The following is a 57,671-nucleotide window of genomic DNA, read 5'->3' as shown; positions in this document are numbered from 1 at the left end:
ATCACGTATACCTGTTTTCAGCGCCGCTTGCTGAATCTTATCCCTTAACAAAAGTAACTCGGCACAAGGGCTCAGCTCCAGAGCCAGTATTCCGGATTTCGCGTCAGGGAATGTGCTGATGTGCTTGGTGTGTAAATCGAACGACGGCTGTTGAGCGAGCGTCAGGGATAATCGTGATGCCAGCGCGTCAAGCACTACAGGCGATTGATTCCCCAAAAACAACAACGTGATATGGAAGTTATCGCCTGCCACCCAGCGCACTGAAGACGGTACGCGGGATTTCATGGATGCCGCCAGCGTTTCGCATAGTTGCCGGTCGGATTCAGTCAATGGGATGCCGATGAAACTGCGGATTGTCGCAGCGGTACTTAACTCTAATCCCATAGCCTATTCTATCCGTTGAAAAACCGTTACGATGTGGACTTTCTCATCACAGGCAATTAAAGGTAACGCTCTATGACCATTCAACCCACTCACCGGCTAGCCTGGTTAGCACTGTTGTTCACATCCACTCTCGCGCAGACCGGATGCGGATCCCAACCGGTAGCCGGGGGCATCGAGAATAATAAGTTATCGGCCTGTGGTGACAAACCCAACTGCATCAGCTCTACCAACACCGATGAAGATCACCTCTATCCGGTATTGAAATACACCGGCACCGCAGAAGCGGCCAAGAATAAATTGGTGCAGACGATCAATAATTACCCCCGAACCCGCATTGTCAGCCAGGATGACCAATATATTCATGTGGAGTTTACAACAAAACTCATGCGCTTTGTGGATGACGGAGAGTTTCTGGTAGGCGAGGATAACGTACAAGTCCGCTCGGCATCGCGGGTGGGCTACAGTGATATGGGGAAAAACCGCTCGCGAATGGATGAAATAAAAGCGGCTTTCGAACCCTGCTGCGATCAATAAGGTGCTGTGTACCTAGCTTATAGAATACAGATCACAGTATTCCCGTACCCGTTGCTGGGCTGCCATGGCTAATTTGTCCGGCTCGAACTTGGACAGGAAATCATTGCAGCCTACTTTTTCGACCATGGCTTTGTTAAAGCTTCCGCTCAGCGAAGTATGCAAAATCACATAAAGGTCCTTTAAACGGGGATCACTTCGTATTTCCCGTGTCAGGCGATAGCCATCCATCTCCGGCATTTCCGCATCCGTGATCACCATCGTTAATTTACGGTGCACATCAATCCCTTCATCGGCCCACTGTTTCAACATGCGTAGTGCCATCGCACCGTCACTGGCCGAAATCAGGGTGAGACCCAGTTGTTTAATGGTTTCCCGGACCTGTGCCAGACCTACGCTGGAATCATCTACGGCCAACACTTCAAGCCCCGTCGAACGCGAGATCACTCCCGAATCCAGAATTTCCGGGTTAACCTGGGTATTGAACGGCGACACTTCCTGCAGCACTTTCTCAACATCGATGATCTCCACCAGTTGATCATCGTATTTGGTGATTGCCGTAAGATAATGGGCACGTCCCGCCCCTTTCGGCGGAGGCATGATTTCTTCCCAATTCATATTCACGATGCGATCCACCGACTTCACCAGAAACGCCTGCACAGACCGATTGTATTCCGTAATAATAATGTTGCAGTTTTCCCGCTCTGTGAGCTGGCCCATCCCAATAGCCGCACTCAGATCAATCACCGGTATCGTCCGGTCTCTGGCATAAGTAACCCCGACAATATGGGGATGGCTCTGGGGTAAGTTGGTTAACTTTGGCAGGGTTTGTACTTCCTGAATTTTGAACACATTCAGCGCAAATAAACTGCCCCGTTGCAGTCGAAACATCAGCAGCTCCAGGCGGTTTTCCCCTACTAATTGCGTACGTTGGTCTACTGAGTCAAGAATACTGGGCATGGAATACTTCACTTTGAGTGATTAACAGGAAAATACGGTATACGTTATTCAAAGTGTAGACCAAAGCCGCAACGGCCAACGGACAGCACTTAAATAACCTCAGGTAAAGCGGGCAACCCCTTAAAATAACAGGTAAAATTCTCGCTCTGAACGACAACATGCGCCCCATTAATCTAACACTCAGGAGTTTTCATGATCTCGCCATTAACCGATATCGGCGTCAACCTTACCGACAAGTCCTTTGCCGAGGATCTGGAGCAGGTTATCGAATCGGCCGTGGCTAGTGGCGTAACGACCCTGCTGATTACCGGCACTAATCTGCTGGAATCGCAGCAGGCAGTGCAGCTCTGCCGCCGCTTTCCGGACGTCACCTTCAGCACCGCCGGAGTACACCCTCATCACGCAAAGGAATGGACACCGCAGCACGCAGCGCAGCTAACAAGTCTGGCCGCGGATTGCAAAGTGGTGGCCATCGGTGAAACAGGACTGGATTACAACCGCAATTTTTCCGCTCCGGAACAGCAGCGCAAGGCCTTTGAGAGCCAGCTGGAATTAGCAGCGGAATTGAAAATGCCACTGTTCTTACACGAGCGAGACGCTCACGATGATCAACTCAGCATGCTAAAAAACGTTATGTCGCAACTGGCAGGTGGCGTGATTCATTGTTTCACCGGAACGCAGGCGGAACTGGAACACTACTTGGATCTGGGCTTATACATTGGCATAACCGGGTGGATTTGCGACGAGCGACGTGGAATGCATTTGCGGGAGCTGGTTAAAATGATTCCCGCCGATCGACTTCTGTTGGAAACAGATTGCCCTTATCTACTGCCCCGAACGCTTAAACCGAAACCGAAATCCCGCCGCAACGAACCAAAATACCTACCCCACATCACCGGGTTTATTGCCGGACTCCTATCCACCGACAGCGAAGCATTAGCCCGGCAAACCACCCTGAATGCTCGACGACTGTTTAATTTCGAGCATCGGTAATAGCTTAATCTGATAAAAACTGCATCAATGAATCCGGGTCGAATGGCCACTCAATTTCCTGATGATTCAGTGGGTTTTTAAGCACCGGAATCCGAGTACCATAACGTTCGATCAACGTATCCTGTTCCGCGATTTCCACTTCCTGCACATGAAAATAGTCGGGATTTAGTGTCGACTGATACACCTCCCGCGCCTGGTCACATAAATGGCACCCCAACGTGGTATAAAAAATCAATTCCTCTTTCATTGTTCTGCCAGCCCTTGTTCCGGAGGCGGATTTTGATCAGCAGAATGCCAATATCCGTCATGTACAAACGCCGCCCACCCCCATTTTAACCATCGTAACAAATACACCACCAACCATAATGACCACAACAACATGAGTCCACGATACACCCAAAGAGGCAAGCTGATTATCCAGGCCGTTTCCAGAGCGCCCTGCCCCCGATCCACAAACCAATTCAGAAAATACTGACTGGACCCGTTTCCGACCACGCCCATATCCGGGCTGCCAACCAGCCCGTTAGGAATCGCAGCAATCAATAGCATGAAAGTGAAAAAACTAAAGATGGCCAGCACCACCTGCATAAAATTAAACTGCACGCGATTAAGACGCGCATACCAATCTGATTGCCGCATATGCATCATCCAGAACCACATAACCACGGGTACGATGGCCTCTATCCAACCGGCGCATAAACCCAAAATTAACAACAACCACTGCCAGGTTTTCACCGGCAACTGACGAAACCGACCCAACACCAGCGCAATGATGACGGAAACGATTAAAATACCCCAGAACAAGACCGCCGGGCCCATCGCAGGGCCACCCACAAATAACACCCAGCGATCGCGCGGAACGCTGACACCGATACTGTGGTTAACATAAGCACCCTCCATAGCCACCAACGGTGTGCTGGCTTTCCAATCCAATGTACGCGGTTCGCTCCACTCCACTTCGAGCCAATGTTCACCCGGGTTGAGTGGCACAATCAGGTTAACGTTGGATTCCGCCACTGAGCGCAACTCATCACCCAATTTTAATTGCTTGATTCTGGCTTGCTCCGGCAACTGTATTCGTTGCTCCGTGCCTTTACTGGTGATCACGTGCATCCGCAGTTTGCCCAGTGATTCGCGCTGACCCGGTTCCCAGGTCTGCCGGATCCAATCAATGGTCTGGGTGGCCCCTTGCACTGCTTCAGGCCGGGTTATAGTCAGGTTAAGCTGCTCACCGGGATAGGGACGCCAACGAGGACGCCATTGTGTAACTGCTCCGCTTTCCTTAACCATCGGTAAACCTTCAAACTGCAGATGCCACAATGCAGAAGGATTCACAATCCAATGTTCCGACCACAACGCGGTATCGGGTGCCTCCAGCTTGATCAGTGAGGATTTATCCAGAGCAGAATACCAAGTCTGGGTATCTTCACCCGGTTGCAGGGCAACAATCGCTTTGCCTGCTTCCACCTGCATTTCACGCGTCGTAACGGATTCCCCTTCCAGTAACGGAATTTCCAGACTGATCCCGCCCTCGGCTGGTGCGACACGCCGTACACGGGTTTCCAGATACCAGTTCAAACCCAGCCGTAACTCTCTTTCGACCCGGACGAAAGGGGCAATGGCTTGCGTTTTGAAGGCTTGTTTTTCCGCTTGCTGTTGTGTGCTGGAAATCGGATAGAAATACAAAACATGACTACGCAAGCGCCCATTATCCAACCCTTTCGAAGTGAACCCGGACAAGTTCAGCTCCACGTTGTGAGGCATAACAGGGAAACTGAGCTGAAAGTCCTGTTGCGATGACACCAGCCCGGTTATGACGATTTCGTGCTCGCCTTGCGGAATAAACGTTCGCAAAGGAGAATTGGCGTCAGGCGAGTCCAACGGGTGATCCTGATCGTCCAATAGAAGCCCGTCTACCTGCCATTGCTGTCCACTTTGCGGCAAAGCCCAGATCACATTACGGACCGCATGTACTTGCATTCTGACTGTCAGCCGGCTTTTTAAAAGGTCAATGCGGGTGCGCATCACGGACAAACAGGCGGGAGTGCAGTCCTCTTCAGTCAATAATCGCTGTTTCAGGCTATTGAGCAATTCGGGATCGGGGATATCCGCTTTGGCCTCTTGCGCAAAAGGCAAAATAGATACCAATACACACACCATAATGGCCGTACTTGCCTTGCCTTTCCATGAAGCAAATTGCCATTGGCCGCGCTGACGCTTAAATCCCAGAATGGCCATCAGCAAAAGTAATCCGGATACCACTCTTAAGCCATTTAAAAACCGGCTTTCCAGCGGCGACATCAACCATACGGTTAATGGTTCCTGCTGCGTCACCGGCCCGCTCCACTGCAGGTAAATTGGCTGCCAATCCCAAGATGGTATACCCGGCCCGGTCTGCGCCGACAGGCCCGGATCAACTTGATCCATGTACTGCTGCGCAACAGCTGCCTCTTTTTTTCCGGCCTGCAGCTTGGGTGAATAACGATTCGCGGACACCGCTTCCATCATCGCCGAAGACATCGCCGGTTCCGCAATCCCGTCGGCAGCTATCCTGCTTTCTACGCTGTCAGTTTGCGCACCCGGCATTGCGGCTCCCGAGGGTCCGTCCTGGCCCATAGTCACCCAGCTTTTCTGCAACTGGGGATACATCCCGAATCGGGCCTGCTCCACCATAAAGCCCAACATCCAAAGCACCAGCACGATCATCGCTCCGCTCGCATACCAACGCAGAAACCGGAATAGACGGCCCTCCGGTAACAACGAAAGCATCGCCATCACCGCTATCAAATTTAACAATAGATACAAAAACCCGGCCTCTTCCGGATAAATCAGCAACAGGGACAGGCCACCGATCACTCCCGTCCAAATACCCCGTAATTTAATAATGGCAGCCACTGCAATGAGGACGATAAACACATCCCATACGCTCCAACTGCTGATCCAGGTATTACTGACCGTATCCACGCCTGACACCATCATCGCCCGCCACCCCGGGGGCAGATGCAGTACCCCGCTTAACTGATCAAAATCAAGCTGCCAGCCGGAAGCCGGAAAACGCTGCTTATGGGTGCCCTCTTTAAGCTGAAACCGGCTCAAGGCTTCGGCGTTTAACCTACCCTGGCGCACCTCAACACCAACCTCATTACCGACCTCGGTAATGACCTGAGGTCTATCGTCCAGAGTCAAGCGCCCCAGGGCCATGCCTTGCCCCACGTTCAGCCGCCAATCCCTAGTCATCGTGCCTTGCAGGCGATCCCGTACGGTCATACCGGCACCGTCGAAATCCAGCCATAAGTCCCGTTGATTTTGCAATCGGTTGGGTGCGGGCTGCGGATCACCGCGCCGCAACACCGAAAGTTTCATCGCTTGTCCGCTGCTTAGCCGAAAAGCCGGCCAGCGTTTCCACGCCTCCGGAAGCGAGGTTTGGTTAGGATCAATACCGTCAACCCCTTCCACCTGCACCTGGCGCAGCTCCGGTTTGCCTTGAAATACCCAGACCTCCTCCTCCGGCCAAAACCCGTGTTCGCTGTTTTCCAGAAAAACCTGATCAACCGGTTTCTGATTATGCGCAATCAAATCCAGGGTCCATTGGCCCGGGCGCAACTGCACCCGCAACCGCCCATCGTTTTCGATGCGCGCAGGCAGAGGGCTGTCAAAACGGCGTATCTGAAAACCATCAAACAACACTTTTCCCAGCACCATTTCCCGGGCTTTACCCGAGACTTCCAGTTCTAAATGGGTTTCTATGCGGAACGGAATATCATCCACCAGTTGGCGATACACCCGCAGACTGAGCTTGTCCTCTGTCTCTGTGTTGTCAGCGCCTGCCTCTGCCTGCCGTTGCACCAGCCACAAACGGCCGTTGTCATCGCGCTTGGGATGCTCCACCGGAATTTGATTCACCATTAACGAAACAATACCGGTGTTTTGCGGAATGGGTATCGTGTCCGGTATGCGCTGCCAGGGAATGGTGCCTTGTACTGCGTAATTGCCGGGCGGCAGTTCGATGGAGGCTTGCCCTTTGAAATCCACCACCAAGTGCTTTTCCTGATTAACCAGGACGCTTTGTGGCCAGTAACCGTCTGAACCGGGCAAAAAAACCCGCTGCGTCGAAAACAACGTCCACTGCTGCGAGAAATCCAAGCCCAATGCTGTAGCGGATAATTCCAGCTTGCCCGGCCAGGCACATTGGCGGCGCTCAAAAGCGGTCATCTGAAATGGACAGGTTCGTTCAGGCGCTTCTTGCAACACCCAATCGATCCAGGGCTGCAAGGCATCCGGTACTGCAGTGCTTTGAGAAAAGCCAACTGGTGCAAACAGCAACAACAGCACCAAACCTAAAGCCCGCCAACCCATTCGCTATCTCCTTTGTGTTTTTATCCTTGGATGAATTTGAAATAAATCAATTGCCAGATTGAACTATAGTCATATATTCAAAGAGTTAGAAGATGGATCAGCACGCCCCCGAACGCGCTCCCTGGCCCTGGCTACAGTGACAATGCAAACAATTTGCGATAAACACAACCGCACCCCAGCTCAAACCGTCGTTTTTTTGAGCGACTTCAACCGTTTAATAACGGGCAATTCTAAATTTTTGAACCATACTGGAAATAATATGGCTGGTATTATTGCGGAAACAAATACTCGACATGTCCACTGAATTATTAGTCACACTCCAGGTTATATTAGTGCTGGTCATAGCAGTTGTCATACTGCTATTAATGCTTCGCCGTCAGAAAAAAACAATCGCCTACCTTACCTCCATTCTAACCACCGTTAAAGAGGATATCAGCGGCGACAGCCTGGATCATCACCTGCAGCTGGAATTAGACGACACCACCGCCCACTGCAGTACAGAAACCATCGCGTTCCAGGCTGATTACAAGCCTGAAGATATGGCCATATCAATTCGCTACGCCGCGCTACAGGGTGAGTTATCGCTTTTGCAGGAATATGCAGCCAGTACAAACCCTCCGTGGCGGGAAAAAATCAAAAGCTACAACACGTTCGCCATTCAATTAAGTGAAGGTATTGAAGCCCGCCTGGACGCAGCCCGCACACTTCTCAGTGAAGTTCATGCCGAAGAAATCAACACCAAAAACGCTATTATCGAAACCTTATCAAAACAAAAACACGCGCTGGACGAGCAACTGGCCAGTCTAAAACCGTTGTCAGAAATGATCGGGGAAATAACGGACGAAAGTGACTCCCGTCATGATCTCGAACTTAAGCTCTATAAAGCATTACTGGCGCTATGCGAAAACGTGGAACACAGTGAAAAATTACGCGAAGTTGTGTTTTTACTACATGAATCTTTTCATACTAGCCAGCTGCAAAACGAAGCCTCCGAAACGACCACTACAGAGTCGCAAAACAACACCGAGATGCTGAACAACATAATTGACAAACAAAACGAATCGATCAGTGAACTACGCGCGCAAATAAAGTCTCTGCAAAGTAAAATCCCCGGCGACGAATTAACGCAACTGGTCGAAGATTCGCAAAACAGCGACCTCGAAACCGACCAGGATACGAAAGATTAAGCTGCAGCCGGTATCTGATGAGATTCGATTTACTTATAGATACGGTGACTCACATTCGGCTCTCCCGCTTTATGCCGAAACTCCCAACAGAAGTGAACCGGTTTACCACGGGAAAAATCGGGTGGCAGGCTAGCTTTGGTCCTATCTTTCACGTCATAGCGCTGCTCCAGTTCCGGCTCCAGCTTAAACTTGTTAAAGTTGTTCGAGAATATCACTACGCCGCCGGGCTCAAGTCGTTTCATCACCAGATCCAGTAATTCAACCTGGGATTTCTGCACATCAAAATGACCGTCCATACGCTTTGAATTAGAAAAGGTAGGCGGGTCCAGAAAAATGACATCAAACTGATCATTAGTGGTTTTCAACCACTTTAGACAATCCGTCTGGATCAACTCATGAACCGATTCTGAGCATCCGTTAATATACAAATTATTACGCGCCCAGTTCAGATAAGTAGCCGACATGTCCACCGATACCGTTTTCTTCGCTCCGCCCAGCGCCGCATGAACGGTGCCGGCTCCGGTATAGCAAAATAAATTCAGAAAACGTTTACCTTTAGCCAGCTTTTGGATGTCAATACGGGTCGGACGGTGATCCAGAAACACCCCCGTATCCAGGTAATCGTCCAGATTCACCAGCAGTAGCGCCCGCTCCTCTTCAATCAGAAAGGTTCGCTTCTTATCGCTGAGCTTCTGATACTGCTGCCGCCCTTTCTGCTGCTGCCGGCTTTTGACATGGATGTGCGAAAAGGAAATATCAAATAACAGTCGCAGGCCATCGATAGCATCTTGTAAACGTCGAGCTGCTTTATCAGGATCGACGGTTTTCGGCGGCGCATACTCCTGCACCTGCAGGTGCCCGTTATACCAATCGATGGCCAGATTGTATTCGGGGATATCGGCGTTATAGATTCGGTACGCTGCGATTTGCTCGCGTTCAACCCATTTTGAAATGGTTTTTACGTTTTTCCTGATCCGGTTCAACATATCAACCGCAGGGACGACTTCCGCATTTATCTGACGCATTGGTAACGGCAATCGTTGATATTGTGTCGGGCGCTCTACCACTTTTCCGGAACGAATGACACAACGGATCGGACCGTTATAGACTCTGAAAGTCGCTGGATCTTCAAGTTGCAATGCATCGACAAACTCCACCTGATTACTGATCAGACCAACTGACCAGTGCATACAGTTCTTCTGCAGCAAACGAGCCATTGCCCGATAAAGAAAAATCAATTGGGTGTCTTTATCAAGACGTTCACCATAAGGTGGATTGATTACCACTACACCGCCCTGCGCAGCCACCTTTTCGTTCACCGAAAAGTTGATTAATTCCCGGCGCTCAACGTGAATGCAACCATCTAGCCCCGCTGCACGAATATTATTTAAGGACGACTGTATCGAATTCTGATCTGCATCGTACCCTTTGATGGAAAATTCAATTTTTTCTGACAAATCACGCCCGGCTGCTTCGCTTATGACTTGTTGCCACAGTGTTTCATCATGATAACGCCAACGCTCAAAGCCAAACCCTTTTCGTATTAATCCAGGCGCAATATCGGCCTTCATCATAGCGGCTTCGATCAGCAAGGTACCGGAGCCACACATGGGATCAATTAGATTATCAGCAAACTTTGGCCAACCGGCACTCATTAACAACGCAGCAGCCAGTGTTTCTTTGATCGGCGCTTCGTTTTGCGCCACACGGTAACCGCGCCGGTGCAGTGGCTCACCGGACAATTCCAGCGACACCTGCACGCTACTTTTTCCAAAGTGAACATGAATGCGCAGATCGGGGGCGCGAGTATCTATATTGGGGCGATCACCGACGCAATCACGAAAATGGTCGACAATTGCATCCTTGGTTTTGTACATAATATATTGCGTATTCAGGTTAACCGAAGCATCTTTAGACACCGAAATGGAAAGGCTGTCTTTCACATCCATATGCATCTGCCAGTGCACCTGACGCAAGCTTTCGTAATATTCCTGCTCGTTTTTATATTCAAACTCCGCAATAGGCAGCAAAATTCGCGAGGCGATACGGGACCAAAGACAAAACTGATAGAGATTTTTCAGCCCTGCAGGGCCTTCCACCGCACTCCCCACTAATTGGTAGTCATCACCGCCAATGCCTTGAATTTCTTCCAATAAAAAACGTTCCAGTCCACCAGCACAGGTGATTACCAAGCGCGATGTATTCCAATCCATCTCATTCATTATGAATTAACACCTTTAATTAACTCTCTGAATTATAAAGCAACCCGAGTTGATCAGGGTTTTATCTATTACTTAAATCAATACAAGCGTGTCATTTATATGACAAATTTTATGTCGACATTCACGTCTAACTTCGGTACTAATATAAGTCCGGCCTTTGAAAAAAGGACGCCGGAACTTTTCCCCGCAATCATCCTCCAAGGAGACATGCAAGCACAAACTTCACGCTTCAATTTTCACAAAAACCTATAACTAGGAAAACGAGGTCGATAGTTTATGAAGAGACAAAAACGCGATAAATCCAGCAGAGCCTATACTCGTGGCTATCAAGCAGGTGTGAGCGGTCGCTCAAAAGACTCCTGCCCTTTCACTGAAACCATTGCACGACAAGTTTGGCTCGGCGGTTGGCGCGAAGGACGTACCGATCAATGGGAAGGGTATACTGGCGTTTCCGGTATTCATAAAATAGCGAACCTTTAAGCCTTCTGATTAACTTGCTCGAATTGGTAGGCCAATACATCTCATTTCGGGGATATCAACGTTCAGACCGAATTGAAGCAACGAAGCGAGCACGCAAAACCTTTAAATAGTAGAGTGCCTCCCGCACTCTGGCAGCTAGATAAGGCTGCCCACCTACAGGGCTCCCGCCAGGGGGCCCTGCTCAATTAAAGACTATCAAAAAACTGTTCGATTGCATCAACGCAATCCGCAATCAATTTCGGCCCATTATAAATAAAACCGCTATAAACCTGCACCAAGCCAGCACCTGCCTTGATTTTCTGGACCGCATCGTCACCATTCAAAATGCCACCCACCCCGATCACAGGTATGGAGGGAGACAAGGTATTACACAACGCTTGCAGCGTTTCCGTCGAACGGTCAAACACAGGACCACCACTCAACCCACCTTGCTCGTTGGCGTAACGCAAGCCTGCGACGCCCTGCCGCGACAAGGTGGTGTTGGTAGCGATAACGCCCTCCACCTTGTGCTTATTGAACTGTGCCGCAATGGTATCTATTTCTTCCGGTTCCAGATCCGGTGCAATTTTAACGAGTATCGGCACCGATTTACGATGCGCCTGTTTTAACTCTTGCTGCGCATTTTTCATCCCCGATAACAGCTCGTCCAGGCTATCACCGTATTGGAGAGAGCGTAGTCCTTGAGTATTCGGCGAGGAAATATTAATAACCACGTAATCAGCAACACGATACACTTTTCGCAAACATATCAGGTAATCGTCCAGTGCGCGTTCGACCGGGGTGTCAAAATTTTTGCCTATATTAATGCCGAGCACACCCTGGAATTTGGATTTTTCTACCTGACTAACAAGATGGTCAACCCCTTTATTATTGAAACCCATACGGTTGATAATCGCCTGCTTTTGCGGCAAACGAAATAATCGCGGTGTCGGGTTTCCCGGTTGTGGACGCGGGGTAACCGTGCCTATTTCGATAAATCCAAAACCCAGCGCTCCCAGAGCGTCTATATAATCGCCGTTTTTATCCAAACCAGCAGCCAAACCCACTGGATTTTTAAAACTGAGCCCGAACAGTTCGGTTTCCAGGTCCGGCTTGGTAACAAAACAGGGAAGCACGCCCAGCTTATGGGCGGTCGCGATCCCCTGCAGGGCCAGGTGGTGTGAGGTTTCTTCAGATAAGGCAAAAAGGGCGCGCTTTGCCAAGGCATACAACATGGGACGTTACCTAGTAAAATTTGGCGGGATTATACCAGTACACCGGCCAAATTACCCGCTGGCGTCCCGACTATCCTGCCCCCGCGAGCTTTTCTACCCTGACCAGTTTGTGATTCTCATCAAAATAAATCGCAAAAGTCCCCTCCACGCCGTTATGGGAAACGTAGGGCTGCAAAGCCTGCGCCGGGAACCGTACACTACGGCCGTCTCTGGAGCGGGCATGAATCACCTGAGCTGCCCCCCGGTACCAGAGCAAATAGTCATCCCGGCTTATTCTTATATCCACGATCAGATGCACAGATTCGTTACACCTTGTTCACACTTTGCCAAACGCCTGGGTTTCAGACAGCAGGCTTATCGGCCTCACGATGCAGGGTCGATTGCGCCAGGTCCATCAGCTCCCGCAGGGCAACCCCATACATAGAAAACTCTTTTGTTTCCATTGAATGGAACTCCCCGATCAGCGACTTCCAGCGACCTATCATCGTTTGATGATGATCGGCCCAGATTTGAACCTTTTGGTCTGCCGAAGTCGCATCGCACTCCGTTTGTAACACACCGACGGTTAATGTGCGCTGCTGCCAATCGAGATCGTCCCGATACGCCTCACGGGCCAATGCCTGCCAATGATTATCAATGGAGAGTGCGTTGATCTCTTCGCTAAACCAATACAGATCCAGGTGGGAACCCAAGGCGAAATACACTTCCGCCACATCCTGAATTGGTTTACCGGTCATTTCTGCCGCCTGAATAATCCCGAGCACCGGCAACATACTGTCGGCACCGGCTATAAACGTTGCCAGCGTCGAAGGCACACCTTTTTCGACGTAGCCGTTATGTCTGCGCTCCCATACCTCACGGCGCGGGCCACTAAGCACGGTAGGCAAGCCGCTGGCGACAGCGGTAACACCATCTCGGAATCGTTCGATAGCCTGATTTACATTCACACCACTGCGATTATTCCGTAAAAACCAGCGCGTCGCTCTGCGCATCAGACGAATCAACATCAACATCATTTTCAGTTGCTCATCGGCGTCAATTTTGTAATCCAGTTGCTCAATCTGCTGCCACCAGGATTCCAGATTAAACACATCCCGTGAGGCTATAAAAGCCCGCGCTATATCCTCTACACTGGAGCCAGCCGCATCCTTCATCCGATAGACAAAGGTAATCCCCATAAAATCCACCATACTGCTGGCCACCTTGGTGGCCACAATTTCCCGGCGCAATTTATGTTGATAAAGGGATTTGCTGAAGCGTTCTACCAGTACCTGCGGGAATGCCTTTTCCATTTCGTGGCAAATATATTCGTCATCAGGCAGCCCTGAATGGGTAAGCTCATCCTTCAGGATGGCTTTGGTATACGACAGTAAAGTCGACAGCTCTGCCCGGACCAATCCCTTGCCGTTAATGATGCGATCATGTAGCTCTTCATCACCAGGAATACATTCCAACTCACGATCCAGCTTACCTTCCGACACCAAGGAATGAATATAACGCTTATATTCTGCCATTCGGTATTGGGTTTCACTGCGGGCAATGCTCAACGCCTGGGTCTGTCGATAATTATTATCCAGCACCAACTGAGCGACTTCGTCCGTCATTTCCACCAATAACTGGTTACGTTGTTTCATGGTCATATCGCCATTGGCAACCACATCGTTGAGCAGGATCTTAATATTCACTTCATGGTCTGAACAATTGACACCCCCGGCATTGTCAATAAAATCCGTATTCGATAAGCCCCCGTTAAGGCCGTATTCGATTCGTCCTAATTGGGTAATGCCCAGATTTCCACCCTCTCCGATCACTTTGGCTTTTACGTCACAACCATTAACACGAAGCGCATCATTGGCTTTGTCACCGACATCGGAATGCTGTTCCTTTGATGACTTAATATAGGTTCCGATCCCACCATTCCAGATCAGATCTACCGGAGATTTCAGCAGCATCGAAATTAATTCATTGGGTGTCAGTGCGTCTGCTTCAATCAGAAAACGGTCTTTCATTTGTTGCGAAATTCGGATCGACTTAGCCGACCGGGGAAAAATGCCGCCGCCGGCTGAAATCAGTTCACTGTTATAATCCGCCCAACTGGAACGGGGAAGATTGAACAGCCGCTCACGTTCGGCATAGCTGGTTTCCGGATCGGGATTAGGATCGATGAAAATATGCAAATGATTAAAACCCGCTACCATCTGTAAACAGCGCGACTGCAACAACCCGTTTCCGAATACATCACCGGACATATCGCCGATGCCGATCAGAGTAACCGGCGAACTCTGTACATCAATGCCCAGTTCGCGGAAATGCCGTTGCACCGACACCCATGCCCCCCGTGCAGTGATACCCATTTTTTTATGGTCATAGCCCACCGAGCCACCGGACGCGAAAGCATCGCCTAACCAAAAACCGTATTGTTCCGAAAGACTATTGGCAATATCAGAAAAAGTTGCGGTCCCCTTATCTGCCGCCACCACCAGATACGGGTCATCTTCATCCTTACGCACTACGTTCGGCGGCGGCACGACCTTGTCGTTGACCAAATTGTCGGTAATATCCAGCAAACCCTGGATAAAGGTTTTGTAGCAGGCAATACCCTCGGCCAACATGTCATCCCGATTAGCGGTCTTGGATAATTTTTTCGGGAAAAAGCCCCCTTTCGCTCCCACCGGAACAATCACCGCGTTTTTCACCTGTTGGGCTTTCACCAGACCCAGCACTTCTGTGCGAAAGTCTTCACGCCGGTCAGACCAGCGCAGACCGCCGCGGGCAACTTTCCCTCCGCGCAAGTGCACACCCTCCACACGCGGTGAATAAACAAATATTTCGTACATGGGCAGCGGCTTGGGTAAATCCGGAATAGTGCGGGGAGAAAATTTCAGTGAGATATAAGGTTTGGCGGCGCCGGACTCATCCTGTTGATAAAAATTGGTGCGTACTGTACCGGACATCATATCCAGATATCGCCGCAGAATTCGGTCTTCATCCAGACTTTGCACCTGATCCAACTGCTCCAAAAGACGGGCTTTCAGTTGCGCCTCATCAGCCTCATCCGACCCTGAATGCAGTGAAAAACGCACTTCGAAAAGGTCTACCAGCAAGCGGGTCACCCCTGGATGGTTGATTAGCGCATCCTTAATGTAAGCCTGACTAAACGCGAATCCGGTTTGCTTAAAGTATTTTGCATAGGCCCGCAACATCGCCACTTCCCGCCAATTCAAGCCCACTGCCAACACCAAACGATTGAAGCTATCGTTCTCTGCAAAGCCTTTCCATGCGTTAAGAAAAGCCTCCTGAAATTTCAGCTTTACTTTGTCCATTTCAACAATTTTGTCGCCGGAATAGCGTACAGCAAAATCGTACACCCAAATCGTGTTTTCAGAACGGGTAACAACCCGGAACGGTCGCCCGCCCAATACCCGCAACCCCAAATGCTCCAGCATCGGTAACACATCGGATAACGGAATGTTCTTATCCAGCCTATAAAGCTTGAATCGCAATGCTTTCGGATCGTCTTCAAGTGAATGAAAAAAAGAAACACTGAGCGGATTGGCTTCAGATAAAGACTCAAAGTGTTCGATATCGGTTACTGCCGTGCGGGTGCCGAATTCCTCTCGATAGCTTAGAGAGAACGCATCGGAATACGCACTGTGTAAGGAACCGGCACGATCTTCGCCAAAACTTTCTATCAGCGTTTCATAAAGCCGGTCACTCCAGCTACGGGCGAGTTCTACCAGGCGATCCTCCACTTCATTGACATCAAAATCGGCGCTGGAGCCTCTTTTTACTTTCAACACAATGTAGAGCCGCGCCAGGGTGGACTCGGTGAAATAGGTATTGAACTCCATGTCTTCAACATCGACATATTCATACAATATTTTCTGAAATGATTTACGCAATGCAGTGGAATAGCTGTCTCGGGGAGTGTAAATCAAACACGATAAAAAGCGTCCGAACTCCCCTTTCCGCACAAACAAACGCAGGCGGCGTCGTTCCTGGATATGCAACACACCGACGGCTGTTTTCAACAAATCCTGGGTTGGCGTCTGGAACAGCTCTTCCCTGGGAAAGGTTTCCAGTATTTGCATCAGCCGTTTGCCATCATGGCCATTTTGTTCCAATCCAGAGCCCTGAATAACTTGCCCCAATTTCTGACCAATAATCGGAAATTCCCTGGGTGAATTGTTAAACACCCGCGAGGTATACAGTCCCAGCCAGCGGTATTCACCGATAATCCGGCCTTGGGCGTCGCATTTACGGATTCCGATGAAATCCATATACACGGGACGGTGCCAGCGGGCACGGGTGCCGGACTTCCCGAACACGATCAGTTTCTCCGGATCGATCAGCTCGCCACCATCCCGCTCCATCAAATCCAGGCTATCGCAAACCCGGCACACGCCCAACGCTCTATCGGCAACTTCTTCAAATGCGGACCCCCCCTGGCGCTCTACCAGGGTGTACTCCTTCATGCCAAGCAGGGTGACATGGTTATTCACCAGCCAGCCAAGAAACTTCTGAACCTCCTGTAATGAGGTACCCGTCTGATTATCTGCCAGCTCGTTTAATTCGTGACTGATTTCGATCGAGCGTTGCTGCATCTCGCTAAAATCATCGACCGCTGCGTTCAATTCCCGCAAGGTCTCGCGCAGGGAATCCGGGGTGACTCCCACCAGGTCTTCATCCGGCTGGCGGCCTATCTCCAGATGGATCAGCGCCTCTTTGTTACCGGCAGCTTCATCCTGCATGTCGAAGCTCAAATCAATCAGTTCACCCCGGTCATTACGTTTAACCCGAAACACGCTGTTGATCACCGTATGAATCGCGATACCGCGGCGCACCACTTCCATCATCACGGTATCCACCAGGAAAGCGCAGTCCGGTGCCAGCACCTCTACTACCGTATGGGTGCTTTGCCAGCCGTGATCTTCATGACGCGGATTAAAAACCCGGATGCGGGGTTGATTATCCGGCAGCGAGCGCAGAAAGTTCCACAGCCCGGCCGTCATCCCATAGAGGTCTTCGACCCGCTTGCGTTGAAGTTCTTGCACCGGGGCAGCAGAATAAAAATGCCGGGCAAATTCCGATACCATCTCTGTATGCGGAGAATGGCTACTATCGAACCGTTCCCTCACCATTTCAGACAAACGCTCTACTAAAGACGCGTACCCTTCGCCCAATGACAGGTTGACCATTACATTCCCCTACTTAATTTCCGTTTAATATCAGTAATCTTAGTCTATTAAGCCAAACAAGTTAGTTTGCACATTATGCGAATTACCGGCACTCTTCTGTGCACACTCGCATGGCAGCAACTGCAGGTTGAATCCATAGTATGGCAACGGCAGGTTACGAATCGGCATCAGCGCCGCTAATTCGCCCCTGACGGGAACTTTTCCGGTTGAGACCAATCCCATAGAGTTCTTGACAACGTGTAGCATAACTGTCTGAAAGTAGGCATAATTCGTGACAAAAGAAGTCATATTTTCTGTTAAAAACAATAAAATAGCGGGAGTTAGCAGGGCCGCCTTAGCCCCCAAGCAAGCTCACCTGGAGTACCCATAATCATGTCCAATCGGGAAGCCATCCTGGCACTGAAAGAATCCTTGTGCGAAATTATCATTGGCCAGGCACACCTGGTTGACCGGCTATTGATCGCTGTCCTGGCGGACGGGCACTTGCTGGTTGAAGGGGCGCCGGGGCTGGCAAAAACCAAAGCCATCAAATGCCTCGCCCAGGGGGTTGAAGGCGACTTTCACCGTATCCAGTTCACCCCTGACCTTCTTCCCGCTGATGTGACCGGTACTGAAATCTACCGCCCCCAGGACAGCAGCTTCGAATTTCAGCCTGGCCCCATCTTCCACAACCTGGTGTTGGCTGATGAAATCAACCGGGCACCGGCAAAGGTGCAATCCGCCTTACTGGAAGCCATGGGCGAGCGTCAAATTAGCGTGGGCAAATACACACATAAATTACCACCCCTGTTTCTGGTAATGGCGACTCAAAACCCGATCGAACAGGAAGGCACCTATCCGCTCCCGGAAGCCCAATTAGACCGCTTCCTGATGCACGTCACCATCGGCTATCCGGATGCGGCCTCTGAACAGAAGATCCTGCAGTTAGCCCGCACCGAAGCGAGCAAGCAACAAAGCGAAGCCGCGCCTGCCGATATTATCCATGTTACGCAACAACACATTTTTGCTGCTCGTAAAGAGATTCTGGAACTGCATATGATTCCGGACATTGAGCAATATATAGTTCAATTAACCATGGCGAGCCGGAATCCACTGGCCTATGGTGATGACCTGTCCGCTTGGATTGAATACGGAATCAGCCCTCGAGGCACAATAGCAATGGATGCCTGTGCCCGTGCCCATGCCTGGTTACACAATCGCGACTTCGTGACACCGGAAGATGTGCAGGCGGTCGCCCATGACTGTCTGCGTCACCGCATTGGTCTGACTTTCGAAGCAGAAGCCAAAGGCGTGACCGCAGATCACATAATTGATGTGTTGATTGATCGCGTGTCGGCGCCGTAAAGGAATATCATGGCGACTTCCAATAAGGTGATACGGGAACGCGACAATATCGAACAATACCGGGGCGTCTATGTTTCTATGGACGAACTGGTGGCCTTGCGCTCGACCAACCTGGAACTGGATTTGCGCGGACGCAAGAAAGCCCTGGCTGCCATGGCTGGCACCCATCGCTCTTCCTTCCGCGGACGTGGCATTGATTTTGATGAAGTCCGTATTTATCAACCCGGAGATGACGTGCGCAATATTGATTGGCGCGTTACTGCCCGAACCGGCCGCACCCATACCAAGCTGTTTCGCGAAGAACGGGAACGTCCCGTTTATCTGATGGTTGACCAGCGACAATCCTTGTTTTTCGGTAGCCAAAACGCCTTTAAATCCGTGGTTGCCGCCCGCGTTGCCGCCAGCCTGGCCTGGACCACCCGCAACCAAGGCGACCGGATTGGTGGTTTCCTGTTTAACGACGATGACGTTCAGGAGCTGCGTCCCCGTGACGGTAAGCGAGGGATCCAGAATTTATTCCGTGTTTTACTGCAGTACAATCAATCTCTGGATGCCCGCGAACGGCGGCGTCAAGGCTCCCGTCAATCTTTCATATCCGCTTTGCAGGAATTAAATCAGGTGGTTCGCCCTGGCAGCCTGGTTATCGTAATCAGTGATTTTCTGAATTATGATGATATCGCGCAGCAACACCTGACGCTGGTTGGCCGGCATAACGATGTGCTCGCAATCCAGATTTATGATCCGATGGAAAAACACCTTCCCCCCGCTGGCATCTATGGCTTTACGGATGGAAAACGCAATGTACGCCTGAACACCGCCCCCAAGGGCATCCGTAAGGACTACAATTTAAGCTTTCTCGCACGGCAGGAGCAGTTGCGTAAACAACTCACGTCAATTGCCGTGCCTCTGATCGAAATCAGCACAGAGGAAGATGTCACGGATCGTTTGCGTGAAACGCTGGGAATGCGCGCATCAGGGGGTAACCGTTGATGGAACAACAAGACCCACTGGCGCAATTGAAAGACATTCACTTGCCAGAGAGTATCGGTATCTGGCCACCCGCAATCGGTTGGTGGTTGTTGGCCATCATTCTGTTGGCACTGGTCATAGGTGGCCTGGTATGGCTACTGAAACGCCATCAGGCAACAGCCTATAAACGGGTTGCTCAGGCCCAGCTGCAAGAAATTGAGAGCCGTTTTCAAAAAGATAAGGATTATCGCCAGCTGTTGTCGGATCTTTCTGTGCTGCTGAAACGCACCTGTATTACCCGTTATGGCCGGGCACGTGTCGCCGGGTTAACCGGAAAAGAGTGGCTCAAATTTCTCGATGAGGCCGGATCTACGCAGGATTTTACCCAGGGACCTGGCAAAGTGCTGGTAAGTGAGCGCTTTCAACCAACGCCCAATGCGAACAGTCAAGCGCTGCTGCAACTGGTACAAAGCTGGTTAAAGAAACAATCATGATTATATTGAAGTGGATGCCGTTATTACTTATTTTGCCGTTGCCTTGGATACTCCGCGCCTTGCTGCCCCGGGCAGCGCAAAGCGACAGCGGTTTATTGCGTGTCCCCTTTTTTAACAATGTGAATGAAGTGGCGAACCACAAGGAACGGAACCAAAACAACAACCGTCGCAGTTATCGCTTTCTGCTGGTTTTTATCTGGTTTCTGCTAGTTGTTTCTGCAGCCGGGCCACAATACATTGGCGATCCGATACACATCACTTCTAAAGCGCGGGATTTGATGCTGGCAGTGGATGTCTCGGAAAGCATGCGGGTCACCGACATGCAATTAAAGGGTGACCCGGTGGATCGGCTGGTGGTTGTGAAATCGGTGCTTGCGGACTTTATACGGCAGCGCACCAGCGATCGCCTGGGATTAATTTTATTTGGCTCCCGTGCCTATTTGCAAACCCCGCTGACCTTTGACCGTAAAACATTACTGCAACTGCTGAATGAATCCTCTATCGGCATTGCCGGAAAGAGTACCGCCATCGGCGATGCCATCGGGCTGGCTTTGAAGCGATTACAGGACCGGCCCAACGACAGTAAGGTTTTAATTCTGCTCACCGACGGTCAAAATCGCGCTGGAGAAATTGACCCGATCACGGCGGCAAATCTGGCAGCCCAGAAAGGCCTGAAAATTTACACGGTGGGTGTCGGTGCCGATGAATACATTGCACCGGGCATATTCGGAACCCGATTCGGCGCGCGACGTCTCAACCCGGCTGCCGATCTGGATGAAGACGCTCTCAAGCAAGTCGCGTCCATTACCGGAGGTCGCTACTTCCGTGCCAAATCCGCCGAGTCCCTGAAAAATATCTACGCACTTTTGGATGAATTGGAACCGGTAGACGCTACCCCCGAAACGTTCCGGCCGGTTAAAGCGCTGTTTCATTATCCGCTGGCGCTCGCTTTGCTGCTCACGATTGCCATCAGCCTTTTCACCATCACCCGAAATTACGGAGCACACCTTAAAGTAAGACGCAGCGGCCAGGAAAACCTTGCCCGGTCAACCGGGGCCAAACCATGAGCGAATTTTTACAACAAATCGAACAGTTCCATTTTCTGCGTCCGTTATGGTTACTCGCTATTCTCCCAGCCATCGTACTCACTGTCTTTCTATGGCGTCGCAAAGCCGCTTACGGGGCGTGGCAAAAAATCATCTCCCCCAATTTGTTACCCCATTTATTGGCCGGAAACGTCGCCAGACAAAGCAAAATACCCCTATTGATGCTGGCTGTATGCTGGGTTCTGGCCATCGTTGCGTTGGCAGGGCCGACCTGGAAACAGTTGCCTCAGGCTGTGCAAAAGAAAGTTCAGGCCCAGGTGATAGTAATGGATCTTTCCCTCTCTATGTATGCCAAGGATTTGTCCCCTTCACGCCTGGTACGTGCGCGGATGAAATTGAACGATATTCTACATAACAAAACTGAAGGGCTTACCGCGCTGATTGTGTTTGCGGGCACACCTCACGTCGTGACCCCGCTGACCGACGACAACAACACCATCTTGAGCATGGTGAACAGTTTAAACCCCGACATCATGCCAATCAAAGGCAGTGACCCCGTTGCTGCCGTAAATAAGGCAGTGAATGTTCTGAAACAGGCCGGTTTTGATAGCGGTCGTATACTGCTGATGACCGACGAATTGCCAACTAATTTCGCCGCTAAGCTATCCGATGTTATCGGTTTCAGAACACCGCTTTCCGTGATGGGGATAGGCACGCCCCAAGGAGCACCGATCGCCTTGCCGGACGGTACCTTCATCAAATCATCCAACGGCAATGTAGTGGTACCCAAACTGGATGTTTCCGCGATGAAAAAAGCAGCCTCGACACTCAGCGCCCGCTTCAGCACCATTAGTACCAACAATGATGATCTGGACTATTTACTGGCAGAAGGCGTTCTTCCGAGTGAACAGGAAATGAAGGACACAGGTCGCGAGTTTGATGTTTGGGATGAAGCAGGCCACTGGCTGGTTCTGTTTATCCTCCCCCTGGCTGCGGCGGGCTTTCGTCGCGGTTGGCTCAGTTGTTTGGTTGCCCCCACGTTTGCTTCTCTGGTACTTCTGGGTCACAGCAACGAAAGCCAAGCCATGGGCTGGGATGATCTTTGGCAAACACCCGACCAACAAGCACAGCAAACACTCCAGCAAGGCGACCCAAAAACGGCGGCAGAGCAATTTGAAAATCCGCAATGGAAAGCCAGCAGCTTTTATAAAGCGCAAGATTACGAAGCAGCGGAGAGCTATTTCTCCAAAGGGCAGGATGCTGACAGCCTCTACAATCTGGGTAATGCCCAGGCTCGCCTACAGAAGCTGGATGAGGCGATAGCCTCTTACGAGAAAGCATTAGAACTGAACCCTGATATGTCAGACGCCAAAGCCAATCTGGACCTGGTGAAAAACCTGAAACAGCAACAGAAGCAGCAGGAGCAGCAAGGCGACGGCGAGGACAAAAAACAGGACCAGAAAGATCAGCAGGAACAACAAGATCAGAAAGATCAGAAAGATCAGAAAGACCAGAAAGATCAGAAAGATCAGAAAAATGATTCTGAGCAGAATCAAAGCGGCAAGCAAGACGAAGATCAAGAAAGCCAACAAGACCAGAACCAACAGCAACAAGACAAAGAGCAAAAGCAGGAAGAACAGCAGCAAGAACAGGAAGAACAACAGGCACAACAAGAGCAACCAGAACAGGAAGCAGACTCTGAGCAAGCAGATCCGATGCCCGCAATGCCCGAACGCACAGAGGATCAGCAAGCCTTGGAACAATGGCTAAGACGCATACCAGATGATCCAGGTGGTCTGCTTCAGCGCAAGTTCCAACACGAGTCACAGTTAAGACAAAATTCGTCCAACGGAGATCCAACATGGTAAAGCTGTATCACATAGGCAGTCTTATCTTATGCTTACTTTTGAGTTTTGCAGTTCAGGCGGTGGAAATTTCAGCCCGGCTGGATACCAACGAAGTGAGTGTCGGCGATTCCGTTAAGCTCACCGTTACCGTAGATGAGCAATCCTCAGGTAAAGAGCCGGATTTCTCACCGCTAAATCAACACTTCGAAATACTCTCGACAGTGCAAAGCTCGACATCCAACATTATCAATGGCCGCTACAGCGCCACCAGCAGCTGGATTCTGACGCTGTTACCGAAGCAGAAAGGTTACGTTGCGATTCCCCCGATTCAATACAACAACGTGTTCAGCAAACCGCTAAAATTGCATGTGGTGAAGCGCGCCAGCTCAACTACACAAGCGGAGGATTTCCTGTTTCTGGACGCGTCGGTAGATAAAAAAGAAGTCTTTGTACAAGAGCAACTCATCTATACCCTGCGTATTTTTCGCGCCGATATCGATATATTTGATCACACCTACAACCCGCCGGATATCAAAAACGGTGTAATGGAACAGCTCGGCGAGCAACGCAACTATCAGACTACCATCGGTGGCCGGATCTATAATGTTATTGAATTACAGTACGCCGTATTCCCGCAAAAAAGTGGCAAGCTGGATATCCCTTCTGCCGAGTTTATCGGTACGGTCTTCCGCTCCCGCAGCCGTACTTATAATTTCGATCCATTAAATGGTCGCCAGGTACGGCGTGCTGCGCCGGAACTCCAAATCAACGTCAAACCCAAACCCGCCTCCTATCCGGCGGACCAACCCTGGTTGCCGGCCAGGTCGCTGCAGCTGGAAGACACCTGGTCTCCGGATACAGGCACCGCCAATATAGGGGACCCTATCACACGCACCATCAAAATAACCGCTGAGGGCTTGCTTACCACCATATTGCCCTCGCTACCTGAAACCCGCATTAAAGGCGTTAAAATCTATCCGGAGCAGCCGGAGAACTCGAGCACATCCGGTGCCAAAGGAATCATCAGCTCACGCACAGTAAGCCAGGCGATTATCGCTACCCAAGCTGGCGAAGTAGAATTGCCGGCCATCGACATAACCTGGTGGGATGTGGATCAGCAAGAGGTGAAAGTGACCACCCTGCCCGCTCACACGCTGACGGTCTCCGGTTCCGGCATGCAGTCTCAAACCGATTCCAATGCCACACCTAGTCTGAACACGCCTGCCAACCCGAAACCCACGCCTACTGCGGCTGCCACAACACCCGGCATCAGCAGCACCTGGCAATGGCTTGCAATTACGTTCTTCTTGCTCTGGATTGTGACCGGATCGGTATTACTGTGGTTGTTTCTAAAACGGAAAAAGCCCGAAAACACTCAGCTTGAAACCAATAGCAACAACAACGAAACCTCGCTGAAAGCGGCTAAAGAGGAACTTGAGAAAGCCTGCCGGGAAAACCATGCCCACAAGGCGCGCAACGCTGTGATACAGGTTTTCCGGCAACATTGGGAAGATTCATCGGTCAGGAATTTACAACACATTAGCCAACGACTGGCCTATGAACCCCTTACCCTTGCATTGGATGAGCTGGATCAGCATTTATACCGCCGGGATGGGGATAGTGATGCAGCCTGGAACGGAAGCACGCTGCTGAGTATTGTTGAAGACAGTTTAAATCAACCCCAAGCGGCTCCCACCACCAAAGAACCACTTGCGCCGTTATACCCTGTCTAAGTGGATCCGCTGATTATAGCCTTGCGGCTCATACAGCAAGGCTTTGAGAGCAGCTTCCATATCGACGGTCTCGTGCCAGGGTCCAAACAAACGATGCTTTTTCAGGTTCAATTGATCTTACAGCGAATCATCCTGGCTTTGGAGTTCGAACGCCAGGGTATGCAGTTTATCCACGCCGACTAAAAAAGCCGGCATCAAAGCCGGCTTTTTTACTGCTGGTAATTTCAAATCAGGCTTACTGCTGATTAATTGGTTTTATTTTGCCTCGAATAAGGAAGTTAGCCAGGGCCGGTAACAGCCAGATCGCACCCACCATATTCCACAAAAACATAAAGGTCAGCAACACACCCATGTTGGCCTGAAATTTTATATCTGAGAATATCCAGGTCCCCACACCGATGGCGAGCGTCAAACCAGTGAAACAAACGGCTTTACCGGTTACCTTCAAGGTCTGGAAGTAGGCTTCTTCCAAATCCAAGCCCTGCTCCATAAAACCTTTGAGGCGGGTATATATATAAATTCCGTAATCCACCCCGATTCCGACACCCAGGGCAATAACCGGTAATGTTGCCACCTTGACGCCAATACCCAGCACCGTCATCAATGCCTGACACAAGATCGAAGTGAGTGCCAGGGGAACGATAATACAGATAACCGCGCGAATAGAACGGAATGTGATTAAACAAAGGATCGACACCACACCGTATACCAGAACTTTCATCATGTTCTGCGCGTGTGAAATTGTATCGTTGGTCGCCGCTTCCACACCGGCATTACCCGATGCCAGAACAAAGGTTGCAATATCCGGATCGTTTTCAGCCTCTGCAAATTCCTTCACCGCCGCCACGGCACGATCCAGGGTTTCTGCTTTGTGGTCGTCCAGGAAGATAATCACCGGAGCCAGACTACAGTCCGTATTCACCAATCCGCCCGGAACCGTTTGTACCGAGTTGTTGATAATATCCTGCACCCGTGTCAATGAAGCCCACTTCCAGTTGCCTTCGTTAAAACCGGTAATAACACGCTTGGAGACGGTCACTACCGACAACGTGGATTGAACACCGGGCACGTTTTCCATGTGCCACATAAAGCGGTCCATCTTACGCATGGCTTTTGAATCGGTACAGGCATATGCGGGTGTTTCCACCATCACAACCAACACATCCGCGCTGACCGAGTAATTGTCATTGACGTATTTGTCATCCAGGTTATATCTTGAATCGGGCCACAGCTCCGGAGCCCCGGCATCCAGATCACCGATTTTCAGATCCTTACTGATATACATGCCGGCCGCGCCACCAATAATGGCAATAACGACAGATACAGCAGCGACTTTCGGACTCGCGCATTTAGCGATGGTACGCCAGATCACACTGTCGGAGCTTTCCTTTTTGCTCATGGAGCGTATCGCTGCCGGACTCGCGCCAGCATAAGACAGAAATACAGGAATCATCAGCAGGTTTGTCAGGATCAGTGCGCACACGCCCAAACCGGCAGAAATAGCCAGATCCTGAATTACATGAATTTCGATGGTCCAGAGAGTCATAAAACCGATCGCATCACTAACCAAGGCGAGCAATGCCGGAACGTAGAGTGCACGGAACGTCAGCTTCGCGGCTTCCAACTTCATATTAACGCGAAAGGATTCCACAGCGAATTCGTTGATCAACTGGACGCCGTGACTTACCCCGATGGCGAAGATCAGAAACGGTACCAGCATGGAATAAGGGTCTATACCCTTACCCAGCAAAGTAAGAATACCGACCTGCCAAACGACGGCAATAACGGAGCAACCGACCACGATCATCGTACTGCGAATACATTTGGAATCGATCAACAACAGCACAAAGGTGATTCCGATTGCGATCAAAAAGAACAAGGCGACACCCGACGCGCCTTCGATCAAATCCCCGATCTTTTTAGCAAAACCTACGATGTGGATTTCAAATTTGTCGTTTTGGAATTTATCCCGGATATCGCTTTCCAGCTGTTTGGAAAACGCTTTGTAATCGATCTTGTTTTTACCACCCGACTGATCCAATAACGGCACATACACGGTGGCCGATTGGAAATTATCAGCAACCAGACGGCCCACTTGTCCGGATCTCAACACGTTGTGTTGCACCTGATCCAGGGAAGTTGCAGATCCATCATAGGACGGTGGAATTATCTCCCCGCCGCGAAAACCATCCTCGGTCACTTCCATCCAGCGTACGTTCGCAGTCCAGAGTGATTGAATATTCGCTTTGTCTACACCCTGAAAATAGAAGATTTCATCGGTCACTTGCCGCAATAACTGGAGAAAGTCATCCGTATAGATATCACCCTCTTTGGCTTCAATCACGATGCGGATGTCGTTACCCAGGCTCATTTCATCTATATGGCGCAACAGGTTCTGAATGAACTCATGCTTGAGCGGAACCATTTTTTCAAATTCGGTGCTCAATTTCACATCTTTAGCGTTATAGCCAAAGAACACCGTCAACAGGAGAAACCCGATTAAAATGACGGGCCTGATTTTAAAAATGCTATTTTCAAGCATCGAACTTTTATTCGTCGACATAAGTAACCTTAAAAATTCAGCGAACTGGATCTACTTAGTTTTGGGGGTAGCTAGCTGGACACCACCCTGACCAACCATAATTAATTTTCCGTTAGGGGTTTTCTCAATCGCTAACAGAGCATTTCTAGATGAGGTTACCTGCATCGAGAAAGATTCACCGGAATCCTGGCTAGTCAGAACAACCCCGGAGTTGCCAACCAAAATGACACTGTCCTCTCCCAGCACCACCCCGTCCATCAGGCCGTCACTGGCATCACTTTTCACTTTCTGCCAGGAGTCACCCCGATCACCGGACTTAAAAATATTCCCTTGCAAGCCATAAATGAAAACGTCGTCAGGCCCGTAGCCCGGCAGCACACCAAAAAAGGACCCTTCATACGGGCTGGGCAGCGTCACCCAGGAATCACCGAAATCGTCGGAACGGAACAGCACCCCTTTTTCACCGGCAATATAAACAATGCCCTGCCTGTTACTGGTGATGGAATTCAAATGCCAGCCGTCAAAGTTATCGATACGGTCGGCCACGTCCTTCCAGGTTTTACCGCCGTCTTCTGTATGCAGGAACATGCCGTAGGCACCAACAGCAAAACCTTCCTTATCGTCACGAAACCAAATATCCAATAAAGGAGACCCTTCCTGGGGCAATTTAGTGAAATCCTCGTCAGACAATTGATTCAGCTCTTCGTCAGTGCGCACCACATGAGGCTTAGCGTATTGCAATTGCCAGGTTTTACCGGCATCGCTGGAATGCAGGATCACCCCTTCATGTCCCACAACCCACCCTTGGGTCGGTGTCGGAAAATCCACCGCAGTCAGCAATAGTTGCACCGGCACTTCGGATTGCTCCCAATGTTCGCCGTTATCTTCTGATATCAAGATATGACCGTTGTCGCCAACCGCGACCAGTTTACTATCAAAAACATCCAGAGACGTGAGCAGCGAAGACGTCGCGATTTGCGATTTCATTGAGGGACGGGTGTTCAGCTGACTAAGATAATCAGCCGCAATAGCCTTACTCTGTATACCCGCCCAACACACAACAAAGAGTGCAGCGGTCAGTGACATGGAATGAAGTTTTTTAGTTGATGTCCACATAGGAGAGTTAACTGCCTTTCTCATAGTTAAAATTAGCGTTTAAATCCACAATATCCGCAGAAGAAAGCTCACGCATTAAACCAAAATCCACGAACAAGATTCACCCAACTACGTAATTCTGGCCACAGTGAGCGGGTAAAACGGCCTAAAACACGCGATGAATATTAGACCATTGCGCAGCGATTGCACTTATCGGGTGCCACCACGCCGCAATGCCTGCGGACTGAATTCACCCTTCTTTGGTGGAGCGTTTAAAAACTCGATTGCTAAGCCATTTGAATTATCTAAAAAGGAGGCGTAGTAGCGTTTTGACTCCAGGTCGTGATTCACCGACAGCGCTGACCAAGTCACCGGCACATGGTAATAGTTAACCAGATAGGAAACATGAACCCGCCATAAATTTCCACGCGCGTCGTATTGATCAGCCTGAACAATGCTCCATGAGTCTTCATCCAGATAAAAGCGACGCTTGCTGTATAGATGCCGGGTACCCTTTTTGACCGAACCTTCAATCACCCATACCCGGTGCATTTCATAACGGGTTAAGTCGGGGTTGACGTGGCCTTTCTTGAGTAGCTGATCGTAATCACCGGTTTGATTGGATAACTTAAAGTTGTTATAGGGAATCAACATTTCCTGCTTGCCGACAAAACGCCAATCGTAACGGTCTAATGCACCGTTAAACATATCGACATCATCGGCAGTCAGCAGATTATCTGCACTGGGGACAGGATTGTCATACCCAACTGACGGAGCACGTCGCACGCGGCGGGTGCCCGCATTATAAATCCAGGCCGAACGGTCTTCTTTAATACGATCAATGGTTTCGTGCACCAATAACGCGCCCCCTGCCAGGCGCGAAGGTTTGGTGATGGATGCCATAAACTGTGACATCTGATTGTCGATTGTTTTGAAATTTTCAGCCGGGTCGTAGTAAAGAAAATAAACACTTTGGTCAGCGGACACAATGGAGTATTTTCCATTGGCATGAACCGGCGCCTCTGAAGTGACGGCTTTGATAAAAAGCCCACGCCATCGCGTTAAATGGTTCCAGAGAATTTTACGCGCGTCGTATTCACCCGCCTCGTTCTTAGGCACCGGAAATGGCACCCCACCAAAAGCATCGGTGAAGCCGTTACCGTCATTGACCAGTTTAGCGGTCTGGTGATTGGAGGCGATATTGTCATAAACCCATGGGGTTGCAGCCGCCGTGCGGTGGCTGGGATAAACCGGTAGGTTATAGGATTCAGGATAGGCTTTTAATAACGCTTTCTGCCCGTCTGACAGGTGGTCAGCATGTTCGGCCTGATTAGCGGACGTAATAACATAGAGGGGTTTTTCAGCGGCGTAATGGTCTTCCAGCTTGTCCTTAACCGGCTTGGTATTTTCCGGAGTCAAACCGCCGTCCCAAGCTGGAATCGATCCGGATTCATTAGCACTTTGCTCTGCACCATAAGGGGTTAATCCCGGTGCCAGCGGCTTTGCGTATCCGTTAGTAGCCGACAACCAAACCAGCACCGACACGGCAAAAGCAAATACCGAAGTCGGTAAAACAGAACGACTCGCCACACTCATATTATTTCCCGCACACATTCCCAATACACCTTGGCGCCGGTACGTTACCCGGACACATCCATTTCACGCTGTTATCGAATTTGAGCAGCAGACAAATACCATTGCCCAATAGTCCAGCGTCCTCGGGCATCCTGCCGTTGGAAACTGAACCTATGTTCTCGTTATTTTTTTGGCTGTAATTTAATAACTTAGCTTAATTCTTATTATCTGTCTGCTTGCTCGCCAATGTTCTGTCTGAATAATGACAAGCGGCATAAAATAACGAATGGCATTAAATGGTACAAATACTTATTCCTGATAAGAACAAGCAATCTTATGTTTATTACACAAAGCCATTCAGTTTGTCTTTTTCGCCTAGCTTTTCAGTGCTTTGGTCACCACCTCGTATACATCCGGTGACAGCGGTTCTGATTGCACGCGGGATAATTGCTGTTTAATCAGACCCGCCCTCGCCTGATCAAAGTTCGCCCAGCGCGTCATAATGACCGCCATTCGGGACGCAACCTGAGGATTCAATTTATTCAGAGCAATGATTTGATCTGCTAAAAAAGCGTAACCACTGCCATCCTCATTATGAAAATTAACCGGGTTGTTATTACAAAACGCACCAATCAATGCACGTATTTTATTCGGGCTGGTCATATCAAATGCCGTGTGATTCATTAATTCCTTCACCCGCTCCAACGTGTCTGCCTGGGGTGCGGAAGCCTGAACCATAAACCACTGGTCTACCACCAGGGATTCATTCGACCAGCGCTGATAAAATTGCTCGATCACTTGTGACTTTTCGGAACGGCTGGAATGCACCAACGCTTTGAAAGCAGAGAGTTGATCCGTCATATTACAGGCCTGTTTAAATTGGTTAAGGCAACGCTCAACCACATCGTCCTGTTCCAGTGACATCAGATAGTACATGCAGGTATTACGCAAACTGCGCTCAGAAACGTCCTGATCCCGATAGTGGTATTCGGTGTGCAACGGATAACGATCCAGCACGGAGGTCATTTCGGTACTTAAACTGGACGCCAATGCCTGTTTCAGAGCTTCTCTGCTTTGGTGAATTGCGTCAACCTGGGTCGGCTTGGGTAACAGCTCGGCCAGGAACTGCTCTGTGGGCAACTCCAACATTTTCGCGACCATCGCCAGATCCAGGCTCGAGTCGGTCAATAACGTCCTGAATGCATCCACCAAGACCGAATCCGGCTGCACCGATTCGTTGTTTTGGAAGCCGGCAATCATATCTTCCAGCACAGAGACGACTAATTGCTGACTGGCACTCCAACGATTGAATCCGTCGCGGTCATGGGCCATCAAAAACGCTAACGCTTCACGACTCTGCGGATATTGCAAACGCACCGGCGCAGAGAAACCACGCAGTAATGAGGCCACCGGCTTTTCTTTTATATTCCTGAAAACAAAGGTTTCAGTCGGCTGCTTGAGTTCCAGAACCGGGTTGTCCGGATCAATCCGGGTTCCGCCTTCCAGTTCCAGCGGCAAGTCATTGCCAGTGCTATCCACCAGCCCAATGGCCACCGGAATATGCAATGGCTTCTTTTCCGGCTGTCCGGGGGTGGCTGGTGTCTCCTGCTTGAACGTCAGCGTAAAGGTTTCCGATGATGCCGAAAACTCACTACTCACCTGCAAGCAGGGTGTACCAGACTGGGAATACCAAAGCCGGAACTGGGACAGATCAATTTGGTTGGCGTCCTCCATCGCTTGCACAAAATCATCGCAGGTAACAGCCTGACCATCATGACGCTCAAAATACAAATCAGAGCCCTTACGGAAGCCGTCAACACCGACTAAACGGCGAATCATCCGTACAACTTCCGCTCCTTTTTCGTAGACCGTGGTGGTGTAAAAGTTATTAATCTCGATGTAACTGTCCGGTCGGATGGGATGGGACATCGGACCAGAATCTTCCGCAAATTGCACCGTTTTCAAAAAGTTGACATCATCAATGCGGTTCACTGTTTCTGAACCCATGTCCGCGGAAAATTGCTGATCGCGGAATACAGTAAAGCCCTCTTTAAGGCTTAACTGAAACCAATCCCGGCAGGTAACACGATTGCCAGACCAGTTATGAAAATACTCGTGCGCAATCACACTTTCCACGCGCTGGAAACCGGCGTCCGTTGTTGTTTCTGCGCTGGCCAGCACACAGGACGTGTTAAATATATTAAGCCCTTTATTTTCCATCGCCCCCATATTGAAATGGGAAACCGCAACGATCATGTAAATATCCAGATCGTATTCACGCCCATAGACGTTTTCGTCCCACTTCATGGAACGTTTTAAAGAATCCATTGCATGATCGCACTTATCCAAATCCTGTGGTTCCACAAAAATCTGCAATGACACTTCTCGCCCGGAGCTGGTGACAAACCGGTCTTCCACGACCGATAGGTCACCTGCAACCAGTGCAAACAGATAACAGGGCTTTTTGAAAGGATCTTCCCATTTCACAAAATGTCGCCCGGCGTCCAGATCCCCTTTCTCTACCGGGTTGCCATTTGATAACAAAACCGGATAACTGGATTTGTCGGCTTCAATACGCGTGGTGAAACGGGCCATCACGTCTGGCCGGTCCAGGTAATAGGTTATTTTTCTAAAACCTTCTGCTTCACATTGAGTGCAGTACATCCCTTTGGAAACATAGAGCCCTTCCAGCGAAGTATTGCGTTTGGGGTCGATGCGGGTGACCAATGTCAGAATAAATTGGCCAGGAACGTTATTCATGGTTAAGGTTTCATCAGCAATGCTGTATAGGCTTTCCGGCACCGGCTCTGCATTCACCTTGATTTCAAGCAACTCGAGGTCCGCGCCAACCAGCTCCAGCGAAGTAGCAACGGCCGTTTGCGTGTTTTTACGAATATGCAATTGTGCAGTGACATCGGTGTAATCGGAGAAGATCCGCACATCCAGGTGAGTTTCATCGATTAAATAATCAGGCGCTCTATACTCGGACAAGCGAATGGTTTTCGGGGCGTTATTTTCTTTCATGATGATTAGACCAACGATAGGCTGAGCGCATCCCTAAAACAGAGACAGCGGCAAGTTGAACCACAGCGATACATGCTGAATAATGTTGAGAAGTGCAGTATGTATTAGCCCTATCAAATTCTCAACCGAGTATTATTTATGGTTCCCGCCCCCCTTCTGGCCACGATTGAACGTGAACAACCCGCTTCCACTCTTCTTGTCTACGTCCACACACGCCCCGATTTCACGCCACCGGCTGCAGTACAGCCAATAACCACCGATGAGCTGCTGGACAGCGGCTACACAGACCGAGCCGACCTGATATTTATCGGGCAGAATTGTCTTCAAGATGAAAAGGAGAAACTCATGCAACTGGTAGCAAAATGCCGGGATATCTTGTCCAGCCGGGTTCTGGTTGAAATGGGTGGCAATGCCGCACTGAATGAGCAAGACATGTTGGCTTTGGCCTTTACCCATTACGCGGTCACTGAAACTGAAAGTGGCGAAACGCAATACTATTACTTCGATCTGAAGACCTACAAACCGGTTCCGGATTGGCTCAACCCCAAATTCTGGGCCAACCCACAAAACTGGGATAAATTCCGCTGGTAAAGCCTTGCGCGAAGGCGCATTGAAGGGAAGCTTACTGCAAAAACTTCACCGGTTTGTGCTGCAAATCATCATCGCACAGCTCGCCGTCATCTTTTGTGCCGCGATCAATAAATCCCACCCTATCCTGCTCCGGCAAATGGCGTTCTCCATAAGCGATGATGGCCTGCATCACATGCTCTCGTTGCTCCGGCTTCAGGCGTGTGCCATCGGCCCACTTTCCCAGCTCAAGAGCCCGTTTCAGATTGTCATAGGTTTCTGGGGTGATTGATTCAATCAGCGCGTCAAAGTCCATACTGTGCTCATTTTCTGTATCAGGCCATAATTGTGCGGGATTGTAGCATATCGCATCGGCCTTTGACGCAGGGCGTCAGCACTGCCCTCACGTACCCGCTAATGCCAGTTCCAGGGGTGTGGGTGGAGCCAGACTAACCCCTTGATATTCAATAGGCAGGCTTTTCGAGAGATTATCCAGCTGGGCTTCATTCTCAATATTCTTGACTATAACCCGCAACCCCAGCCCAGAAGCAAAGCGCGCAATGCCGTCAATAAAAGCAGACTCCCGGCTTTCCCATGTTAATCGTTCGGTAAACGCCGCTGACAACTTGATCGCGTCCACCGGTATGCGCTGCAGGTACATCAGGGAATAACGGCTAAGCCCGTAATCATCGATGCAAAACTTGATGCCCATCACCTTGAGTTTTTCTATCAAAATCACACACTGATCGAAATCGTGCGTGATCGTAAGTTCCTTCACTTCGAACTCAAGGTGAGGCAACAATTTGCGGTCTTCCTCGCTGATTCGGCTAAGGCACTCGAATAGCGCCGGCGAAAAAAACTGCGCCGAGCTGAGATTAACGGATATGGAAATATCGCAGCGGGATTTATTGCGCAGTTCCCGCAACGCATTGAGCGCATTTGACACCATGATGTCCGTTAGCACATCCATCAAACCGGCTTTTTCACACAGCGAGATAAACTCGGTGGGGGCAACCAACCCCAAACTGGAATCCAGCCAGCGGGGTAATGCCTCATAACTGGTGATGGTGACCCGATCCTGGGCAAATACCGGTTGCACAAAAGTCTCCAAAGCCCCGGTTTCCATTGCTTCACTCAAGCGTGAAACTACATCCAACGAGGATTTGAGTTCGTTTTCTTCAGTGATCAGGGGGGCTACCGGCATCACACCGGCTTGTGAATCCACCTTGTGCATCAGCTCTGTCGTGATCAGGTTGGTTTTGGCCATTAAACTGTAGCAGTATTCCAGCGAACTCAAAATCGCATTGATCTGCACTGCAACATCTGCAATTTCGTCTTTACCCTGGGAGTCGAGACGACCTTTAAAATCCCCTGACTGCATAATGCGCCGTGACTGGCGCAAAATCTTGTTCAAACGCAACCAGATTGGCCGGTAATAAAAGAACCAGACAATGGCACCGCACACCCCGGCACTCAATAGAATCGACAGCCACCACAGATAGGGTAACGGCTGCACCGGATTACTTGCACGGGCACTGATATAGACCGGTTTGCCCACCATTGCCGGCAACGCCAACACCGCCGTATTGCGGCCAAAAGCCGGTGTATCCGCCTTGGTCGCGGAGAGTTTCAATTGGTAGTCCAGAGATTCTGACAACCGTAACAACCACCGGCTCAGGAATACAGCTGTCACGGATTGCACATCGCCTTTTTGATGCACCGCCATTAAAATCACCCGATCGCGCCAATAGGTAATCCCCACTTCTGCCTGGCGAGGCACTTTCAAAAAATTAATCATGCTGGTAAGCAGGCTGTCCTCATCATCCTTGTCTTCCAAAGTAGTTTGATAGGTCAACAGGTCCTGGCGATCAAACACCAGGCGGACATCCACCGGACTGGGCAGGCTTTCCAGTTTCAATTCGGGCTGTTGCGCCAGCCATTTCAATTGTTGCTGCATATCGCCCACCACCAAAACAAGGTTACGCTCGATAACGCTGGTTTCATGATCGGTGGGAGTATGCGTGCCCAGATTATGCATCCAGGCGCTAATCGATACGCTTGCGGTGGTTAACAACACCCAAAGAATTAAAGAAGACGTTTTCCCCTTCAACTGCATGTGGCAGGCCTTGTGCTAAAGATATTATTTTTGGTACTGCCATTAAGTGTAGGAGATATTTTTGCGGGCAGTTAAACAATTTAGTCAGAAACCGCGTTCAGCCTGGGTTACTTTCAACTGAAATAAAATCCTGGTTGTTTAATCTGGCCTGTGTGCCCATTCTGTAGGCAACCAATAGCCCGTTTTTAACGGCGCTATAATCCAGACAGGCCAGATTATCCCGGATCACCGCGGGGGTTCCCTTGCACCAATAATGCCCCACAAATAACGGCTTTTCAGACGGGCCGTACTTGAATAAACGCGCTCTATCCCGGTCGCTCAGGGGTGTTGACATCAGATCATGGGGTAACTGGTCTGGCTGAAAAATCACATCACCCAACGTTTTGGGCGATGGACTCCAGAATTTAGTCCGAAACCGACTGCGGCGTACGCCATCAGAGCCCAGCATGGTCTGACCGTCCGGAAGTGCCATATCAGTCCCTTTAAGCAACCGCTCAATGATGCGGTTGGGCTCAGTGGCAGGCAATAAGCTTTGCGCTAAAAAATCGTCATCCAACAACACGCAACTCTGGTAAATATCGGATGCCTGATCAATGCGGGCTTGATCCCAGCATGCATGCACAACCCTGAAATGGTCAAACTCAAGGAATAGCGGACGCTGGCGCAGCCAGCCTATTACGTCTTTCCATTCCTGCAAATGGTAGCGGTAGTCCTTCAGTGTTTGCCGTAAATGGAATCCCAAACGCCGGTAATGACGGCGCAATCGAGCGTCAACATGATCAAAACTGAGGGTGGAATAAGCGATCGCGTTGTATTCGTGATTGCCCAGCACCAGATGCGCCTGGCCCGCATTGACCATATTTATAACCAGTTGCATGGCATCACGGATATTAGGGCCGCGATCCAGAATATCACCGACAAAGACCGCTTTGCGCCCCGGGTTGTGCCAGACGCCATCATGCAGGGTGTATCCTAGCTTTTGCAATAATTCAATCAGCGAAGGTGCGCAGCCATGCACATCCCCGATAATGTCATAGCCTTCCACTGAAGGTTCGAGCATCATCAGAGTATTTCACTCCAACCTAGCTTGGAACGACAGGCCTCATAAAAACTGTGAGGCTTGGGATGCAGCAGTTTTAACGGATGGGCGCGCTTACGCACATAAATCCAGTCGCCCGGTTCGGCTACTTGCCCACCTTGCCCGTCACAGCTGATCAAAGGGTTAAAATCATTGGATTCTGAAACAAAGATTTTAATTTCACTATTACCGTCAATCACGATAGGACGGCTACTTAACGTGTGCGGAAACATCGGCACCAAAACAATGGCATCAAGACGCGGATGCATAATCGGTCCTCCACCTGACAAGGCATAGGCCGTGGAGCCGGTGGGCGTGGACACAATGAGCCCGTCGGATCGCTGCCGATAAACAAAATCGCCGTCAACAAACAGTTCAAACTCCAGCATTTTCACGGAGCTGCCGGAGTGAAAAACAACATCATTCAGAGCTGAACTCGCCCCCATCATACGACCATCCCGTTTGAGTTCGGTTTCCAGGAGAAAGCGGTGTTCCAAGCTGTATTCCCCCGCCAACACTTCGCTGACCCGAGCTTCGATTTCTGAAGGATGAATATCGGTGAGAAAGCCGAGACGTCCTCTATTCACACCCAGCAACGGGACTTTGTAGCGTGCCAAATCCCGCGCCGCGCCGAGCAAACAACCGTCACCCCCCACAACGATCACCAGATCACAGGTTTCGCCCAGAATTTTACGGTTAGCCCGCTGATGTTCTTCCGACTTGATGTAGGTAGAGGTTTCTTCATCAAGAATGACGCTGATATTTCTACTATCAAAGAAAGCAATCAATGACAGTACGGTTTCTTCCACCAGAGCATTGCTACCAGGACGGCCGATTAAGCCGATGTGTCGAAACGAATCTTTTTCTTGCATGCCATAACTCACTTGGTGAAATTCAGGGTGCCATTGGGCACACCGTACTCATTTATTGGTTCGAACCCGCGCTTACCTTGCAAACCGCCACTGTGGACGAAAAGCACATGACTGCCGGGCGGTATCGCCCCATGATTGACCAAATCCAACAATGCCATCATCGCTTTACCGGTATAAAGCGGGTCGAGCTGCAGACCTGTATTGTCCTCAAATTCTGTTATAAAACTCAATAGGCTTTCATCCACCCGACCAAATCCACCCCGATGATAATCGCTATTTATCTGCCAATTTTGTAATTGAGACTTGTTAAACCAGTTCGGGTGGGCCTGCAAACGGTTGCTCATTGAATCCTCGACCCAACTTCCTTTTAGTGCAGATATGCCGAGTAGCGTAATATGCCCTGGCGCCGATAAACGCAAACCGGCAAAAGTACAGCCTGTACCGACACCGGTTACCACATGGGAAATCGCAAGGGCATTCAGTTGATCTGCATCGAGCATGGTGGATGCCCCCAGCATACCATAGACATTATCCCCTCCTTCGGGAATATAGCCGGAACACGTTGGCGCGAGCGCATCTGATGAGCAAGACAGCGGGCCTCGCACGCGGCATTGATTGCGATAGTCTGCCCGGCTAATAAAGTTTAGCTGCATTCCCTGCTGCTGAATTTCTTTCAGCATGGCATTGCTGTCGGGGCTTAACTCCTCCCCGCGAACGATGCCGGTCGTGTTCAAACCCAGCAGTCGGCCTGCATACGCCAGCGCGTGCAGATGGTTGGACCATGCACCGCCAAACGACACCACCGTCCTGTCTTGTGAATTCAATGCCGTAAGTAAGTTGTATTTTAATTTGAACCATTTGTTACCACTGATCTTCGGATGCAATAAATCCGCTCGCAGGACACTGAGCTGCACCCTCCTAAAACTCAACTGTTTAATTTTCAGCGGTTCAACGATCAGCGGTTTCAAAAGACCGGACTGCGCTAACACAGGCGACTGGGCTAACTGATCTTCGTATTGATGAATTAGACTCTGAAACGTCATTTCAGCAGAACACATAAAAACTCAGGAAAAAAGCAGGACTAGTAAAGCCGCACCATTACGCGTGCAAATTCACTACATTATCACCAAAACTGCGGGGTTTATGTTTTTCGCAACGATCAGAATTACCAGTTACAAACTGACTCGGCACGTCGATGCGCGCTATCCGGCAGCCGCAGACTTTATCATGACTTAATGGTGCCTGACACTCCGGCTTATGGTAATGGCTTAACCACATTCGATAATGCTCTTCCGACACCAAACACTTGTTGGCAGCATAAGCAATGGGATTTTCCATGTAGGATGGCATGTCCTTCAATGCAATAGAGACATGCCCTGCCCCGGGATGGAAAGCGATGAAACTAATGCCTAAGTCTTCCAGCCGCTCCAGAAATTTATCCCCGCCCTCATGCACCAGACGGATTTTATCTTTTCGCAACTGCGTTAATTCCTCTCGCAATTGTTTAGCGACATCGTGCCGATACATCAACTCCATATTGCGCAGCTCAATGTCTTCCTTCAATTTGGCGGTTTCTTCCTGAAGCTTTTGCTTCATTTGCTCGTTATATTGCTTACGCAGCGCATCTAATTCAGCTTTGCCGGCTTTCTCCGCCGTTTGCAATTCCAGTTCACGCGCCTTTGTCAATGCCTCAACTTGTTTGCGCTGCGCTTCATTTTGCTCCCGCAGAGCCAGGTTCTGCGAATGCAGTGACCCCTGCTCGCTGCGCAAGCGCTCAACTTCGATTCGCGCAACCTGAATTTCTTTTTCCTGTACCAAGCGATTGCTCTGCAGCCTTTCCTGGGCCTCATTCTTCAAGGCTTGAAGCTGAAGACGCTGCTGCTTGATCAACGCCGCCATTTTATTCCTGTGTTCTGTTTCCAACACCGCGAGTTGTTGCGCACTGAGGCCTTGATCGTTGCCGGACCAGCCGGAGTTGAATATCGCATCGTCGTCCGGCGACGGTGATTGCGGGGCCTGAGCGGGCGATTCAACACCCCAGTCTGGAGTCGAACGCGGATCGGCTGGCCGCTGAACCGGCGCAGACACCGCTTTGCTCACCGCCAGACACAAACGATTGTCGGCAATTGCGTCACGCAAACGTACGAATGAGTTGGATCTGGGGGACATCACCGGATCCCACAGCGATTCGGCATGCCAGGAAACGGAACATTGAGATTTGCAGGATAACCGGATCGGACCTGCGCCCAGATCAGGACCACTGCCACCGGTCTCAACCAGGTGCCGCAACGGTAGATTCCAGGATCGGTCCGCAAAGCCCTGGCGATCGAAACTCACGGTAAAAAACACAGCGCCGGTAATCTTGAGTTGGCCGTTGATTATGACAAACACAGCATCCATGGTCTCGCCGGCAAAATCGTCCAGACCAACCACACCGTCCAAAATGGCTTCGAATTCTGAATAGGTCATTTCCTTGGAAACGACACCCTCTTCAAAAAAAATCACTGCCTCGTTCGAATATACCGAATCAAGCATGGCAGGGCTCCAACACCGTATCCAAAGTCACCCTCTCTCTCAATTTACACCCAACCTACTATTAGCCTAGTCACTAGTTAACCATTTTAGTCCACAACATTCATGGCTATAGTGACTGAGATTGCATGGGTTCTGTGACAGCCTGCTCAAATAACAATCATACCCACACCCAACACAGGGGACCCAGTTCCCTATATAATGCCAGCCAATGACCCGCTACCCACTACGCGATTTCCTGATAATTGAAGGTATCAATGAAAATCGGAACCACTACCGCCTTGTATATCAACCAGTTGCTAAAGCTTGCGCACTCATTGGGGAGCGACATCGACCAGCTACTTGCTGATGCTGAGCTCGACCCGAATGAACTGGAAGATGATGACAACCGCGTCGACCTGACGTTTTTAATGCGTTTAGGTCGTGGCGCAATCCGCCAGACCGGGCGCCAGGAAATCGGCTTGCTTATGGGCCACCATAGCACACTGAGCGGATCGGGGTATGTCGGGCTAGCAGCAATGACCTCGGCCACCCTGCAACAGGCCCTGACCGTTCTGACGCAATTCGAGCACTTGAACAGTCAATGTTATCGCGGTACCAGTGCTCTGCTTTCTGACGAGCCCAAACCGGTTTTAAGCTTTTATTCCATTGCCCCCTATAACGCGTACACCTGCTTTGTGGTCGACGGGGTGCTTACCGCGTGGGTAAAACTGATTTATCTGCTCACCGGACGCAGCGATCTGGTCGAGCATATTCAGATAGAGTTTGATACACCTTCCTATGTTGATGCCTATAGGGAAGCGTTTTCGTGCCCAGTCAGGTTTGGTTGCGAACGTAACGCCCTTGTACTCACTAGCGAGGCATTGCAAACACCGGTACTCGAAAGTAATGCGGGGCTACACCAAAAACTAATTCGCCAATGCGAACGGCAATTAAATGAAATTGCGCTAGCCGACAGCTATCGAAATAAAGTACTTAAAGTGCTGGGAACGATGCTGCACGGACAAACGCCATCAATTGATGAAGTCGCATTGAAACTGGGGATGCCGAGCTGGACGCTGCGTCGTAAGTTAAAAGAGGAGGATTCCGCCTATCAGCTATTGGTGGACGAGATGCGCCGAGACGTAGCAATGAGTTATATGAGGAATACCGATCTAACCTTTGGCGAGATATCTTATTTACTGGGCTTTTCCACCCCGGGCGCTTTTCAACGGGCTTTTAAACGCTGGTCTGGGCAAACACCTGGAGAATACCGAAAATCATTGAGTTCAAAACGAAAATGACGCTTTGAGATTACATCTCGAAAGCGTCATCCACTTCATCGTCGAACTCAAATTCCGATGTATCCAACAGTTCATCCTGGTAATGTTCCATATTTTTTTGCTCCTGTTATCCTTTTGATTGAACGAGAATGACAATCAATATCCGTACCATATAACCCTAATACGATTATGTTGTCCAGTTACAGGGTCACAGACCCTTAAAACGAATTAAACAGCAGCAAGATGACAGGCTTGTGAATCAGAGGGGGTGTCGAGGTGACGATGCAGCTCGGGAAAATTCCATTACCGAAATATAAGATAAGTCAGAACGTTCTTGGGAGGGGGAACCACTTTCCCTATTACGACCCTGGTGAGTCAGGAAAAAGTGGCGGAGCGGACGGGACTCGAACCCGCGACCCCCGGCGTGACAGGCCGGTATTCTAACCAACTGAACTACCGCTCCGGATCTTGGTGGGTGGTACAGGGATCGAACCTGTGACCCTCGCCTTGTAAGGGCGATGCTCTCCCAGCTGAGCTAACCACCCCAAGAGTGCGCGCCATTTTACGAGTTTTCGAAAATCTGTCAAACGTTAAATTCAAAAAAACTGAAATAAATCCACCATGTAAGTGACCACTTCGCCTAAACCCGCTTATATTCAGCATTATCAATCTAAGTTATTATTTTTCCTAAGTTTTAATTCTGTAGCATCAATATATTCGCGGGCAGCAGATAAAGAAAAGGCACCTGACACTTGGTCGCCGTCGGGCCGAATTACCAAATAATTTTTTATCTCTAGCCGGTAGGTTGTCGGGTTAATCTCACCCTCTTCTACTATGACATACCCGGTGCTGCCATAGGGCTGACCATTGCCGATCATGCAAACTCCCCTGTCATTGTTACAATTCAAATAACCTTGCCCAATAAAAAGCCGCCTCAACAGGCGGCTTTTATCATTGACGGAACAACACCTGGCTTATTACATCACCACAGCAGCCGGCTGCTGACTGGGCTCACGCATGATCGCAGTCAACGCGACGTCGACCACGGCATCACTGTGGGCGAGTGCCTGCTGCGGGCTTTGCGCGTCAATGCCATAGAGTGACTTCATTAAGGGTGCTAAAGAAAAGAAATGGCTCGCCGATGCGGTGATCAGCATAATCAACTGGGGAAACGGGATATCTTTAATCCAGCCTTCCTCTACCCCTTTTTCGTAGGTTTCATGGAACTGTCCGAGCAAAGGCCGCAACCACTGCTCAACCATCCATTCCAGTCGCGGCGACTCTTGCACGCCCTCGCGCAGTATAAACTGCCCGTATTGAGGGTACTTGGCAACAAACGCCACATAGCTTCTGACCATCTCGATCATATAGCGGCGGCTGTCGCCACTGGGCATCCCTTTGACTTCTGCTGTGAATTCTTCGGACAATCGACTAAACAAGCGGGAAATTGTCGCTTTCCAGAGCGCTTCTTTATTTTTGAAATGATAGTGAATCAACGGCTGTGTAATACCTGCTACCTTAGCGATCTGAGTGGTAGATACCCCTTCAAACCCCCGAATAGCGAACAATGCTTCTGCAGCTGCTAAAATTCTTTCCCGTGCATCGGTTCCCCGATCAACCGAAAATCCCGTCTCATTCGATGCTTCTTCCGGTGTGTTCATAACCAACCACCTATTTATTTATTTTTGTAGTGTTTATATATGGAGAGATCCCCTGCCCCGGAGTCACCGCAATTGGACACGGCGCTCATAACCCCTCATGAAAGATTAAAGAACACAAAAAATGTGCTCCTTCGGATACTATCAGCTTTCCAAAAACTGATTCGAGGAAAGATTTGTAAACTTATTAAACGTAATGTGTATTCACGCAACAAGCGGTATATAACGTATACTGAAACACAGATAAATTTGGACCAAATGGACAAATTCGGCTTATTTCAGGAAAAAAGCAGGTAAAACCCCACAAATTCTATAATCCTATAAGCCACAAAAAACCGCTCCCGGAACAGGCTGTCTTGTACAACATAATGTTAGCTCTCGTGTAAAGCCAAAAACAAAGCCTGATGCGCTAACTGGTCCAGCTTGATTTCCCCATCCGTTTTGTACCAATAATGAGACCAGCTTATGGCCCCCGCCATCAAGCGTCGCAGTACAAACAGGTCTCTCTGGGGGGCGATCAGACCCGCTTGCTGGGCCTCCTTAAGTGTATCCAACCACAACTGCTCGTAATGCGACCGTAATTCAAGGATATGCTCCTGGCTTTCCGGTGTTAGGCAGCGCCACTCATAGATCAACACCGCCATGGCCTCCCCGGTTTCGCCATTTATGGAATTCAATTCTGAACGAATCAGAGCCAATAGCTTATCCCGGGGGCCCGCGGATTTATCTAACCCTTCCCGCATACGCCCCGTATTGAAATGAATCACTTCCTCCATCACGCAACGAAGGATCTCCTCCTTTGACTTAAAGTGGTGAAAGATACTGCCAGACTGTATCCCCACTTCCTGCGCCAGATCCCTCACCGTAGTGCGCTCAAAACCCTTGGTGCGGAAAAGGTGCGCAGCCGCCGCTAACAACCTGCCTCTGGGTGTATCTTCCATGCCGTTTGCCAGTTTTTTCACCTTAGACGCCATTTACACAAACCTTTACTGAACTCGTTACCCACACAAAGCCAGGCAACTTAAATTGACCCGAGGTTGAGCCTTTTAACCCAGCCTGACGCATATTGCCAGTGAAATGCGGAGAACACGGCTCACAGCCCTTTACAAACCAAGCGCTTGCTTGGTATCGTTTGGCCATTGTAGAGCAGGTTTGCGTCCATAATAAACCAGTCAATAATTCTACCTACCCATCATCCGCACGGAACCCCACTCCATGGCTGAAAAAATAATTAAAATCGGTTGCTCCTCCGCCTTTTGGGGCGATACAGAAAGTGCTGCTTTCCAATTAATGCGCCAGGCAGATCTCGATTATCTGGTGTCTGATTATCTGGCGGAGGTCACCATGTCCATCATGGCCGGTGCCCGAATGAAGGATCCCGCAGCCGGCTTTGCCACCGATTTTGTCACCAACGTTATGGGGCCGTTGCTACAAGACATCGCCACCAAAGGGACCAAAGTCATTAGCAACGCCGGAGGCATCAATCCAACAAGTTGCGCGAAGGCACTTGAAACGCTGATCCAGCAGGCGGGTCTGAGTCTGAAGGTGGCCGTAGTCCTGGGTGATGACCTGATGCCATTGCAGCCCGACATCAGGCAACTGGAAATAAAAGAAATCAACAGCGGCAACCCCTTGCCGCCATTTGTTATCAGCATGAACGCCTATCTGGGCGCGCCCGCTATCGTGACCGCACTGCAGCAAGGAGCGGATATTGTTATCACCGGTCGGGTGGTGGATAGCGCACTGGTACTGGCGCCCTTGATTCATGAATTCGGATGGAGTTGGAGCGATTACGACAAGTTGGCCCAGGGAAGCCTGGCAGGTCACATAATAGAATGTGGCGCTCAATGTACCGGTGGTAATTTCACCGACTGGGAAGAGGTGGAAGATTACGACAACATGGGGTTTCCGGTTGTTGAATGCCATGCGGACGGGAGCTTCATAGTGACTAAACCAGACCACACCGGCGGTCTAGTGTCCCCGGCAACGGTAGCTGAGCAATTGGTGTATGAAATCGGCAACCCGAACGCCTATTACCTGCCGGATGTCGTTTGTGACTTTACCCAGGTGCATTTGCAACAGATTGCGCCTCATCGGGTGAACGTGAGTGGCGCAAAAGGACAAGGTCCGACGGATCAATATAAAGTCAGCGCAACCTATCCGGACGGCTTTCGTATTACCGCCTCTTTCTTACTTGGCGGAATGGATGCGGTTAAAAAAGCAGAATGTGTAAGTGGTGCAATTATTAAGAAAGTACAGCGCATGTTTTCTGAAAAAGGCATGGCTGATTTTTCTCAGGTCAACACAGAAATTCTAGGTACAGAAAGCACCTATGGGCGCCACGGAGCAATCTCGCTAAACCGTGAAGTGGTGGTGAAAATTGCTGCAGCACACACCGACAAAAAGGCACTGGTTCTTTTTTCACGGGAAATTGCCCAAGCCGCAACGGGAATGGCACCGGGAATAACCGGGATTGTGGGTGGCCGACCGAAAGTGTCGCCTACAATACGCCTCTATTCTTTTCTTATTAATAAGTCCTTGATTCAACCTGCTGTCGAAATAAACGGCTCAGCTTTTGCCGTGCCAGTAAATCCAGAGAACCATTTCTCAGAAGAAATGCACCCAGCGATTGAAATGACTTCAGGCAAAAGCGCTGCCAAACCCGATCAGGGATTTCAGGTTCCGCTGGTTAAATTAGCCTGGGCCCGAAGTGGCGATAAAGGCAACCATAGCAATATCGGTGTGATCGCGCGCAAGCCGGAATACCTACCCTTCATCAAAGCGGCACTTACCGAATCCACGGTGTCGGATTATATGAGCCATACTTTTGATGAGCAGCCCGGAGAAGTACTTGGCTGGGAATTACCCGGTTTCAATGCTCTGAATTTTCTACTTCTTAACAGTTTAGGCGGTGGTGGTATGAGCAGCCTGCGCATTGATCCACAGGGAAAGGCCTTTGCCCAGCAATTACTGGATTGTCCCATACCCGTCAGTGAAACAATCTACGAATCTGTTTAGGATAATATTATGAACTACAAATCGGTTTTCCGGCCGGATCTCTTTGAAGGACAAACGCACATTGTCACCGGTGGTGGCAGCGGCATCGGTCGTTGCACCGCCCATGAACTTTCCGGGCTGGGCGCAAAGGTCATTATCATAGGACGTAAAGAAGAGAAACTGCAAAAAGTGGCCGCTGAAATCAAAGAAGATGGCGGCCTTTGCGCCATTGCCCCATGTGATATCCGCAACGAAGAATCCGTTAAAGAGGTTATCAAAAGCATAGTCGAACAACACGGAGCGATCCACGGATTAGTCAACAATGCTGGCGGCCAGTTTCCTGCGCCTTTACTAGCAATTAATAAAAAAGGCTGGGATGCCGTTATCGCCACCAATCTCACCGGAGGCTTTCTGGTAGCACGTGAAGTGTTTAATCAATCGATGTGCTCCCACGGTGGCGCCATCGTCAATATCGTCGCAGACATGTGGAGCGGTATGCCGGGAATGGGGCATTCCGGTGCAGCGCGGGCCGGCATGGTCAACTTCACCCAAACCGCTGCCTACGAATGGGGGGGTGCCGGTGTGCGGGTAAATGCAGTCGCTCCGGGTTGGATTACGTCCAGCGGGATGGAAACCTATCCCGAAAGCTTCAAAGCCGTTATAAAACAATTAAAGGCGGCCGTGCCATTAGGTCGACTGGGAAACGAGGCAGAGGTCAGCGCCAGCATTTGTTTTTTACTTTGTCCGGCCGCATCCTTCATCAGCGGAACGACTATTCGAGTAGATGGCGCCGCGTCTCAGGGCAACACAGCTATCTATCCACTTCGTGCACACAGTAAATCAGTACCTTACGACGGCTTTCACCGCGAAGTTGTGCCTGGTTTGTTTCTGGACGAAGGGGAATAAGCCACATGCCAACCTGGGAATCCACTATTGATAAGAACAATGAAAGCTTTCAGCGCAATCGCGCGCACTTACTCGAATTAATCGAATCGTTTCAGAGCATCGAGCAAAAGGCCATCGACGAAGCAGAAAAATCCCGCCCAAAGTTTGAAAAGCGCGGCCGTCTTCTGCCACGGGAACGGATCGAATTGCTGCTAGATCCCGGCTCCGAGTTCCTGGAATTGATGTCCCTGGCAGGATATCAGATGCATGATGATAAAGACGGCAGCAACTCCGGCGGCGGGGTCATTGCGGGAATCGGTTACGTAGCGGGAATCCGTTGCATGATCAGCGCCAATAACAGTGCGATTAAAGGTGGCACCATTTCTCCTGCCGGGCTACACAAATCCCTACGCCTCCATGAGATCATCGCTCAAAATAAATTACCGAGTATTACTCTGTCCGAAAGTGGCGGTGCCAACCTGAATTACGCCGGTGAAATCTTTGTAGAGGGTGCCCGCAGCTTCGCCAATCAAGCGCGCTTGTCCGCTGCCGGAATCCCCCAGATAACGGTAGTCCATGGCAATGCCACCGCCGGCGGTGCCTATCAACCCGGTCTGTCTGACTATATTATTGCTGTGCGCAAACAAACCAAAATGTTCTTAGCCGGACCTCCGCTGCTTAAAGCGGCGACCGGTGAAATCGCTGACGACGAGTCTCTGGGCGGTGCCGAGCTACATGCCTATACAGCAGGCACAGCTGAATACCTGGCAGAGAACGACGCCGATGGCATCCGCATTGCACGGGAAGTAATGGCTAAAATTCCGTGGAATGAGTTTCTTCCGCAGCGCAATGCAAAGGCCTATAAACAGCCACGCTTTGATGCCGAGGAACTACTGGGGTTGGTACCGGCTGACCCCAAACAACCCTATGATTGTCGCGAAATTATCGCGCGCATTGCGGATGGTTCAGATCTATTGGACTTCAAGTACGATTACGACACACAAACCATCTGTTGCTGGATTGACCTTAAAGGTCATACCTTGGGCGTCATTGGTAACAACGGCCCCATCACCACCGCCGGTGCAACCAAAGCAGCGCAATTTATCCAGCTCTGTGATCAGAAAAATACGCCTTTGCTTTTCTTGCACAACACAACCGGCTTTATGGTGGGAACGGAGTCAGAGCAAAATGGAATCATCAAGCACGGTTCTAAAATGATTCAAGCGGTGGCGAACACCCGTGTCGCAAAGTTTTCCATTGTGGTTGGCGGTTCTTATGGTGCAGGCAACTACGCCATGTGTGGACGCGGATTAGACCCGCACTTTATTTTCGCCTGGCCTAATAATAAAACCGCCGTTATGGGCGGCGCTCAGGCTGGAAAAGTATTGCGCATTGTTACGGAACAAAAGCAACGCAGTTTAGGCCTGGAACCGGATGTGAACGTGTTGGACATGATAGAACAGTCGACGACTATCAATTTGGAAAAGCAATCCACCGCACTCTATGGTACCGCACATTTATGGGACGACGGCATTATCGATCCGCGGCAAACCCGTAATTTGCTGGGGTTTCTGTTAGACACACACAAAGAAGCGATAATGCGGCCATTGCACAGCAACTCTTTCGGTGTGGCACGACTGTAATACGGCCTGCACTAACAATCCGAACGACTCAAACAAAGACAACAAAAACTGCAATACCGATTACCGAGGACTAGACCATGTTGTTTACCCAAGAACACGAAGAGTTACGCCGCACTGTCCAAAGCGTAGTTAAAAAAGAAATTAATCCTAATATTGAACAATGGGAAGCAGCTCCCCCCTTTCCTGCCCACACACTCTTCAAAAAGCTGGGCGACCTCGGTTTACTCGGCATCAGCAAGCCCCTTCAATACGGCGGCATGGGGCTGGATTATTCCTATAACCTGGTTGCGGCCGAAGAGTTCGGACGAGCAGAATGCGGCGGTGTACCTTTAGCCATCGGCGTACAAACAGATATGGCAACACCCGCACTTGCGCGCTTTGGTACGGAAGCACTTTGCAAAGAATTTCTGGTACCGGCCATTCAAGGTGAGATGGTAGCCTCCATTGCTGTAAGCGAGCCTGGAGCCGGCTCCGATGTGGCCAATATAAAAACCCGCGCCAAGCCGGAGGGTGATGATTACGTTATTAATGGCAGTAAAATGTGGATTACAAATTCAACCCAGGCAGACTGGTATTGCCTTCTGGCCAACACTAGCGACGAAGCCAAACACAAAAATAAATCGCTGATTCTGGTGCCCCGCGATGCCAGTGGCATTTCTCTGTCCGCCCCACTGAATAAGCTCGGCATGCGCTCGTCGGATACCGCCGAGGTGTTTTTCGAAAATGTCCGAGTACCCCGTCGCTATCTAATCGGAGCGGAGGGCCAGGGATTCATGATTCAAATGATGCAATTTCAGGAAGAACGTATGTGGGGCGCAGCAAATGCCATTGGGGGTTTGCAATCGGTAATCAACGCTACTATCGAATACACCAAAGAACGGGAAGCCTTTGGGCAAAAAATTATCGACAACCAAGTCGTTCATTATCGTCTTGCGGAACTTCAAACTGAACTGGAGTCTCTGCGCGCACTTGTGTACAGCACCTGCGAGCAGTACATCAACGGCGGAAATCCCCAACAATTATTGCAGCTGGCTTCCATGTGCAAACTGAAAGCTGGCCGTCTGGCCCGAGAAATCACAGACAGTTGCTTACAATACTGGGGTGGGATGGGATTCATGTGGGACAACCTCGTTACCCGTTCCTACCGTGACAGCCGTCTCGCCTCCATCGGTGGTGGTGCCGACGAGATAATGCTCGGCATCATCTGTAAAACCATGGATATTTTACCGGGCAAGAAATAAGGGCACTGCAATGACGTACCAGACATTATTGGTTGAACAACACGACATTGCACTTTATGTCACGCTGAACCGACCACACTGCCGCAATGCCATGAGCCTGACCATGGTTGAAGAACTGGCACAGATCTTCCATGAACTGGAACACAATCAGAACATCCGCGCACTGGTATTAAAAGGCAGTGAGGGTCATTTCTGTGCTGGCGGTGATATAAAAGATATGGCCAATGCCCGCGGGCGGGCACTACAGACGCAGTCTTCGCCTGAACAGGAAGAAAACACCAATCCTTTCTTTGAACTTAACCGAGCATTCGGGCGCATGATCACTCAAACCGACCATCTACCTCAAGTGGTCGTGACCGTTCTGGAAGGTGCTGTATTGGGCGGAGGCTTCGGTTTGGCGTGCGTTTCAGATGTCGCCATTGCTTGTGCAAGCGCCCAGTTCGGTCTACCAGAAACCGGGTTAGGCGTGATACCGGCTCAGATAGCCCCGTTCGTGGTCAAACGCATTGGATTAACTCAGGCTCGACGCATCGCATTGTTAGGTGAACGCTTTGATGGCACAGAGGCCGTTAAGCTAGGTATCGCCCACTACCTGTGCAACAACACTCAACAATTGGATGAACAGCTAACGCGGGTGCTTAGTAAAATCAAGCGCTGCGCACCCGGCGCCAACCGCGTGACCAAATCTTTACTGCATCAAGTGGGATCGGCCGAGATGGAAGCACTCCTCGATCAGGCTGCCCAGCAGTTTGCTGAAGCGGTGCAAAGCAGCGAAGGCAGTGAAGGCACCATGGCATTTGTTCAGAAACGAGTTCCGGAATGGGCTCAATAGTTTGCGGAACCCGATTACATGACTTTATTTAAAAAAATATTAATCGCGAATCGCGGCGAAATAGCTGTTCGCATAATTAAAACGGCAACAGCGATGGGTTACTCCACCGTTGCTGTTTACAGTGAGGCAGACCAGGATGCGCTGCACGTGCAGCTGGCCGATCAATCAGTGCTTATCGGCCCCGCCCCGGTTGCAGAATCCTATCTCAATGCAGAGTCTATCATTGCAGCGGCTAAGAGCAGCGGTGCCGATGCGATCCACCCCGGCTACGGCTTCCTATCGGAAAACAGCGCTTTCGCCAGGCTGTGCCTGGATAACCAGATTATTTTTATCGGACCGTCCGCTCACGCCATCGAATTGATGGGATCAAAACGTCAATCCAAAATTGCAGTACAGAATGCCAATGTGCCCACCGTGCCGGGATACGACGGGGAAAATCAGTCCATTGCAGCCCTGACCCGGGAAGCCAAACGCATTGGCACGCCATTGATGATTAAAGCCTCTGCCGGTGGTGGTGGCCGGGGAATGCGGCTGGTAACCGATCTGTCGACGTTATCCGAGCATCTGTCTTCTGCCGCTTCAGAGGCAGAAAATGCGTTCGGCAGTGGTGAGCTGATTCTGGAAAAAGCCCTTATCAAGCCCCGCCACATTGAAATACAGATTTTTGCCGATCAGCAGGGCAATGTTATTTCGTTAGGCGAACGTGATTGCTCGGTGCAACGACGACACCAAAAAGTAGTGGAAGAAGCACCCTCACCTGCCGTTAACCCAACATTACGAAAAGCAATGGGCGAAGCGGCTATACAAGTAGCAACCCTTTGCGACTACACCGGAGCCGGAACGGTTGAGTTTCTGCTAGACCAAAGCGGAGATTTCTTTTTTCTGGAAATGAATACCCGCCTTCAAGTGGAGCACCCGGTTACCGAACAGGTGACCGGAATCGATCTGGTAGAATGGCAATTGCGCATTGCAGCCGGTGAACCATTACCGTTAACTCAAGATCAAATTCAAATAAAAGGGCATGCGATTGAAGTCCGTTTATACGCCGAAGATCCTTGCAATGATTATTTACCACAAACCGGGCCGATTCATTTGTGGCAGATTCCAGATGATGACAATGTGCGTGTCGATAGCGGAATCCTCCAGGGTACGCAGATTAGTCCCTTCTACGATCCCATGCTGGCAAAAATAATCGCCTTCAGCAATGACCGTCAGGGGGCGATTCGAAAACTGGATCGCGCGCTAAGCCACACCTGCCTGCTTGGAACCAAAACCAATAAATATTTTCTACGGGATATTATTAACCATCCGGAATTTCGATCCGGACAGGTTACCACTGATTTCATTGCCCGAAATCAGACACAGCTATTGGCAACAAACGTCCTATCCGACAACGAAGCAGATTCGTTTGCTCACGCGCTCGCGGTCGCGCTTTGGGTTTACTCACACACCCCGCAACCCTGCCGGCATCAAGATCGACTGAGCGGAAGAATGGGATCCATCGTTTTCCTCAGACATAATAATCGCGATAAAAACAAAACAGTTGTTCGCTGTCGTGTACATTATTTATCGGCTCAATGTTTACGGGTAAACGTCAATGACATGAGTTTTGATCTGAATATCAAAATATTAGGCGATCGATTCCATGTCCTGCATGATACAAACACCCACTCCGGAACTTTATTTATACAAGAACGTTCGCTGTTTTTTGATACCGGTGAACAAAGTTATCACTTTATTAACGCAACCCATGAGCTGCCGCATAAATCCGAGGCAGAAGGCAACGGCAGGATACTGTCTCCAATGGACGGAAACCTGATGTCGGTTCAAGTGTCACCCGGCGACAGCGTCAGCAAAGGTGATACCGTCGCGGTAGTTGAAGCGATGAAAATGGAGCACCAACTTAAAGCAGATGTCGACGGAATCGTCGAAACTGTTTCCGCCCAAGCGGGCGACCAGCTCAAAACCAGGCAGCTTATCTTATTGATTAAGCGAGAAATTAACCAAAACCAAACATAATTCAACAATAATTAGTTATTTATCAGGTGACCATGACAAAGCATCTGCATTTCGGAGGCAAAGGCTTGAACAGGACAGCTCATGAGGTTATCGTACGGCAACACAGAGCGCACCGTGGATGCAGCGTCATTACCCGATAAGAATAAAGCTATTATGTGTTGCACATCTTTCTTTCCAGGGACACTTAGAAATAACAATCCACAGTGAGAAGAAATCTCTGGGTGTTTTCTTGCACTATTTTTTAGGACGTAATAATAATTAGATTGCCATCTGGGGGTAACATGACAAGCAGTACGACTGATGTGATTACCTGGGGCATGATGCTTAAAAAAGCTCCGCTGATAATGCGGAACCTGCCCCGGATAATAAAAGGATTTAGGATCAGCAATATTAGCGACCACAAACAACCCTGTGGTCTTGGATGGACTTTCGAACAAGCGGTAAAACGCAACCCGAGAGGGACCGCTATCTTCTATGAGAATGTGCGTTTCAGTTATGACGAGTTCAACCAGTGGGGCAATCGAATTGCACACTACCTGATGAGTCAGGGCATAAAAAAAGGCGATGTTGTCGGTGTCTTTATTGAAAACCGGCCGGAGCTACTGGCCACGGTGCTGGGTGTCGCCAAAATCGGTGCTACCTGCGCTATGCTCAACACTTCTCAGACCAGTAAAGTACTTATTCACAGTTTCAATCTGGTCAAGCCCAAAGCAGCAATTGTCGGCGGCGAACTCACCGATGCTTTCGATGAAGTACGCGAAGACTTAACCGTCGGAGCAGATCAAGTCTATTTTCTGGCAGATCAGGACACCACAAAAGACCCGGGCGTAGCGCCGGAGGGCTATATTAACCTGGCCACCGAATCCGCAATCAGTCCCTCGCACAACCCGGATACCACCAACCGGATTTATATCGCGGATCCTTGCTTTTATATATACACGTCCGGCACTACCGGCTTGCCAAAAGCAGGCATATTCAGGCATGGCCGATGGATGAAATCCTATGGCGGCTTTGGGGTCATGGCCATGCGCCTCACGCCAAAAGACGTAATGTATTCCACTCTGCCACTCTACCATGCCACCGGTTTATGTGTTTGCTGGGGCTCAGCCATCGCGGGCGCGTCGGGCTTCGCTATCCGGCGTAAATTCAGCGCCTCTAACTTTTGGCGTGATGTTCGAAAATACAACGCTACCGCCATCGGTTATGTGGGCGAACTGTGTCGTTACCTTTTGGATCAACCCGAGCGTTCCGATGATGCCAACAACCCTGTGCGAAAAATGATTGGCAACGGGCTGCGCCCGAATGTATGGATGCCATTCAAAAATCGCTTCGCCATTGAAGACATCGTGGAACTCTATGCTGCGTCTGACGGTAATATCGGCTTTACTAACTTCTTTAATTTTGACAACACCGTGGGCTTCTCTCCCATGGACTGGGCACTGGTGGAATACGACAAAGAAAAAGAAGAACCGGTACGTGGCCCGGATGGCTTTATGATTAAGGCGGAAAAAGGCGGGCAAGGTTTGCTGATTGCCGAAATCAGTGACAAAGCCCCTTTGGATGGCTATACCGACCCGACCAAAACCTCCAAAGTCATACTCACCGATGTTTTTGAAAAAGGTGACCGCTGGTTTGATACCGGCGATATGCTGCGCGATATCGGTTTCGGCCATGCACAATTTGTGGATCGTCTGGGTGACACCTTTCGCTGGAAAGGAGAAAACGTTTCCACAACGGAAGTTGAAAACATCGTTTCCAATTACCCTCAAATTTCCGAAGCCGTCGTATATGGCGTAGAGATTCCGAATACCAATGGCCGCGCGGGTATGGCATCGATTACCCCCGCTGTGCCGCTGGAGGAATTGGATTTCAAAGACCTGCAAAAATTCCTTACCGCACAATTGCCTGCCTATGCCGTACCACTGTTCTTGCGTATTAAGCAACAAATGGAAACCACAGGAACCTTCAAATACCAAAAATCCCATTTGAAAGAACAAGCATATGACCCTTCCAAGACCAATGGCGAGCAAACTTATGCACTGTTACCCGGAAGTGAAGAATACGTAGAAATAACGCCGGAAATTCTAAGTGAAATTAACGGCGGTAAACTTCGTTATTGATTCATGTTCTTGCATACAATTCACTCAAACAAAAAAGGCCAGCGCTAAAAACTGGCCTTTTTGCTTAGGTTTGCTATAAAAAGTAATTACCCTTTGACTAAAAATTAAATCCTAAGATATGTATAACCAGGACGTTGACGCCCGCAAGGGAATAACCCAGCTTGCTCTTGAAGGGTTTTTCAGATTGGCAAAACGGTGGCACCTGTCACGAACGGAAGCAATGACACTGCTGGGATTAGCCGCCACTTCCACCTACGCCAATTGGAAAAACGGAAAATCCGGCGCAATCCCCAGGGATACGCTAGAGCGGATTACCTACCTGCTCAATATTGATGAGCAACTGCAACAAAACCAGATTAGTGACACAGCAATCAATCAATGGCTGCGACATACTGCCTTGAACGGGGGCCAATACACCCCCCTTGAGCAGATGTTGAAAGGCAATGTCATTGATATCTACTCTGTGCACCAACAACTTGTCCTGCACAGGGAACAACCAGTCATGGAAAGTCATATTCCCTGAAATTGTCTTTACCAAACAATTTGGTCACTTCACTGAACGGCATCCGGTTTTTGCATTGCAAGGGTTACGGGAATTTGGTGTAGTGCGTGTCCGTGAACAATCAGTCAGTCGGAGACACCACTATGTTAAAAACCGCCGTTACAGAAATGCTGGGAATAGAACACCCGATCGTCCAGGGTGGCATGATGCACGTAGGACGCGCAGAATTGGCCGCGGCCGTATCCAATGCAGGCGGTTTGGGAATTCTAACCGCCCTTACTCAGCCCACTCCCGAAGACCTGGTGAAAGAAATTGCCCGCTGCCGTGAAATGACCGACAAACCCTTCGGTGTCAATATAACGCTGCTGCCGACCATCAAGCCAGTGCCTTACGATGAGTACGCACAAGCTGCTATCGACGGCGGAGTTAAGATCATTGAAACAGCAGGCCGCAGCCCGGAACCGTTTATGGGTGCTTTTAAGGCCGCTGGCATCAAGGTTATTCATAAGTGCACGTCTGTCAGGCATGCACTCAAAGCAGAAAAAATCGGTTGCGATATGGTCTCCATCGACGGTTTTGAATGTGCCGGCCATCCAGGGGAAGACGACATCCCTGGCTTACTTCTGATCCCTTGCGCTGCGAATGTATTGAAAATACCCATGCTCGCTTCCGGTGGGTTCGGCGATGGTCGAGGTCTGGCAGCAGCTCTAGCCCTGGGTGCAGACGGTATCAATATGGGCACCCGGTTCCTTGCCACCAAAGAAGCCCCCGTTCACGACAACATCAAGAAACAGATGGTAGACGCATCGGAACTGGATACTACGCTGATCTTCCGCACCCTGCGCAACACCGCCCGCGTCTTCAAAAACAGCATTGCACAACAAGTCGTTGAAATCGAAGCCAAGCCCGGTGAGACCAATTTTGAAGACCTGGCCCCCCTGGTTGCCGGTGTCAAAGGCCGCGAAGTATTGGATAAGGGCGACATGGAATACGGTATCTGGACCGCTGGCATGGTTGTCGGACTGATCCACGACATTCCGGATTGCGATACTCTGGTTAAACGCATCGTCGCGGATGCCCAGGAGATTATATCCGCTCGTCTGAGTGGTATGATGCTGCAAAGCTAATCGCAATAATGCCGGGCTGGAAAGCAGCCCACTTTACGAATAAGGGACGCTAACAAATGAGCGTCCCTTATTTCTTTCCAAAGTCGGGATTAATACCAATAATCAGGCTTGTACGGGATGAGCATACAAAATGGATTCTGAGAACTCGAAGAACCCAATCATTTCTTTATCGCTCATTGAAGGAATCACTTTCTTAACCACCGTCTGAGCTGCGCCACGAACCCCGTCGGTAGCGACCGAAGTGACTTTCCCCATTACCCTACCCAGGTTCATCATCCCCAGCGGTTTGTGCATATAGGAATCGAGCGCAATATCCACCAGCTCGCACAGAGCCTCCGAGTATTGTTTTGAGATGGTACTGGCGCCGTTGGCCTTCCCCTGTTCCACCGCGGCACCCAGGCGATAACGTAGCTCGTCGTCGATCGCCACCGCCACATAAATCGGATAACGTTTACTTTCGCGCAACGGCAGTAACAATCCATTTATGTGATCTGCCAGCTTCTTGCGATCATTTGCATCAAGCTTTTTTATCACCTGCTTCAACGTCACATTAATGGTTTTTCTCATGGCAGATACACCACCATTCACCACTTTACGTCCCATATTATTCATCTTGACCTGATCGACCGGGGTCACAAAATATTGGTTCAGGCATTCATCTGCAAACTGACTGACCAATTCAAATAGTTTTTCACGTTGCACTTTATCGTTGCTGCTGGATAACGAAGCACGAAAATCGTTATTCATTTGATACAGGGTTTCTGAAGCTCCAAAACCTAAATACCAGCTTACTTCGCTCATCTATGTTCCTCCAATCTATCGCGCTTATTTTAATCACACTTTCATCGCCCCCCCATGGCTGCAGAGACCTACTCAAGTAACTTTAGGATCAATGTAATTCCGGCAGAACAAACTCCGTTGCACAGCCAGCGATTTTACCAAACCTATTTCGATTCGCTATTTGAACAATCTATTCGTCAATATTCCAGTCATCAATATGTCAATTATTAGAAAAACTGCTATAAA

At 49.9% G+C, this 57,671-nt stretch carries 43 protein-coding genes and 2 tRNA genes (1 of these 45 running past the window's edge); 21 read left to right on the top strand and 24 right to left on the bottom strand.

All coding sequences use genetic code 11. The features are described 5' to 3' along the window. Positions 1-384, bottom strand: the 5' portion of a protein-coding gene (gene thpR / locus FT643_RS20090) for an RNA 2',3'-cyclic phosphodiesterase (RefSeq protein WP_156873209.1). It extends 192 nt beyond the left edge of the window; the window shows 384 of its 576 coding nt (coding positions 1-384); the start codon lies at positions 382-384; the stop codon falls past the left edge of the window. Positions 385-456: 72 nt separating this feature from the next. Here thpR and FT643_RS20085 point away from each other — a divergent pair, with 72 nt between their 5' ends. Further along, positions 457-918 carry a DUF1499 domain-containing protein gene (locus tag FT643_RS20085; protein ID WP_156873208.1) on the top strand — a complete coding sequence of 154 codons (462 nt, stop codon included), beginning with the start codon at positions 457-459 and terminating at the stop codon, positions 916-918. Positions 919-930: 12 nt separating this feature from the next. Here FT643_RS20085 and FT643_RS20080 read toward each other — a convergent pair whose 3' ends face one another. Beyond that, a complete protein-coding gene (locus FT643_RS20080; protein WP_156873207.1) occupies positions 931-1,875 on the bottom strand; it encodes a chemotaxis protein CheV in 945 nt (314 codons plus the stop codon). Between the two features lie 192 nt (positions 1,876-2,067). Between FT643_RS20080 and FT643_RS20075 the strand changes: the two genes are divergently transcribed. Beyond that, a complete protein-coding gene (locus FT643_RS20075; protein WP_156873206.1) occupies positions 2,068-2,868 on the top strand; it encodes a TatD family hydrolase in 801 nt (266 codons plus the stop codon). 4 nt (positions 2,869-2,872) lie between these two features. Here FT643_RS20075 and FT643_RS20070 read toward each other — a convergent pair whose 3' ends face one another. Both FT643_RS20070 and FT643_RS20065 read right to left on the bottom strand, forming a co-directional pair. Continuing rightward, a complete protein-coding gene (locus FT643_RS20070; RefSeq protein ID WP_156873205.1) occupies positions 2,873-3,115 on the bottom strand; it encodes a glutaredoxin family protein in 243 nt (80 codons plus the stop codon). Beyond that, positions 3,112-7,224: a hypothetical protein gene (locus FT643_RS20065; RefSeq protein WP_156873204.1), complete on the bottom strand. Its 4,113-nt coding sequence runs from the start codon at positions 7,222-7,224 to the stop codon at positions 3,112-3,114. Before FT643_RS20065 ends, FT643_RS20070 begins: the two co-directional genes overlap by 4 nt. 293 nt (positions 7,225-7,517) lie before the next feature. On the opposite strand from FT643_RS20065, the gene FT643_RS20060 reads away from it, so the two are divergent. Then, positions 7,518-8,411, top strand: coding sequence for a hypothetical protein (locus FT643_RS20060; RefSeq protein WP_156873203.1), 894 nt, complete (start codon positions 7,518-7,520; stop codon positions 8,409-8,411). A gap of 29 nt (positions 8,412-8,440) precedes the next feature. On the opposite strand, the gene rlmKL is transcribed toward FT643_RS20060, so the two are convergent. Continuing rightward, positions 8,441-10,633, bottom strand: a complete 2,193-nt coding sequence (gene rlmKL / locus FT643_RS20055) for a bifunctional 23S rRNA (guanine(2069)-N(7))-methyltransferase RlmK/23S rRNA (guanine(2445)-N(2))-methyltransferase RlmL (protein WP_156873202.1) — start codon at positions 10,631-10,633, stop codon at positions 8,441-8,443. Between the two features lie 276 nt (positions 10,634-10,909). On the opposite strand from rlmKL, the gene rmf reads away from it, so the two are divergent. Then, a complete protein-coding gene (rmf, locus tag FT643_RS20050) occupies positions 10,910-11,113 on the top strand; it encodes a ribosome modulation factor (RefSeq protein WP_156873201.1) in 204 nt (67 codons plus the stop codon). Positions 11,114-11,298: 185 nt separating this feature from the next. Here rmf and FT643_RS20045 read toward each other — a convergent pair whose 3' ends face one another. From FT643_RS20045 to FT643_RS20035, 3 genes are all read right to left on the bottom strand, one after another. After that, on the bottom strand, positions 11,299-12,324 hold the full coding sequence (locus FT643_RS20045; protein ID WP_317622089.1) for a quinone-dependent dihydroorotate dehydrogenase: 1,026 nt from the start codon (positions 12,322-12,324) through the stop codon (positions 11,299-11,301). 73 nt (positions 12,325-12,397) lie between these two features. Next, positions 12,398-12,625 (bottom strand): DUF2835 domain-containing protein, encoded by a 228-nt coding sequence (locus FT643_RS20040; RefSeq protein WP_317622088.1) that lies wholly within the window; start codon positions 12,623-12,625, stop codon positions 12,398-12,400. A 43-nt stretch (positions 12,626-12,668) separates the two neighbouring features. Continuing rightward, positions 12,669-17,525 (bottom strand): NAD-glutamate dehydrogenase, encoded by a 4,857-nt coding sequence (locus tag FT643_RS20035; protein WP_156873199.1) that lies wholly within the window; start codon positions 17,523-17,525, stop codon positions 12,669-12,671. A 372-nt stretch (positions 17,526-17,897) separates the two neighbouring features. Between FT643_RS20035 and FT643_RS20030 the strand changes: the two genes are divergently transcribed. Genes FT643_RS20030 through FT643_RS20005 form a run of 6 tightly spaced genes read left to right on the top strand, consistent with a single transcriptional unit; the run spans position 17,898 to position 24,958 of the window. Next, a complete protein-coding gene (locus FT643_RS20030) occupies positions 17,898-18,869 on the top strand; it encodes an AAA family ATPase (protein WP_156873198.1) in 972 nt (323 codons plus the stop codon). 9 nt (positions 18,870-18,878) lie between these two features. Further along, the gene (locus FT643_RS20025) at positions 18,879-19,859 is read left to right on the top strand and encodes a DUF58 domain-containing protein (protein WP_156873197.1); all 981 of its coding nucleotides are present in this window, start codon (positions 18,879-18,881) and stop codon (positions 19,857-19,859) included. After that, entirely contained in the window at positions 19,859-20,332 is a 474-nt protein-coding gene (locus FT643_RS20020; protein ID WP_156873196.1) for a DUF4381 domain-containing protein, read from the top strand. The genes FT643_RS20025 and FT643_RS20020 overlap by 1 nt, the downstream gene beginning before the upstream one ends. Further along, entirely contained in the window at positions 20,329-21,399 is a 1,071-nt protein-coding gene (locus tag FT643_RS20015) for a vWA domain-containing protein (RefSeq protein WP_156873195.1), read from the top strand. Before FT643_RS20020 ends, FT643_RS20015 begins: the two co-directional genes overlap by 4 nt. Beyond that, the gene (locus FT643_RS20010) at positions 21,396-23,246 is read left to right on the top strand and encodes a VWA domain-containing protein (RefSeq protein ID WP_156873194.1); all 1,851 of its coding nucleotides are present in this window, start codon (positions 21,396-21,398) and stop codon (positions 23,244-23,246) included. The genes FT643_RS20015 and FT643_RS20010 overlap by 4 nt, the downstream gene beginning before the upstream one ends. Beyond that, positions 23,240-24,958, top strand: a complete 1,719-nt coding sequence (locus FT643_RS20005) for a BatD family protein (protein WP_156873193.1) — start codon at positions 23,240-23,242, stop codon at positions 24,956-24,958. Before FT643_RS20010 ends, FT643_RS20005 begins: the two co-directional genes overlap by 7 nt. Positions 24,959-25,193: 235 nt before the next feature. Here FT643_RS20005 and FT643_RS20000 read toward each other — a convergent pair whose 3' ends face one another. The 4 genes from FT643_RS20000 to pepN all read right to left on the bottom strand — a co-directional run bounded on the left by FT643_RS20000 (position 25,194) and on the right by pepN (position 33,194). Continuing rightward, entirely contained in the window at positions 25,194-27,521 is a 2,328-nt protein-coding gene (locus FT643_RS20000; protein WP_156873192.1) for an efflux RND transporter permease subunit, read from the bottom strand. Between the two features lie 30 nt (positions 27,522-27,551). After that, on the bottom strand, positions 27,552-28,616 hold the full coding sequence (locus FT643_RS19995) for a WD40/YVTN/BNR-like repeat-containing protein (RefSeq protein WP_198043740.1): 1,065 nt from the start codon (positions 28,614-28,616) through the stop codon (positions 27,552-27,554). A gap of 189 nt (positions 28,617-28,805) precedes the next feature. Further along, positions 28,806-30,191 (bottom strand): DUF1329 domain-containing protein, encoded by a 1,386-nt coding sequence (locus tag FT643_RS19990; protein ID WP_198043738.1) that lies wholly within the window; start codon positions 30,189-30,191, stop codon positions 28,806-28,808. Between the two features lie 354 nt (positions 30,192-30,545). Continuing rightward, complete coding sequence (pepN, locus tag FT643_RS19985) at positions 30,546-33,194, bottom strand: aminopeptidase N (RefSeq protein WP_156873189.1); 2,649 nt, start codon at positions 33,192-33,194, stop codon at positions 30,546-30,548. 138 nt (positions 33,195-33,332) lie between these two features. Here pepN and FT643_RS19980 point away from each other — a divergent pair, with 138 nt between their 5' ends. After that, entirely contained in the window at positions 33,333-33,785 is a 453-nt protein-coding gene (locus FT643_RS19980; protein ID WP_156873188.1) for a DUF6231 family protein, read from the top strand. A gap of 31 nt (positions 33,786-33,816) precedes the next feature. Here FT643_RS19980 and FT643_RS19975 read toward each other — a convergent pair whose 3' ends face one another. From FT643_RS19975 to FT643_RS19950, 6 genes are all read right to left on the bottom strand, one after another. Continuing rightward, positions 33,817-34,077 carry a YeaC family protein gene (locus FT643_RS19975; protein WP_156873187.1) on the bottom strand — a complete coding sequence of 87 codons (261 nt, stop codon included), beginning with the start codon at positions 34,075-34,077 and terminating at the stop codon, positions 33,817-33,819. Positions 34,078-34,164: 87 nt separating this feature from the next. Continuing rightward, entirely contained in the window at positions 34,165-35,877 is a 1,713-nt protein-coding gene (locus tag FT643_RS19970) for an EAL domain-containing protein (RefSeq protein WP_156873186.1), read from the bottom strand. Between the two features lie 97 nt (positions 35,878-35,974). Then, complete coding sequence (locus tag FT643_RS19965; protein WP_156873185.1) at positions 35,975-36,940, bottom strand: metallophosphoesterase; 966 nt, start codon at positions 36,938-36,940, stop codon at positions 35,975-35,977. Then, positions 36,940-37,827, bottom strand: coding sequence for an NAD(+) kinase (locus FT643_RS19960; RefSeq protein WP_156873184.1), 888 nt, complete (start codon positions 37,825-37,827; stop codon positions 36,940-36,942). The genes FT643_RS19965 and FT643_RS19960 overlap by 1 nt, the downstream gene beginning before the upstream one ends. Positions 37,828-37,835: 8 nt before the next feature. Next, positions 37,836-38,885 carry a 1-aminocyclopropane-1-carboxylate deaminase/D-cysteine desulfhydrase gene (locus tag FT643_RS19955; RefSeq protein WP_156873183.1) on the bottom strand — a complete coding sequence of 350 codons (1,050 nt, stop codon included), beginning with the start codon at positions 38,883-38,885 and terminating at the stop codon, positions 37,836-37,838. 40 nt (positions 38,886-38,925) lie between these two features. After that, positions 38,926-40,362: a hypothetical protein gene (locus FT643_RS19950; RefSeq protein ID WP_156873182.1), complete on the bottom strand. Its 1,437-nt coding sequence runs from the start codon at positions 40,360-40,362 to the stop codon at positions 38,926-38,928. Between the two features lie 254 nt (positions 40,363-40,616). Between FT643_RS19950 and FT643_RS19945 the strand changes: the two genes are divergently transcribed. Continuing rightward, on the top strand, positions 40,617-41,642 hold the full coding sequence (locus FT643_RS19945) for an AraC family transcriptional regulator (protein WP_156873181.1): 1,026 nt from the start codon (positions 40,617-40,619) through the stop codon (positions 41,640-41,642). Between the two features lie 365 nt (positions 41,643-42,007). Here the strand turns inward: FT643_RS19945 and FT643_RS19940 are convergent. From FT643_RS19940 to FT643_RS19920, 5 genes are all read right to left on the bottom strand, one after another. Beyond that, positions 42,008-42,084, bottom strand: a tRNA-Asp gene (locus FT643_RS19940). Positions 42,085-42,090: 6 nt separating this feature from the next. Beyond that, positions 42,091-42,166: transfer RNA gene (locus tag FT643_RS19935), tRNA-Val, on the bottom strand. Between the two features lie 120 nt (positions 42,167-42,286). Beyond that, a complete protein-coding gene (locus FT643_RS19930; RefSeq protein WP_156873180.1) occupies positions 42,287-42,499 on the bottom strand; it encodes a hypothetical protein in 213 nt (70 codons plus the stop codon). Positions 42,500-42,598: 99 nt separating this feature from the next. Then, a complete protein-coding gene (locus FT643_RS19925) occupies positions 42,599-43,282 on the bottom strand; it encodes a TetR/AcrR family transcriptional regulator (RefSeq protein WP_156873179.1) in 684 nt (227 codons plus the stop codon). Between the two features lie 368 nt (positions 43,283-43,650). Continuing rightward, positions 43,651-44,253, bottom strand: a complete 603-nt coding sequence (locus tag FT643_RS19920) for a TetR/AcrR family transcriptional regulator (protein ID WP_156873178.1) — start codon at positions 44,251-44,253, stop codon at positions 43,651-43,653. 241 nt (positions 44,254-44,494) lie between these two features. On the opposite strand from FT643_RS19920, the gene FT643_RS19915 reads away from it, so the two are divergent. The 9 genes from FT643_RS19915 (at position 44,495) to FT643_RS19875 (ending at position 56,645) form a co-directional block, all read left to right on the top strand. Next, positions 44,495-46,297 (top strand): acyclic terpene utilization AtuA family protein, encoded by a 1,803-nt coding sequence (locus FT643_RS19915; protein WP_156873177.1) that lies wholly within the window; start codon positions 44,495-44,497, stop codon positions 46,295-46,297. Between the two features lie 9 nt (positions 46,298-46,306). Further along, a complete protein-coding gene (locus FT643_RS19910) occupies positions 46,307-47,182 on the top strand; it encodes an SDR family oxidoreductase (protein ID WP_156873176.1) in 876 nt (291 codons plus the stop codon). Positions 47,183-47,187: 5 nt separating this feature from the next. Then, positions 47,188-48,804 (top strand): acyl-CoA carboxylase subunit beta, encoded by a 1,617-nt coding sequence (locus FT643_RS19905; RefSeq protein ID WP_156873175.1) that lies wholly within the window; start codon positions 47,188-47,190, stop codon positions 48,802-48,804. A gap of 77 nt (positions 48,805-48,881) precedes the next feature. Continuing rightward, positions 48,882-50,045, top strand: a complete 1,164-nt coding sequence (locus tag FT643_RS19900) for an acyl-CoA dehydrogenase family protein (protein ID WP_156873174.1) — start codon at positions 48,882-48,884, stop codon at positions 50,043-50,045. A gap of 10 nt (positions 50,046-50,055) precedes the next feature. Beyond that, positions 50,056-50,877 (top strand): enoyl-CoA hydratase/isomerase family protein, encoded by an 822-nt coding sequence (locus FT643_RS19895; RefSeq protein ID WP_156873173.1) that lies wholly within the window; start codon positions 50,056-50,058, stop codon positions 50,875-50,877. Positions 50,878-50,895: 18 nt separating this feature from the next. After that, on the top strand, positions 50,896-52,896 hold the full coding sequence (locus FT643_RS19890) for an acetyl/propionyl/methylcrotonyl-CoA carboxylase subunit alpha (RefSeq protein WP_156873172.1): 2,001 nt from the start codon (positions 50,896-50,898) through the stop codon (positions 52,894-52,896). A gap of 281 nt (positions 52,897-53,177) precedes the next feature. Further along, positions 53,178-55,016 (top strand): long-chain-acyl-CoA synthetase, encoded by a 1,839-nt coding sequence (locus FT643_RS19885; RefSeq protein ID WP_156873171.1) that lies wholly within the window; start codon positions 53,178-53,180, stop codon positions 55,014-55,016. Between the two features lie 118 nt (positions 55,017-55,134). Next, positions 55,135-55,539 (top strand): antitoxin Xre-like helix-turn-helix domain-containing protein, encoded by a 405-nt coding sequence (locus FT643_RS19880; protein ID WP_317622087.1) that lies wholly within the window; start codon positions 55,135-55,137, stop codon positions 55,537-55,539. A 122-nt stretch (positions 55,540-55,661) separates the two neighbouring features. Beyond that, the gene (locus FT643_RS19875; RefSeq protein ID WP_156873169.1) at positions 55,662-56,645 is read left to right on the top strand and encodes an NAD(P)H-dependent flavin oxidoreductase; all 984 of its coding nucleotides are present in this window, start codon (positions 55,662-55,664) and stop codon (positions 56,643-56,645) included. A 102-nt stretch (positions 56,646-56,747) separates the two neighbouring features. Here the strand turns inward: FT643_RS19875 and FT643_RS19870 are convergent, their stop codons facing one another. Further along, positions 56,748-57,446 carry a hypothetical protein gene (locus tag FT643_RS19870; RefSeq protein WP_156873168.1) on the bottom strand — a complete coding sequence of 233 codons (699 nt, stop codon included), beginning with the start codon at positions 57,444-57,446 and terminating at the stop codon, positions 56,748-56,750. Positions 57,447-57,671 lie beyond the last annotated feature (225 nt).

The organism is Ketobacter sp. MCCC 1A13808, assembly GCF_009746715.1.
Lineage (GTDB): Bacteria > Pseudomonadota > Gammaproteobacteria > Pseudomonadales > Ketobacteraceae > Ketobacter.
The sequence above is the reverse complement of the archived record's forward strand: the minus strand, read 5'-3'. Positions and strand labels throughout refer to the sequence as shown.

What these genes read in the sequence shown, in the direction of transcription:
- FT643_RS20085 (WP_156873208.1), top strand. Translation starts at nt 457, where the DNA reads ATGACCATTCAACCCACTCACCGGCTAGCCTGGTTAGCACTGTTGTTC.
- FT643_RS20080 (WP_156873207.1), bottom strand. Translation starts at nt 1,875, where the DNA reads ATGCCCAGTATTCTTGACTCAGTAGACCAACGTACGCAATTAGTAGGG.
- FT643_RS20075 (WP_156873206.1), top strand. Translation starts at nt 2,068, where the DNA reads ATGATCTCGCCATTAACCGATATCGGCGTCAACCTTACCGACAAGTCC.
- FT643_RS20070 (WP_156873205.1), bottom strand. Translation starts at nt 3,115, where the DNA reads ATGAAAGAGGAATTGATTTTTTATACCACGTTGGGGTGCCATTTATGT.
- FT643_RS20065 (WP_156873204.1), bottom strand. Translation starts at nt 7,224, where the DNA reads ATGGGTTGGCGGGCTTTAGGTTTGGTGCTGTTGTTGCTGTTTGCACCA.
- FT643_RS20060 (WP_156873203.1), top strand. Translation starts at nt 7,518, where the DNA reads ATGTCCACTGAATTATTAGTCACACTCCAGGTTATATTAGTGCTGGTC.
- rlmKL (WP_156873202.1), bottom strand. Translation starts at nt 10,633, where the DNA reads ATGAATGAGATGGATTGGAATACATCGCGCTTGGTAATCACCTGTGCT.
- rmf (WP_156873201.1), top strand. Translation starts at nt 10,910, where the DNA reads ATGAAGAGACAAAAACGCGATAAATCCAGCAGAGCCTATACTCGTGGC.
- FT643_RS20035 (WP_156873199.1), bottom strand. Translation starts at nt 17,525, where the DNA reads ATGGTCAACCTGTCATTGGGCGAAGGGTACGCGTCTTTAGTAGAGCGT.
- FT643_RS20030 (WP_156873198.1), top strand. Translation starts at nt 17,898, where the DNA reads ATGTCCAATCGGGAAGCCATCCTGGCACTGAAAGAATCCTTGTGCGAA.
- FT643_RS20025 (WP_156873197.1), top strand. Translation starts at nt 18,879, where the DNA reads ATGGCGACTTCCAATAAGGTGATACGGGAACGCGACAATATCGAACAA.
- FT643_RS20020 (WP_156873196.1), top strand. Translation starts at nt 19,859, where the DNA reads ATGGAACAACAAGACCCACTGGCGCAATTGAAAGACATTCACTTGCCA.
- FT643_RS20015 (WP_156873195.1), top strand. Translation starts at nt 20,329, where the DNA reads ATGATTATATTGAAGTGGATGCCGTTATTACTTATTTTGCCGTTGCCT.
- FT643_RS20010 (WP_156873194.1), top strand. Translation starts at nt 21,396, where the DNA reads ATGAGCGAATTTTTACAACAAATCGAACAGTTCCATTTTCTGCGTCCG.
- FT643_RS20005 (WP_156873193.1), top strand. Translation starts at nt 23,240, where the DNA reads ATGGTAAAGCTGTATCACATAGGCAGTCTTATCTTATGCTTACTTTTG.
- FT643_RS20000 (WP_156873192.1), bottom strand. Translation starts at nt 27,521, where the DNA reads ATGTCGACGAATAAAAGTTCGATGCTTGAAAATAGCATTTTTAAAATC.
- FT643_RS19995 (WP_198043740.1), bottom strand. Translation starts at nt 28,616, where the DNA reads ATGTGGACATCAACTAAAAAACTTCATTCCATGTCACTGACCGCTGCA.
- FT643_RS19990 (WP_198043738.1), bottom strand. Translation starts at nt 30,191, where the DNA reads ATGAGTGTGGCGAGTCGTTCTGTTTTACCGACTTCGGTATTTGCTTTT.
- pepN (WP_156873189.1), bottom strand. Translation starts at nt 33,194, where the DNA reads ATGAAAGAAAATAACGCCCCGAAAACCATTCGCTTGTCCGAGTATAGA.
- FT643_RS19980 (WP_156873188.1), top strand. Translation starts at nt 33,333, where the DNA reads ATGGTTCCCGCCCCCCTTCTGGCCACGATTGAACGTGAACAACCCGCT.
- FT643_RS19975 (WP_156873187.1), bottom strand. Translation starts at nt 34,077, where the DNA reads ATGGACTTTGACGCGCTGATTGAATCAATCACCCCAGAAACCTATGAC.
- FT643_RS19970 (WP_156873186.1), bottom strand. Translation starts at nt 35,877, where the DNA reads ATGCAGTTGAAGGGGAAAACGTCTTCTTTAATTCTTTGGGTGTTGTTA.
- FT643_RS19965 (WP_156873185.1), bottom strand. Translation starts at nt 36,940, where the DNA reads ATGATGCTCGAACCTTCAGTGGAAGGCTATGACATTATCGGGGATGTG.
- FT643_RS19960 (WP_156873184.1), bottom strand. Translation starts at nt 37,827, where the DNA reads ATGCAAGAAAAAGATTCGTTTCGACACATCGGCTTAATCGGCCGTCCT.
- FT643_RS19955 (WP_156873183.1), bottom strand. Translation starts at nt 38,885, where the DNA reads ATGTGTTCTGCTGAAATGACGTTTCAGAGTCTAATTCATCAATACGAA.
- FT643_RS19950 (WP_156873182.1), bottom strand. Translation starts at nt 40,362, where the DNA reads ATGCTTGATTCGGTATATTCGAACGAGGCAGTGATTTTTTTTGAAGAG.
- FT643_RS19945 (WP_156873181.1), top strand. Translation starts at nt 40,617, where the DNA reads ATGAAAATCGGAACCACTACCGCCTTGTATATCAACCAGTTGCTAAAG.
- FT643_RS19930 (WP_156873180.1), bottom strand. Translation starts at nt 42,499, where the DNA reads ATGATCGGCAATGGTCAGCCCTATGGCAGCACCGGGTATGTCATAGTA.
- FT643_RS19925 (WP_156873179.1), bottom strand. Translation starts at nt 43,282, where the DNA reads ATGAACACACCGGAAGAAGCATCGAATGAGACGGGATTTTCGGTTGAT.
- FT643_RS19920 (WP_156873178.1), bottom strand. Translation starts at nt 44,253, where the DNA reads ATGGCGTCTAAGGTGAAAAAACTGGCAAACGGCATGGAAGATACACCC.
- FT643_RS19915 (WP_156873177.1), top strand. Translation starts at nt 44,495, where the DNA reads ATGGCTGAAAAAATAATTAAAATCGGTTGCTCCTCCGCCTTTTGGGGC.
- FT643_RS19910 (WP_156873176.1), top strand. Translation starts at nt 46,307, where the DNA reads ATGAACTACAAATCGGTTTTCCGGCCGGATCTCTTTGAAGGACAAACG.
- FT643_RS19905 (WP_156873175.1), top strand. Translation starts at nt 47,188, where the DNA reads ATGCCAACCTGGGAATCCACTATTGATAAGAACAATGAAAGCTTTCAG.
- FT643_RS19900 (WP_156873174.1), top strand. Translation starts at nt 48,882, where the DNA reads ATGTTGTTTACCCAAGAACACGAAGAGTTACGCCGCACTGTCCAAAGC.
- FT643_RS19895 (WP_156873173.1), top strand. Translation starts at nt 50,056, where the DNA reads ATGACGTACCAGACATTATTGGTTGAACAACACGACATTGCACTTTAT.
- FT643_RS19890 (WP_156873172.1), top strand. Translation starts at nt 50,896, where the DNA reads ATGACTTTATTTAAAAAAATATTAATCGCGAATCGCGGCGAAATAGCT.
- FT643_RS19885 (WP_156873171.1), top strand. Translation starts at nt 53,178, where the DNA reads ATGACAAGCAGTACGACTGATGTGATTACCTGGGGCATGATGCTTAAA.
- FT643_RS19880 (WP_317622087.1), top strand. Translation starts at nt 55,135, where the DNA reads ATGTATAACCAGGACGTTGACGCCCGCAAGGGAATAACCCAGCTTGCT.
- FT643_RS19875 (WP_156873169.1), top strand. Translation starts at nt 55,662, where the DNA reads ATGTTAAAAACCGCCGTTACAGAAATGCTGGGAATAGAACACCCGATC.
- FT643_RS19870 (WP_156873168.1), bottom strand. Translation starts at nt 57,446, where the DNA reads ATGAGCGAAGTAAGCTGGTATTTAGGTTTTGGAGCTTCAGAAACCCTG.